Raw genomic sequence first — 55,049 nt, forward strand, 5'->3', positions numbered from 1 at the left:
GATCGCCTCCAGCTGCGCCGGGGTGGCGGTGTCGCCGGCGATGATGGCGGCGGGATCGCCGGGGGGCAGGCGCAGCAGCAGGAAGACGAACAGGGCGACCACACCCATGACGGGAATGGCGGCCAGTACGCGCCGGGAGAAGTAGGCGAGCATGGACGGCCCTCGCTCTGGTTCGGGAACGGGTGCGTCCGGCCCGAAGGCCGGACGCATGTTGACGTCAGTTGGCCTTCTTGACGTTCCAGAACAGCGGCGCCGGCCCCTGGAGCAGGCCCGACAGCGAGGTCCGGTAGAGCGCGGGGATGATGTAGGTGCCAAGCGGGACATAGGCCACATCATCATAGGCGCGCTGCTGGATCTTGGCGGCGATCGCCTTCTGCTCTTCCAGAGTCTTGGCGGCGGCGAACGACACCCGCATGGCTTCAATCTCGGGATCATCCATCCAACCGAAGAAGCCACCCTTCTTGCCGCGGGCATTCATCATGGGATTGACGAGAGGGGTCCACACCTCGGCGCCGATCCAGTTGGTGAAGAACATGTGCCAGCCGCCTTCGGCGATGGGGGCCTGGCTGGCGCGGCGGGTCACCAGGGTCTGCCAGTCCATCGGCTGGAGCACCACCTTGAAGCCCGCGGCCCGCAGTGCCTGGGCCGCGACCACCGGCTGGGCCGCCGTGGTGATCACGTCGGTGGGCTGGAGGATGACCACCGGGGTGCCATCATAGCCGGCCTCCTTCAGCAGCGCCTGGGCGGCCTTGGGATCACCCTTCAGGGTGAGGCTCGGCGGCGCTCCCGCGTTGGTTTCCAGCGGCACGCCGCAGCCGTACATGGACGCGCAGATCTTATAATAATCCGGATTGCCGATCAGGGCCGACAATACGTCTTCCTGGTTCATCGCCAGCATCGCGGCGCGACGGATCTTCACATTGTCGAACGGCGGATAGAGGAAATTCATCCGCCCCATGGTCTGGCTGCCGAGCGGGTTCCAGATGAACTTGCGGAGGTCGCGGTTGCCCTCCGCCATGGGCAGCAGGTCCACGGGCGGGGCTTCCATATAGTCGATCTCGCCGGAGCCCAGCGCATTCAGCGCGGTCTGGGCGTCGGGCATATTGATCCACTCGACCCGATCCACCTTCACCACCTTGCCGCCGGCGGTCCAGCTCGGGGGCTCCTTGCGGGGAATGTATTTGTCGAACTTCTCGTAGACCACCTTCACGCCGGGCTGGAACTCGCCCTTGACGAATTTGAAGGGGCCGGAGCCGGTCTGGTCGGTGATGGATTCCGTGGATGGCGTTTCCGCCACCTTCTTCGGCATCATGAACGGCACCACCGAAGACGGCTTGGCCAGCATGTCCAGCACCGGGGCGAAGGGCTGCTTCAGCTTCAGCACGATGGTGCGGGCATCCGCGGCGGTGAGGCTCTCGGTCACGTCCATCATCATCTGGCCGCCCGTGTCGCGCTGCGCCCAGCGCTTCAGGGAGGCGACGCAATCCTCGGCGGTCACCGGCGTGCCGTCATGCCACAGCAGGCCTTCGCGCAGGGTGAGCGTGTAGGTGAGCCCATCGTCCGAGACCTTGTACTCGGCCATCTGCGGCTGCGGCTTATAATTGGAATCCATCGACAGCAGCGTGTCGTAGATCATGTAGCCGTGGTTGCGGGTGATGTGGGCCGTGGTGATGATCGGGTCGAGAACCCGCAGGCCGGAATGCATCACCGCGCGGATCGTGGTGCCGGCCGCGTGCGCCGCCGGCGCGAGGATGGCGAGCCCGAGGGCGACCACCGAGGCCATGGTCAAGGCCGCCGTGGTCGATCGCTTCCGCGCGGAAGCCCCGCTCTTGAACCAGATCATGCAGCAATCCCTTAGATTGAGGGTTGGGAGACGAAGCGCTGTCGAAAGGCGGAGCCTGTGCCGGGAGACGGGAGCGTGACGACGGGGGAGCGGGCAGGGCGGCGCCGCGCGCCATCCTGCTGCTCTGTTCGCCCCGTCCGTGCTGGGCCTGAGAGATTCACCGCGCGGGCGGCTTGCTCCTTCGGCGGACCGGGCGAACCCGGTCACTCTCCGGACAACTTCGTGGCGGCGCCGGTCCCTGCTACCTGAGAGTTTCCGGGGCGGTTGCTCCTTCGGTGCCGGACACAAGGTCCGGTCTCTCCCGGCGCTGCCATCTACCCTCGAAGGGTACGAAAGCCGCATGCTTTGCACAATAAGTGCGCGTGATTAAAATATAGCGCCCAGGTCCCGCGAGCGGCGAGCAGGCGCCCACGCGAGCGGCAAACCGGGGACCCGGCCCGCCTGGGATGTAATCCCGAGCGGCACAATTCGACGACGTTTCATCGGCGTTTTCACTGAGGGCGGCGAACGCTCCGGCCGACTTGCCCGCAGCGTCTTCCGGCCCTCCACCGGGAAACGCAACGGCGGTGTCCCTGCCTGTTCAATAAGCGGGAGGACTGCGCGGGATCTCCAGGCGAGGCACCGTCCCGGCCTATGAGGGCGGGACGTCCAGCTCCCCGGCGGCCTCGTATTGGGCCGCGGCGGCGAGCACCAGCGCGTCGGCGCGCGGGGCGCCCACCAGTTGCACGCCGATGGGCAGCCCCCGCGCCGAGGGCCGCGCCGGCAGGCTGACGGCGGGCAGGCCCAGCACATTGGCGAAGGGCGTGAACACCGCATGCCCGCGCGGTCCCACCGCCTGTCCCGCGATCCGCGCGGGATAGGGCTCCGTCGCCGGCCAGGGCAGGGCGGCGGCGGACGGCGTGAGGATCAGGTCGAAGGTCTCGAACAGTCCGGCGCTGTCCTGGCCCATGGCGGCGATGGCGTTCAGCGCGCCGAGATAATCGGTGGCGGGCCGCGCCGCGCCCTGCGCCGCCATCTCCAGCAGCGACGGCGAGATGGCGTGCTCGAAGCCCGGATGGCCCTGCATCAGCCAGGCGAGCGCGGTCTGGCTCACCACCGGCCAGATCTCCAGCATGGGCTCGGCCATGAGGAACGGGTCGGCGACCTCCACCCGGTGGCCGAGGGCGGCGAAGCGCCCGGCAGCCTCGGCGACGCTGGCGGCGATCTCCGGGTCCACCGGGGCGGCGGCGAAGGTGGGCGCGAACAGGATGGCGAGCGGGCGGTGGAGGACGGTGGGGGCGAAGTCGTCCGCGATCACCCGCAGCATGCGCACCACGTCGCTCACGTCGCGGGCGAGCGGGCCGGCCACCTCGAAGTCGTGCAGGATGGTGGGAAAGCCGTGCGCGCGCGGCACCAGCCCGCGCGAGGGCTTGAACCCCACCAGGCCGGTGTGGGAGGCGGGCCGGCGGATGGAGCCGCCGCCATCGGTGCCGAGCGCCAGCGGGCCGATGCCCGCCGCCACCGCCGCCACCGCGCCGCCGCTGGACCCGCCGGGGGTCAGCGCCACATCGTACGGGTTGCGCGTCGGCCCGAAGACGAGGTTGTCCGTATAGCCCTGGAGGGTGAATTCCGGCACGTTGGTCTTGCCGAACAGCACCGCCCCGCCCGCGCGCAGCCGGGCCACGGGTGTCTCGTCCCGCTCCGGCACGAACTCCCGGTAGAGCCGGCTGCCCCAGGTGGCCGGCAGGCCGGCCTGGAGGATGTTGTCCTTCACGCTCACCGGGATGCCGTCGAGCGGGGAGAGCGGCGTGCCGGCCCGCCAGCGGCGCGTGCTGGCCGCGGCGGCGGCAAGGGCGCCCTCCAGGTCGAGGGCGATGACCGCATTGAGGCGGGGGTTCACCGCGTCCAGGCGCTCCAGCACGGCGGCCAGGGCCTGCTCCGGCGTCGCCTCGCCGCGCGCGTAGAGCTGGGCGAGCTGGCCGGCGGTGCGGTTCCAGAGCGTTGCGGCGGGCGCGTCGGCGTGGGCGATGGCGCTCATGCGCGCACGATGGCGGCGATGGGCGCGGCGCCGGGGCCGCATTGATGCTCCGTGCCGCCGGAGACGAAGATCGCCGGGTCGAAGGTCACGGAGGCGATCACCGCCCCCACGGCGGCGCGGGCATGGCGCTCGTAATGGATGTCGGCGTCCGACAGCATGGTGGTGCGGCGCCCCCGGATGCGCCCGTCCGGCGGCGCCTCCGCCTTGGCGAAGACGGCGGCGATGCGGCTTGCCTGCTCTTCGGAGGGCGAGCCGTGGAAGGCCAGGCCCGCCGAGCGCAGCGCCTCCTTCACGCCGGCGGCGTCGATGGCGTCCTTCAGCACGCCGTGGCCGATGCGGTAGTCGCCCGTCGCAGTGGGCGAATTGCCGAACAGCAGCACTTCGCACTTGGTCAGTTCGCCGCCGGCCGAGGTGGAGGCGACGGCGGAGAAGACGCCCATGTCGCGGGCGATCATCTCCTGCGTGATGGCGCTGTCCTCCACCTCGCCGAGCCCCAGCGCCACGCCGAGCGCCATGGCCCCGCGCGCATAGGGCTTCGAGCCGTTGGGATCGCGCGTCACCAGGGGCGCGCCGCGCCGGTCCGCGTCGGCGATGGTGGCGGGCGTCAGCAGTGGGCCTTTCACCTGCACGTAATGCACGTCCGCCCCATCGGTGATCCCGGCCTCGGCGCGCGCGGCCTTCACCGCGGCGGCCACCTCCCGCACCATGGCGAGCGTGCCTACCTCCTCCGGCGCGATGTCGCGGGTGATGCCGATGCCGAGCGCCAGACGCGGCCCGTCCGCCGCCGGCCCGGCGTCCTCGGTCCGGGTGAAGATGGTGGCGTGGGGCGAGAGCACGCCCTCCGTGCCGCCCGACCAGACGAAGGCGACGCGAGCGCCCACCTCGTCCGGTGTCAGGCCCAGATGCCGCGCCAGGAGCAACTGGTAGGAGAGGGTGGCGAAGCCGCGGGTGAAGTCGTTGGCCCCGCCATTGCCCTCGGTCTTGCCGATGAGCGCGACGATGCGCGCGGGATCGACCTGCCCGCTGTCGATGAGGGCCGCGAGGCCGCTCACGTCGCCGGGGGAGGACATGGCCACTTTATGGACGCCGACTTTCATCCCGATACTCTCGTTACCTGAGGGGCTTTCGCCCTCCCGCCGGGAGGGCGCCTTGATCAATGGCGCACGAAGGGCACGCCGATGGCGCCCGGCATGCGGGCGGAGCGGCCGATGCCGGCCAGCAGCGCCAGGGCCACCAGATAGGGCACCATCTGCACGACGTAGGAACTCACCGGCAGGCCCCAGCCCTGGATGCGCGATTCCAGCGCGGCCACGGCGCCGAACAGCAGGCAGCCGGCCATGGCGCCGAACGGGTTCCAGCGGCCGACGATGATGGCCGCGAGCGCGATGAAGCCGCGCCCGTTGGTCATGCCGTCGGTGAAGGTGCCCACCTCCTGGAGGGAGAGTACGGCGCCGCCGAGCCCGGCGAAGGCCCCGCCGACGAGGATGGCGGCGACGCGCACCCGCTGCGGGTCGGTGCCCACCGCGAAGGCGGCCTCCGGATTCTCGCCCACGGCGCGCAGCATCAGGCCGGTGCGGGTCTTGGCCAGGAACAGCGCCACCGGAATGGTGAGCAGGAAGGCGGCATAGACCAGCAGCGGCTGGCGGAACAGCACCGGGCCCAGCAGCGGGATGTCGCTCAGCAGCGGCACCGGCCAGGCGGGCAGCGTGGGCAGGCGGATCACCGGCGTGCGCCCGCCGAACAGGCCGCGCAGCAGGAAGCTGGTGAGGCCGAGGCTGAGGATGTTGACTGCGAGGCCCGTCACCATCTGATCGGCGCGGAAGCGCGTGGTGGCGAGCGCGACCACCAGCGCCAGCGCCATGCCGGCGAGGAGGCTGACCGCCAGCCCCGCCGCCGTGCTGCCGGTGGCGAAGACGGCCAGCGCGCCGCCGAAGGCGCCCGCCAGCATCATGCCCTCGATGCCCACGGCGAACGTGCCCGCGCGCTCCGACAGCAGGCCGCCGAGGGCGGCGAACATCAGCGGCGCGGCGATGCGCAGGGTGGCGGAGAGAAGCTCGGTGAGGGTGGCGAGATCCATGCCTCAGACCCTCCGGTTGCGGGCATTGAGGCCGACCGCGCAGAGCACGAACACCATCATCAGCCCCTCGATCACATAGACCAGGGAGGAGGGCACGCCCACCTCGCGCTGCATGGCGAGCGCGCCGGCCTCCAGGAAGCCGAGGAACAGGCCGGCGGGCAGCACGGCCAGCGGGTTGAGGCCGGCGATGAGCGCCACCGCCACCGCATTGAAGCCGAAGCCGTGCGAGAAGCCCTCGATGAGGCGGTTGTGCACGCCGCTCACCTCGATGCCGCCGGCCAGTCCCGCCAGCGCTCCGGCGAGCGCCATCACGGCGAAGGTCGCCCGCGCGGTGGAGACGCCCACATAGGCGGCGGCGGGCCGGCTGGCGCCCATGACGCGCAGGCGGAAGCCGAAGGTGGTGCGCCAGAGCAGCACATGGCCGAGCACCGCCGCCGCCACGGCGAACAGGATGCCGATGTGCAAATCGGTGCCGGGGATCAGCTTGGGCAGCCAACCGGCGCGCGGGAACAGGGGCGATTGCGGGAAGCCCGCCCCGTCCTCGCCCAGGGGCGCGCGCAGCACCTCGCTCACCAGCAGCACGCCGACGAAATTGAGCAGCAGCGTGCAGAGCACCTCGTGCACGTTGCGCTTGATGAACACCCAGGCGGCGAGGATGGCCCAGACCGCGCCGCCCGCCGCCCCGGCGAGCATGGCGAGCGCCAGCATCAGGACGGGCGGCGAGCCGGCAGGCGCCAGCAGGATCACCGCGCTCGCCGCGATGCCGCCCACCGCGATCTGGCCCTCGCCGCCGATATTGATGACCTTGGCGCGGAAGCACAGCGCCACGCCGACGCCGGCGAGGATGTAGGGCGTGCTCTTGTTGAGCGCGAAGGCGACCCGGTCCAGCGAGCCGAAGGCGCCGCGCAGCAGCGCGCCATAGGCGGTCACCGGGCTCTTGCCCGCCAGCAGGATCAGCCCGGCGGTGACCAGCAGCGCCAGCGCGATGGCGCCGGCGGTCATCGCCAGCGTCCGCATGCCTCCGCTCGCCGCCAGCGCGCGCAGCCGGGCCAGTGGCGGCGGGAGAGGCGAGGGGCTGGTCATCAGCGGGCCGCGATCCAGCATGTCAGGCGGCCCGCGCGCCGGGATCGATGCCGGCCATCAGCAGGCCGATCTCGGTCACGTCCACCGCCGCGCGGGGCTTGGGCTCGGACAGGCGGCCGCCGTGCATCACCGCGATCCGGTCGCCCAGCATCAGCACCTCGTCGAGCGCGGCGGAGAGATAGAGCACCGCGCCGCCCGCCGCGCGCAGGGCGAGGATCTGCTCGATGACGAAGCGCGTGGCGCCGGGGTCGAGCCCCCAGGTCGGCTGGAAGGCGACGAGAACCTTCGGCCCGCGGCCGATCTCGCGGGCCAGCACGATTTTCTGCTGGTTGCCGCCGGAGAGGGTGCGGGCCGGGCTCTGCGGCCCGGCCGCGCGGATGTCGAAGCGGCCCATGCGTTCCAGCGCCCGCGCCCGGAAGCCGGCCTTGCGCAGGACGCCGCCTTGGCTGAAGGGCGGCTGGTCGAACTCGCGCAACGCCAGATTGTCGGCCACCGTCATGGCGGGCACCAACGAGGTGGTGGCCCGGTCGACGGGAATGTAGGCGAGCCCCGCCGCGAGGCGCTCCTTCACCGCCGCGTGGGTGATGTCGATGCCGCCGAGGTCGATGCCGCCGCCGGTGGCCGGCAGCAGGCCGGCGAGCACTTCGGCCAGATCCGTCTGGCCGTTGCCGTCCACGCCCGCCACCGCCAGGATCTCGCCGGCGCGCAGGGAGAAGGAGACGTCGTCCAGCCGCGCGAGGCCGGCCGCGTCGTGGCGGGACAGAGCGGAGACGCGCAGGACCGTGGCGCCGGGTGTGATGTCGGCGCGCGCCACGGTGGCGGTCACGTCGCGGCCCACCATCATGTGCGCCAGCGAGGCCTTGGTGGCGCCCCTGGTGGGGCCGCGGCCGGTGACGGCGCCGTCGCGCAGCACCACCACCTCGTCGCAGATCTCCAGCACCTCATCGAGCTTGTGGGAGATGAAGATGATGGAATGCCCCTTGGCCTTGAGGCGTCGCATCACGTCCAGCAGGCCTGCCACTTCCGGCGGCGAGAGGTTGGACGTGGGCTCGTCGAGGATGAGCAGTTCGGCGCCCGCCAGGATCGCCTTCATGATCTCCACCCGCTGGCGCTGGCCGTGCGGCAGGTCGGCGACCCGCGCGTCAGGGTCGATGTCGAGGCCGAAGGCGGCGCTGGTGCTGCGGATCTCCCGCGCGATGTCCTTCGGCCGCAGCCACCAGCCGGCGCGATCCCAGGCGAGCATGATGTTCTCGGTGACGCTCATGGCGTCCACCAGGGTGAAATGCTGGTGGATCATGCCGAGCCCGGCGGCGATGGCGGCGCGCGGGCCATGGTGGCGCAGCGCGCGGCCCTTGAAGGTGATGGTGCCGGCATCGGCCGCGACGATGCCGAACAGCACCTTCATCAGCGTGCTCTTGCCCGAGCCGTTCTCGCCCAGCAGGCCGACGATGGCACCGTCGGCCACGGCGAGGTCGATGCCGCGATTGGCCTTGACCGCGCCGTAGCTCTTCTCGATGCCGCGCATGTCCAGCATGTGTGCGCCTCGGGTGCCGCCCTCAAGGGATGCCCCATCCCGGACCGGCCGGGAGGGGGCGATGGGTCAGATGCCGCCGCGGGCATCCTCCTTGGTCACGCTGATCTTCAGCTCACCGGAGGCGAACTTCTTCTTCAATCCGTCCAGCTCGTCCACCACGGCCTTCGGCACCACCTTGTTGTAGGCCTGCCCCTCGCCATAGCTCAGCTCGGCGCCGGTGGAGCCGGGCGTGTTGAAGCCGTAGAGGATGTACTTGCCGCCCATGTCCGTGGTCTTGCTGGCCTCGGCGGCGGCGGTGTACATGTCCGCCCACTTCTCCACGATGTTGGTCAGCACGTTGTCGGGCGCGATCTCGGTGTGGCCGTAGGAACGCCCGTTGGCGTAGACGTTCTTTTCCTTGGCGGCCTGGATGATGCCGGACTGGGCGGCGTTCAACTTGCCGCTGATGAAGTCCGCGCCGCCGGCGATGAGCGAGAGCGTCGCCTCCTTGGCTTCGGCCGCGTCCTCCATGCTCTTGATGTAGATGACCTTCACCTCGATGTCCGGCCGCACCGACTTGGCGCCGAGGCGGAAGGCGCCCACCTGCGCGGTGACGTTGGGAATGCCTTCCAGGCTGTTCACCGAGCCGATCTTGCCGGTCTTGCTCATGCGCGCGGCGAGCACGCCCATGAGATAGCCGAACTGGGTGTTGTCATAGTCGATGGAGGTGACGTTGGGCGCGGCGCCCTTGGAGCCGGAGCCCACCAGGAACAGGGTCTTGGGGAAGTCCGGCCCCACCCGCTCGGCGGCGGAGACGAAGCGGCCGGTGTGGCCGATGACCACATTGTTGCCCTGGCGGGCATAGTCGCGCAGCGCGTCCACCATGTCGGCGGCGCCCACATTCTCGGAATAGGAGATCTGCCAGCCGAGCGACTTCAGCTTCTCGGCGCCGAGATAGCCCTGGGCGTTCCAGCTCTGGTCGTTGATGGAGCCGGGGAACAGGAAGGCCGCCTTCTGGGCGAGCGCGGCGCCGGTCAGCGTCAGGGTGGCCACCGCGGCGGCGCAGAGGGTCGCGGCGATCCGGGCGCGCGGGGTGCGCGCGCGTTCCGGCCGGAGGGCGTCGAACATGAGGGTGCTCCCAAATGGCGTGCGCCGCCGCTGCGCCGGGCTGCCCGGCTGTGGTCGCGCACGATGATGACGCGGTCCGCCTTGCAAGATGCGATGCCAGCCGCCGGTCGCTTCGCCGGTCATTCCATCTGGTGGGATGGGGCGGGGGAAATGCCTGGAAATCGCATGCCGGCGATCATCCGCGCGGGGCGCGCTCAGAGCCGGGCGCCGGACCAGGCGCGGGTCAGCTCCTGCGCGGCGGCGGCGACCATGCGTCCGCGCTCGGCGATCTGCCCAATTTCCAGGCGCTCAATGGGGGCGGCGAGGGATAAAGCGGCAACGGGCCGGTGATAGGCATCGAACACCGGCGCGGCCACGCAGCGCAGGCCGGGCGTGTTCTCCTCGTCATCCACCGCGAAGCCGGTGCGGCGGGCTTCTTCCAGCGCGCCCATCACCTCGGTTTCCGAGCGGATGGTCTTGGCGGTCACGGCCACCAGCCGGCCGGCCGCCAGGCTGTCGCGCACCTCCGGCAGCGGCAGGACGGAGAGCAGGGCTTTGCCGATGCTGGAGCAATGCGCCGGAAGCGGGGTGCCGGTGGGCACGAAGGCGCGCCGGGCGCGGGCGTCGAAGCGCTGGAGGAAGACGACGTTGCCGTCCTCCAGCATGCCGAGGTTGGCGGTCTCGCCCAGGCTGTCGCCGAGGCGCTGGAGGATGGGGCGGGCGCAGGCCACCATGTCGCGCGAGCCGGCATAGCCGGCGCCGACGGTGAGCGCCGTGCGGCCCACGAACCAGCGGCCGCTGGCGCGCTCGAAACGCACGAAGCCGCGGTCCTGCAAGGTGGTCAGCAGGCGATGGGCGGTGGAGGCGGCAAGCTCCGCCTGCTCGGCCAGTTGGGGCAGCGCGATGCCCTGCGGCGCATCGCTGACCAGCTCCAGCAGCCCCAGCGCCCGGTCCACGGCGCGGACCAGGCCTTCGGCCTGGCCTCGGCACGGCCGGCGGGAGGAGGGGAACGGTCGCTCTGGCTGCGGCCCATGGGTGCGTCGCTGTCCTCTTCTTCGGCCGGCCTTGCGGCTGGCTCACGATGCGCCTTTGCGGCAGGGGGATGAAGGCCAAAAAACAGGCATGCCCATCCGTGCGCCGTCTCCGTTCGGGTCTACTTCCCGCCCCAGTGGACGAACCGCCGCTCCGCCAGGATGAACAGGAGGTTGAGCGCATAGCCCAGCGCGCCGGCGGCAAAGATGGCGGCGTACATCTGCGGCATGTCGAAGATCATCTGCGCATTCATGATCCGTTGGCCGAGGCCGTCGGTGGAGCCGATGAACATCTCCGCCACGATGACGATGACGAGGGCGATGGAGACGCCCGTGCGCATGCCGACGAAGGTCTGCGGCAGGGATTCCCAGATGGTCACGTCCGCCAGCACGCGCAGCGGCGAGGCGCCCATCACCTTGGCTGCGAGCTGGCGCTGCTTGCGGGCGTTCATCACCCCATAGGCGACGTTGAACAGGATGGCGAGCGCCGCGCCAAAGGCGGCCACCGCGATCTTGGTGCGCTCGCCGACGCCGAACATGACCAGGAACAGCGGGAACATGGCCGAGGCCGGCGTCGAGCGGAAGAAATCGATGGTGAACTCGATGGAGCGGTAGATCTTCTCCGACGAGCCCAGCACGATGCCGATCGGCACCGCCAGCACCATGGCGATGGCGAAGGAGGCGGCGGTGCGGATGATGGTGACGCGAAAATCCACCCACAGATTGCCCGTCGTCAGGCCGCTCCAGAAGGCCGACCAGGCCTCCAGCGGCGAGGGCAGGAGCACCGGGTCCACCAGGCGGGTGGCGTGGGCGAAGGACCACAGCCCGATCAGCAGGGCGACGCCGATGAGCGGCTGGAGCGCGCGGCCGAGGCGGCGGCGACCGGAGACAGGGCTCATTTGCGGACCTCGCGCAGGAAGATCTCCAGGCTTTCGCTCTTCACCCGGATGAAGTCCTCGGTCAGGGTGGTGTCGGCGGTGCGCGGCCGGGGCGCGTCATAGGCGATGCGCGCGGCGACGCGCGTGGGCTTCTTGGTGAGCAGCAGCACCTCGTCCGCCAGTTCCACCGCCTCGTCCAGATCGTGGGAGACCAGCAGCGTGGTGACCTTGCGCTCAACTAGCACCTTCTGCAGCCGGTCGCGCAGGAACAGCGTCATCTCATAGTCGAGCGCCGAGAACGGCTCGTCGAGAAACAGCACCTCCGGCTCCACCACCAGCGCGCGCATGATGGAGACGAGCTGCTGCTGGCCGCCGGAGAGCTGGTAGGGGTAGCGGGCAAGGTCGATCTTCACGTCGAAGCTCGCCAGCAGCGCATCGACGCGGGCATCCGCCTCGGCCCTGGAGAGCTTCAGGAATTTCAGCGGGTAGCGGATGTTGTCGATGGCCTTCAGCCAGGGGAACACCGCCTCGCGATAATTCTGGAACACGTAGCCGATGCGGGTCTCGCGCACGTCCTTGCCGTCGAACAGGATCTCGCCCGCGTCATAAGGCAGGATGCCGGAGATCATGTTGATGAGCGTGCTCTTGCCGCAGCCGTTGGGGCCGAAGACGGAGACGATCTTGCCCTTCGGGATGTCGAGATCGAAGCCGTCGTAGAGCGTCGAGCCCTCGAACCTCTTGGTGAGGCCGCGCACGGTGATGTGCGTGCCCTTGGGAAACGCTCGGAAGCGGTCCTTCTCCGCTTCCGCCGTCACGGTGCCGGGCGCGTCCGGGGCGGTCGCGCCGCCCGGCAGAAGCTTCAGTCGTGCCATGTGTCCTCCCGCTTCCGCGCCGGCCCCCGCGGGGTCAGAGCGGGTCCACCATGGCCTTGGCGTCCACCTTGGCGCTGACGACGCCGAGCTCGACGCCGATGTCGAGGAACTTCTGGAAGTCGGCCATCTGCTCGGGCGTCAGGTCCTTGACCATCACATAGCGGGCGAGCGGCACGGTGGGGGCAAGGTCCGGCGGCACGTTCATGTCCTTGGCCAGCAGGTCGCGCGCGCTCCTGTCCTCGTTGGCCGCCTTCACCGCCTTGGCCCAGGCGGCGGCATAGCGCTTCGCCACGTCGGGGCGGTCCTTCAGCAGCGTGCCGGAGAGGGCGCCGCCGGCGGCGAAGGCCAGCGCCTTCGGGTTGCCGAGCAGGTAGGTGGCGATGACGCCCGCCTCCAGCCGCTTGCCGACGCCCTGGGCGATCATGGTGCTCGCCACCGGCTCCAGCGTATAGCCGCCGTCGAACGTGCCGGCCTTGAGGGCGCCGAGCTGCACGCCCATCTGCTGCTCCTGGATGGTGAAGTCCTTGCCTTCCTCCAGCCCCGCCGCCTTCAGCACGGCGCGGGCGGCGCCGATATTGGCCGGGCCGGGGGCGGAGAACAGCTTGGCGCCTTTCAGGTCCTTCAGCGTCTTGGCCGGGCTGCCCTCCTTCACCACGAACTGCTCGGTGATGTATTCGGCATTCTGCCCGCCGAGCGAGATGTAGCGCAGCGTGCCGGGGCGGCGGGCATTGATGTTCGCGCCTTCCAGCGTCACCAGATTGGTGGCGGCGTCGATGGCGCCCGTCACCATGGACTGCACGATGAGCGGATGGGTGGCGAGCGGCACCGTCTCCACCTCGATGCCGGCCTCCTTGAAGAAGCCGCGCTGGATGCCGACGAAATAGGGCAGCGCGGAGGAGGAGGGGAACACGCCGACCTTCACCACGTCGGCCGCCTGGGCGGGAGCCGCCAGCGCGAGCCCGAGCAGGGCGGCGCAGCCGACAGACAGAATGGTCCGGCGCATCATGAGGCGGCTCCTTCCAGGGCGGGCGCGGCCAGGGCGGGATAGGTGGCGGGGTCGAAGAAGCTCTGGCCCGCCTTGTAGATGCGGGCATCCGAGACGTCGGGAAGCTCGGCCCCCTCGATGCTGGATTCGAAGGTCAGCTCCAGTTGCACGCCGGAGGGGTCGTAGACGAACAGCTGCCACATGCTGGTGCCGGGGATGATGAACTCGCGCCAGTCCAGGCCCGCCGCCCTGAAGCGGGCGATATAGTCGCGATAGCCCGAGCACGACAGCGAGATATGGTCGATGGCGCCGGTGCCGTAGGGCGCGATGCCGGAGGGGCCGAGCGCCGGCCCGCCGGCATAGATGTGGATGATGCCGAGGCCGCCGGGCTGCGGGCAGCCGAGCCATGCGCCGGGATAGCCGAAGTTGGGGCGAAAGATCTCCTTCAGCCCGATGATGTCGCGCCAGAAGACGCGGGTGGCGTCCAGGTCGGCGGTCTTGATGGCCACGTGGAACAGGCCGTGGACGCCCGCGCCGGGCAGGGGGCGGCTCATCGCGCGGCCTCCGCGCGGATCGCGCCCATGGCGGGCGGCACGGGCACGGCCGCGTAAAGGGTCCTCAGACGGTCGAGAAAAGCCGGCTCCAGCTTCTTTATCGTGCCGGCCACCGGGTCTGCGCCTGCCATCATCGTGTCGCTCGCTTCCAGGGAAAAATCCATGGCGAACCGGACCCGCGGGGTCCGGATCGCCGAGATGGTGTCGAGGCAGGCGCGCACGTCGCGCGCGCCCGCCGCCCAGGCGCCGGCGATGACGTCGGCCGCGAAGGTCGCGTCCTCCACCGCCATGGTGGCGCCTTGGCCGAGGGTGGGGACCATGCCGTGGGCGCTGTCGCCGAGATAGAGCACGGGCGCGGCGGGATCGGCGTACAGCACGCCGTGCTCCTGCATCCGCGCCCAATGCACCTGGTCGAAATGGGTGGTGATCTGCCGGACCAGCCATGCCGCCGCGGGGCTCGGTTCGCCGGAGGCCGGCAGGTAGGCCGCGCGCAAGGCCTCCACCGTCTTCGCCGCGTCGGGGATCGGCCGGTCGGGATCGATGGGGAAGGTGCCGGCCATGTAGACATAGCCCGGCGGCACCCGGAAGGTGAGCAGGCGATTAGGGCCGTTGAACAACTGGGCATAGTCGTCGATCAGGCCGGCGCTGGTGTCCGGCACCAGCAGGCGGAAGATGGCAATGCCCACCTGCTTCAGCTCCGGCGCGCCGGACATCTCCGCGCGCACCTGCGAATAGCGCCCGTCGGCGGCGATCAGCAGGTCGAGATCCTCCAGCCGATGCGTCGCGCCGCCCTGGAGGTAGGTCACGCCGACCTTGCCGGGCGCGGTGCGCCGCGCGCCGGTGATGGCGCAGCCGTAGCGCACGACATCGCCCGCCGCCTCGCGCATCACCCGGTAGAGTTCCGCCCAGCGGATGCGCCATCCCTCATGGGCGGCGACGTCGGCGAGCGGCAGGTGGAACAGTTCCCGCCCGCCGGTGAGGGAGATGCGCCAGGTCTTCCAGGCGAAAGCGGCCTCGGTGATGGCGGCGGCCAGCTCCGGGTCGTGCGCGGTCAGCGCCTTGACGGCATTGGGGCCGATGTTGAGCCCGGTGCCCGCCTCCGACTGGTCGTCCGGCGCGACCCGCTCCAGGCAGGTGACGTCGAGGCCCGGCACGCGGGCGAGCGAACGGGCCATGATGCAGCCGGCGACGCCGGCTCCGACGATGCCGACCTTCACGCCGCTTCTCCCTGCGCCCGGACGGGTCCGGCGGCGGCGATGGCGGCGATGAGCCCGCCGCCGTCCGGCCCCTGGTGCTCCGCGCCGCCCGACACGAAGATGCGGCCGTCGCCGGCGATGGCGGCCACCAGGCCGCCCACGGCGCCGCGAATGTGCCGCTGGGCGTTGATGTCCGTATCGTCGAGCATGGTATGGCGATGGGCGCGGATGCGCCCGCGCCGGTCCGGCTCGCATTTGACGAACACCGCCCGCACGCGCGCACCGTCCTCCGGCCCGAGCTGCGGGGCGGCGCTCAGGCCGAGATCACTGAACACCTGGGTCACCGCGCCCACGTCCAGCGCGTCCGCCATGGGGCGATGGGCGATGCGCAGGCTACCCGTCCAGGTGGGGCTGTTGCCGAACAGGACCACCTCCACCGCATCCACCTCCACGCCGGAGGACACGCTGGCGCGGGTGGAAAAGAGCTGGAAGGCGGCAAGCAAGCCCTCCTGCGAGGCGTCGCCCGGCGTTGCCTCGCCGAGGGCCAAAGCGACGCCGAAGGCGCCGGCGGCGCGCGCATAGGCCATGGAGCGGTTTGGGTCGGCGGTCACCACCGTGTGCCCGGCCGCGCGCGCGGCCTCGGCCCGTGCGGAAGTGATGCAGGGGCATTTGATCTGCACGAAGTGGACGTCCATGGGGTCGGCGATGGCGGCGTCCGCCATGGCGGCGCGGACCGTCTCTGCCACGGTCCCGATCTGACTGCGGGTGCCGATGTCCTGCGGCGGCACGCGGGCGCTCACGGCCCGGCCGATCGCGAGGGCCGGCCAGGCCGGATCGGGCGGCGTGTCGTCCGCCGCGCGGGTGAACACCACATAGTGCGGGCTCAGCACCCCTTCCGTGCCGCCGGACAGGATGCAGGGGATACGCCGCGCCAGTTCCTCCGGCGGCGTGTCCAGATGGCGGCCCAGCAGGGCCATGAGGGTCTGGGTGAAGTAGCCGCGGGTGAAGTCGTTGACCCCGCCGTTGCCTTCGGTCTTGCCGATGACCGCCACCACGTCCGGGGCCTTGACCTCGCCGGCCGTCAGCAGCGCCTCAAGCGCGGAAAGGTCTCCCGGATGGGCCATGGAGAGCCGGTGAACGCCCGCCCGCATCGTCGCGCTACCCCTGGTGCATCGCCTCGCTATGCTCACTATGAAAGTTTGCAGTGAGCGCGCCTAGCATCAGTTTGCACTCGGAGTGAGATCAAAAAGGTCTCAGGCCTGCCTCAAAGCGTGGCGAGGGAGAGTTTCAGGCTCTCCAGGAAGCTGAGCGCGGCGATGGGCAGGCCACGGCCGGCGCGCACGCCGAGCACCAGCCGGGACTTGGGCAGCAAGGGATCGACGAGGGGCACGGCGATCATCTCGCCGCGCTCCATCTCGCGCCGGGCGCCGGTCTCGAACTGGAAGCAGATCGCCCCGGTGGCCTGGCAATAGATCTTCTGCGCCTGCACGGTGGAGGCCTCCAGCATCACCTGGAAGGACAGGCGGGTCTTGGCCAGCGCGGCGTCCAGCATGCGCCGGCTGCCGAAGGTCTCGGTGCCGACCGCCACCGGATAGGGCTGGCAATCGGACAGGCGCAGGGACTTGCGCCGGGCGAGCGGATGGTCCGGCCGCATCAGGGCGCACAGGGCCTGGGGGACCGCGGCGAGTTCGGACAGGGCGGTGCCGGCCGGCGGATCGTGGGCCAGCACGAGGTCCACGTCATCCGCCAGCAGCGCGGCCAGCAGCGGCTGGGTGGCGCCCACCACCATCTGGAACTGCACGCCGGGATGGCGCTCCTGATAGCGTGCGATGGTGGCCGGCACGAGATCGTTGGCGACGGATTCCGCGCAGGCGATCTTCACCGTGCCGCGCACCAGCCCGCGCAACTGCTCGATCTGCGAGGCGGCGGCCGCGAGGTCCGACAGGCTGCGGCGGATGGCGACGATGAGCACCTCGCCCGCCGCCGTCAGCCGCACGCCGCGCGGCAGGCGCTCGAACAATGGCGTGCCCGCCGCCTCCTCCGCCTCCAGGATCCGCCGGTTGAGCGCGGTGGAGGCGATGCCGAGGGTCTCCGCCGCCTTGCGGATGGAGCCCGCGCGGGCGACGGCGTCGAGATAGAGGAAAAGGCGGGGCGGCGGCAGCATGCGACAGCTTTACCCAAGCCGCGCCCGCCGGCAAAGGCCGCTCCGCCGTCTCCAGGCCAGGGCGGCCGGGGCGGCTGCACGTACAAGGGCCGCTTTTCCTTCCGCTGCGGCATCTTTTGTTGATCTGACGCTTTTCACGCCACCTGCCCCGCGCTCTGCCCACCAGGAAGGCGAATGGGCCCTGGAGAGACGGGCAATACCAGTTCAATATACTGCTAATCATATCATAATCCGTAATTGGCATGCCATTTGCTGTTGTCGAAGCACGCACAGGGGATGCCGGACGGCGCACATGCAGAAGCGTGACACGGGGGAAGGCGGACGTTCGCTGGTGGTGGATGCGGTCACGCATCGCTACGGCGCGAGCGTCGCGGTGGAGAATATCAACCTCGACATCCGTTCCGGTGAACTGGTGGCACTGCTGGGGCCGTCGGGCTGCGGGAAGACGACGCTGCTGCGCATCATCGCCGGCTTCGTCCGCCAGACCGAGGGCCGCATCATCCTGTCCGACGAGGTGGTCGATGACCTCGGCCCGAAGCGGCGGCGCATCGGCATCGTGTTCCAGAATTACGCCCTGTTCCCGCACATGAGCGTGGCGGAGAACGTGGCCTACGGCCCGGCGGCGCTGGGCATGGGCAAGGCCGAGCGCGAGGCCGAGGTGCGGCGGCTGCTGGAGCTGGTCAAGCTCGGCCATCTGGCCGACCGCCTGCCGCGCCAGCTCTCCGGCGGCCAGCAGCAGCGCGTTGCGCTCGCCCGCGCGCTCGCCATCAAGCCGCGCATCCTGCTGCTGGACGAGCCGTTCGCCGCGCTCGACAAGAATTTGCGGCTCGACATGCAGATCGAGATCAAGCGCCTCCAGCGCCTGTCCGGCATCACCACGGTGATGGTGACCCACGACCAGGAGGAGGCCCTCTCCATGGCCGACCGCGTCGCCGTGCTGAGCCAGGGCCGCCTGGAGCAGTTCGCCTCGCCCACCGAGATCTACGACCGGCCGCAGAGCCTGTTCGTCAACACCTTCGTCGGCTCGGCCAACCAGCTCAACGGCATCGTCGTTTCGGCGGATGCCGGGCGGGCCACGGTGCGCCTCGACGCCGGCGCCGAAGTGGTGGCGCGCACGCCGGCCGGCACGCTCGCCGCCGGCCAGCGCTGCCTCGTGTGCCTGCGCCCCGAGCATCTGGAGCTCGGCGACGGCGCGGACGGCTTTGCCGCCGTGGTCGAGATGGGCCTGCCGCTCGGGCCGACCGTGGTGCACGAGGTGCGCGGCGCCGACGGCGCCGGCATCAAGGTGTCCGAGCCCCGCCGCGCCGGCGTGGCGCTGCGCGAAACCGGGGCGCCGGTCCGCGTGCGCCCCGCCGCGCCCGATCTTGCCACCGCCTATTCCGCTTCCTGAGCCCTCCGAGGAGACACGCATGGACTTCAGTCGTCGCCAGTTGATGCAGACCGCGCTCACGCTCGGCGCCATGCAGGCCTTCCCCGGCCTGTCCTATGCCCAGGCGCGCCCGCTGGTGTTCGCCACCTTCACCGGCAGTTGGGAGGAGGCGCACAAGGCGGTCCTCGTTCCGGCCTTCCGGAAGATGACGGACAATGCGCAGATCGTGCTCGATCCCATGCTCTCGGTGGACCAGATCGCCAAGGTCACCGCCGCGCGAGCCAATCCGCCCATCGACGTGATGCTGCACGATCCCGGCCCGGCGCTGATCGCCATCGCCGATGGGCTGGTGGAGCCCTATCCGGTGGCCAAGAGCGCCTATTACAAGGACCTGATCTCCGAGGCGCAGGTGGACACCGGCCCGGCGCCCTTCTTCCAGGTGGTGGGCCTCACCTACAATCCCGAAGTCATCAAGACCCCGCCCACGTCCTGGGCCGACCTGTGGAAGCCGGAATACAAGGGCCGGGTCGGCATCACCAACCTCAACTCGACGCTCGGCACCGGCTTCATGGTGGAGATCGCCAAGATGCATGGCGGCTCGGAGGCCAATATCGATCCGGCCTTCGCCGCCATCGACAAGCTGAAGCCCAATCTGGCGGCGGTGGCGGCCAATCCGGGCGCGCTGGCGACGCTGTTCCAGCAGGGCCAGATCGACATCTCGCCCGGCAATTTCAACGCCATCCAGATCCTGAAAGCCAAGGGCGTGCCGGTGGAGTTCGTGGCGCCGAAGGAAGGCGCCATCGCCTTCAAGACCACCATGCACATCGTCAAGAACTCGCCCAACCAGGAACTGGCCTTCAAGCTCATCGAGGCGGCGCTGTCACCTGAGGTGCAGGCCACGCTGATGGCCAGCCCCTATCTGATCGTGCCCACCAACGGCAAGGTGCCGATGACCGGCGAGATCGCCAAGGTGCTGGCCAAGGACACGGACGAGCTGAAGAAGAAGTTCGTGTTCCAGGACTGGAAGGCGATCAACGCCCAGCGCTCCGCCTGGATCGAGCGGTTCAACCGCGAGATCAGGATCTGACGTCCCATGCGCCTGCCGGTGCCGCATGGCTCCGGCAGGCGCGAGCCTGTTCCATGCCCGGCGGACACCGCCGGGCCTCCTCCGCCTTCCTCGTTCCGGGGCCGATCGCCATGGCGACCACCGCCACGCCCAAAGCGCCGACCGCCTACGACCTCAAGCTGGCGCTGCCGCTCGGGGCGTTCCTGGCGGTGTTCTTCGTGGCGCCGCTCGCCGTGCTGTTCCTGCTGAGCCTCCAGTCGGACCCCAAGGGCACGTCCTACGGCCTCAGCCAATACGGCAACTTCCTGGGCGATGCCTTCAGCCTCGGCGTGCTGGGCTCGACGCTGCTGCTGGGGGTGAAGGTCACGGCCCTGTCCTTCCTGCTCGGCTATCCCGTCGCCTTTGCCTACACCCGCGTCGGCGCGCGGCTGAAAAGCCTGATCATCCTCATCGTGCTGCTGCCGCTGCTGACCTCGGTGGTGGTGCGCACCTTCGCCTGGATCGTCATCCTGGGGCGCCAGGGCATCATCAATTCCGCGCTGCTCTCCATGGGCCTCATCTCGACGCCGCTGAAGCTGCTCTATACGGAGAGTGGCCTCGTGGTGGCGCTGGCGCAGGTGCAGATGCCGCTCATGGTATTGCCGCTCATCACCGCCATCGGCCGCATCGACCCGAACCTGACGGACGCCTCCGCCGCCCTCGGCTCCGGCGCGTGGCGGACCTTCTTCAAGGTGACGCTGCCTTTGTCGCTGCCCGGCATCATCGCCGGCTCCCTGCTCACCTATGCGGCGGCGATCACCGCCTTCATCACCCAGAGCCTCGTCGGCGGCGGGCAGATGCTGTTCATGCCCATGTATCTCTACCAGCAGGCCTCGACCCTGCAGAACTGGCCGTTCGCGGCGGCCATCTCCATCATCTTCCTGGTGGCGGTGCTGGCCGTCGTCACCCTCTTCAACCTGCTGGGCCGCCTGTCGCGCGGCGTCGCGAGCGCGTGAGGCGGAACGATGCGCCGGGACTGGGACAGCTTCTCCTTCCACCTCGCCATCGGCATCGTCGCGGTGCTGGCGCTGGTCCTGCTGGTGGCGCCCACCGCCATCGTCATCATCGTCTCCTTCACCAGCGGCTTCTCGCTGCGCTTCCCGCCGCCGGGCTATTCGCTGCGCTGGTATGGGGAGCTGTGGGACGCCTGGCAGCTGCATTTCGCCGCCATGAACAGCCTGAAGGTCGCCGCCGCCGCCACCGGCCTGTCCATCCTGCTGGGCACGGCGGCGGGGCTCGGCATCGCCCGCTCGCAGCGCGCCTCGGCGAAGATGCTGGACAGCCTGTTCATGTCGCCGCTGGTGCTGCCCGCGCTGGCCTTCGGGCTCTCCGCGCTGATGTTCTTCTCGGCGCTGGGCATGCCGGTCTCGCCGCTCACCCTCATCATCGGCCATACGGTGGTGTGCGTGCCCTATGTGGTGCGCAACACGGTGGCGGCGCTGTCGCAGCTCGACCCGACGCTGCTCGAATGCTCCGCAAGCCTCGGGGCGGACAAGGTCTACACCTTCCGCCGCATCACCCTGCCGCTGATCCGGCCGGGCATCCTGGCGGGCGGGTTCATCGCCTTCATGTCGTCCTTCGACAATGTGCCGGTGTCGCTGTTCCTGCGCGATGCCGCCACCGACATGCTGCCCATCCGCTCATCGGCCATACGGTGGTGTGCGTGCCCTATGTGGTGCGCAACACGGTGGCGGCGCTGTCGCAGCTCGACCCGACGCTGCTCGAATGCTCCGCAAGCCTCGGGGCGGACAAGGTCTACACCTTCCGCCGCATCACCCTGCCGCTGATCCGGCCGGGCATCCTGGCGGGCGGGTTCATCGCCTTCATGTCGTCCTTCGACAATGTGCCGGTGTCGCTGTTCCTGCGCGATGCCGCCACCGACATGCTGCCCATCCGCATGTGGCAGGACCTGGAGGGCAAGCTCGACGTGACCATCGCCGCGCTCTCCGGCGTGCTCATCGTCTTCACCATCGCGCTCATCATGGTGATGGAGCGCCTCACCGGCCTGTCGCGGAGGCTGGCGTGAGAGGGCGGGGGTCAGATGCCCCGGAACAGCTGGATGCCCCAGGGCGTGAACTTGAACGGCAGGTGGTAATGCTCCTCCACCGCGCTCACCACGAAACGGAACGGCACCTCGTCCAGGAAGGATGTCTCGCGCGCGCCATAGCCATTGGACCGCAGCCAGGAGCCAAGCGCGAACACCACCTCATAGGTGCCCGCCGCAATCCCCGTGCCGGCGGCGATGGGATGATCGAACAGGCCGTTCGGCCCAAGCGCGCCCGCCGCGATCCTGCGCCGCTCCGGTGCCAGCGCGAAGACCTCCAGCTTGAGGCCGGCGGCGGCGATGCCCTTGGCGATGTCCACGCCGTGGATGGAGATGCCGCCCGCCTGTGCCGAGCCGTGCCTTTGTGTCATGCCGTGCCCCTGTTCCGGTTGGTGTCCCAATCCGGTTGTGGCCGATGGTAGCGCCGAATGCCAGCCCGGCCGTGGCCCGGGGGAAGGGCGCGCCGCCCTGCTGCCCGCGCTGGCGGTTTCGCGGTGCCGGGGGTACTCACTGCCCCAGAGCGGTTCTGTCGCCGACGGGAGACAAGGCATGAGCGCGGGCACGAACGCGGACATGGACACGGCCGAGGCCACCGCCGCCGCCGTCCGCGCGGGACGGGTGAGCGCGCTGGCGGTGGCTGAGGCGGCCATCGCCCGCATCGCGGCCAGGCCGGATCTGGTGGCGGTGGTGGATTTCGACCCCGAGGAAGGGCGCGCCGCCGCGCGCGAGGTGGACCGGCGCCTCGCTATGGGCGCGGACCTGCCGCTCGCCGGCATCCCCGCCGTCATCAAGGACACCCTCTGGGTGGCCGGGCGCCGTGTCACCCAAGGCTCCCGTTTGTTCGCGGATTTCGTCCCGCCGGCCGATGCCATTGCGGTGGAGCGCCTGAAGCGGGCCGGCGCGGTCATCGTCGGCATGGCCAACACGTCCGAATTCGCCTGCAAGGGCGTGACCACCAATCGCGTCTATGGCACCACGCGCCATCCCATGGATGCCGCGCTGACACCGGGCGGGTCCTCGGGCGGGCCGTCCGTGGCGGTGGCGGCGGGGCTCGTGCCGCTGGCGCTCGGCACCGACGCGGGCGGGTCGAGCCGCCGCCCGCCCGCCCATGTGGGCGTCGTGGGGTTCAAGCCGTCCTATGGCGCCATCCCGCGCGGGCCGGGGTTCCCGAGCCCGTTCGCCGGCCTTTCCTGCCCGGCGCCCATCGCCGCCACCGTGGCCGATGCGGCGCTGATGTTCTCCGTGCTGCGCGGGCCCGATGGGCGCGATCCCGACGCGCTGACCCCGGCACTGGCGGACCTGCGCGCGCCGGACACGCTGCGCGTCGCCTATTCCCCCACCTTCGGTCTCGACGCGCCCGTCGATGCCGAGGTGGCGGAGGGCGTCGCCCATGCGGTCACCGCGCTCGCCCGCTATGGCGCGCGCGTGACGCGCCGCGACCCCGTCTGGCCGGAGGGCGCCGACGAGGCGGCCCTGATGCCGCTCCAGCACGCGGGCCTCGCGGCCATCCATGGCGCGGCGTTCCGGCGCGATCCGACCGTCTTCGATCCCGACATCGCGGCGCAGATCGAGCGCGGGCTGGCGCTCGACGGCGCGGCGGTGGCGCGCGCGATCCTGCTGAGCCAGGAGATCATGCGCGCGCTGGGGCGCTTCTTCACCGACATCGACCTGCTGATCGGGCCGACCGTGCCCTGCGTGGCGTGGCCCTGGAGCCGGCTCGGACCGGAAACGATCGGCGGGGTGGAGGTTTCGCCCCGTGCCCATGCGGTGTTCACGCCGCTGTTCAACCACGCCAAGGTCCCCGCCATCTCCATTCCCGCCGGACGGGGACGGGCGGGGCTGCCCTTCGGCCTCCAGATCGTCGGCCCGCGCGGCCATGACGACCGGGTGCTCGGCTTCGCGGCGATGACGGAAGCGGTCCTGGCGGAGGAGGGGCTGTGGGCCTGAGCGGCGCCGCCCGGGAGACGCCATCCGGGGACATGCCAACCGGGGACGCCGCGCCCCGGCGCGCGGCCCGGCGCGCCGGGGCGCCCTCGCTGGCGGACCAGGTGGTGGCGCGGCTGCGCGAGATGATCGTGTTCCTGGAACTGGCGCCCGGCGCGGTGCTGAGCGAGCCGTGGCTGGTGGAACGGCTCGGCGCCTCGCGGACGCCGGTGCGCGAGGCGCTCAAGCTGCTCGCCTCCGAGGGGCTGGTGCTGCTCCGGCGCAACCGCGCCGCCATCGTCTCCCCGCTCGACGGCGAGGCCCTGGTCCATCTGTTCGAGGTGGAAGCCGAGCTTGAAGGTTTCGCCGCCGGGCTCGCGGCGGTGCGCATGACGGGAGCCGAGATCGAGCGGCTGGCGAAGCTCCAGGCGGAGATGGAGGAGCGCCACGCCCAGGGTGATCGCGTGGGCTATATCCGCCTCAACCAGAAGATCCATTTCCAGATCGTGGCGGGGGCGGCCAATCCCGCGCTGGCCGAGACCCATGCCCGCCTCATCAGCCGTCTGCAACGGGCGCGCAATGTGGGCCTGTCCGCGCTCGGCCGGGTGGAGGAATCCATCGCCGAGCATCGCCGCATCCTGGAGGCGCTGCGGGCGCGGGATGCGCAGACCGTCCGCGCGCTGTTCGCCCGCCACGTGGAGCGCACCGGCCGGCTCGTCGCCGCCCATTGCGCCGCGCCCAAGCCGAAGGGCGGGCGGCGCGCCCCATCGCGCAAGAGCGCGCCGGACCCCCAGCCCTGAACCGTCTGGGCGTCAGTGTTCGAGCGCGTCCCGCAGACGGTAGTAATGGATGGCGGCGGTGGCGTAGAGCGGGTGCAGATCGTGCACCGGCATGGGCGCGATCCGGGTGACGGCGAGCGGCAGCGGCGCGGCGGGATGGAGCAGATGGGCGCCGATGGCGGTGCCGAGGGCGCTCGCCATGGCGACGCCGCGCCCGTTGTAGCCGAGCGCGATGGTGAGGTTGGGGAAGGGCCGGTGCAGGTGGGGCAGGTGGTCCCGCGTCATCGCCACCCGGCCGGACCAGTGGAAGTCGATGGGCAGATCGCGCACCTGCGGGAAGAAACCGTGCAGCGCCTTGAGGATGCGGTGATAGTCCGGCAGGCCGGTGGGCTCGCCGAAGGAGCCGCGCCCGCCCATCATCAGCCGGTTGCCGGGGCCGATGCGGAAGTAATTGCCGATGCGCCGGGTGTCGGAGACCGCCGGGCGGCCGGGCAGGATGCGGGCGAGCAGGTCGGCGGGCAGGGGGGCGGTCGCCACCTGGAAGCTGCTGGCGGGAATGACGGTGGCCTTCAGCCCCGGCCACAGGCCGTCCGTATAGCCGTTGGTGGCGAGGATGGCCTGCTCGGCGCTCACTACGGCCCCGGTCTGCGTGGTGGCGGTCCAGCGGCTGCCGTCGCGCGCCAGCTTCACCACCCGGCTGCCGCCATGGATGCGGGCGCCGGCGGCGAGCGCGACGCGGGCGAGGCCGCGGGCGTAATCGAGCGGGTGCAGGATGCCCGCGCGGCGGTCGATCCAGCCGCCGGCGAAGCCCTGGCCGCCGGTCTCCCGCGCCATGGCGGCGGCGTCGAACAGTTCCACCGCCGCGCCGCGCTTCGCCCAGGCCGCCATGCGGCGCTCGATCACCGGCAGATGCGAGGTCTTCACGCTGGCCTGGATCCAGCCGCTGCGGCGCGGTTCGCAGGCGATGGCGTGCTTTTCGATCAGGGCGAAGGCGGTGTCCGCCGCCTTGCCGACGAAGTCCGTCGTCGCCTCGCCGAACATGGCGTCGAGCGTGTCGGGGTCGTACTTCAGGCCGGGGATCACCTGCCCGCCGTTGCGGCCACTGGCGCCGAAGCCGGGAGCGCCGGCATCGAGCACGATTACCGAGGCGCCGCCCTCCGCTAGCCGCAGGGCGGCGGTGAGGCCGGTGAAGCCGGCGCCGACCACCAGCACGTCGGCGCGATGCGTGCCGGCGATGGCCGGCGTCTGCGGCGCGGGGGCGGCCGTGGCGGCCCAGATGGAGGCAGGTTCCTGTGGCATGGGTCTAGACCGGATGGGTGACGCGGCGCAGGAAATCCTGCGTCCGCTCGTGCTTGGGATGGCGCAGCACCTCCTTGGCGGGGCCGCGCTCGACGATGGTCCCGCCGTCGAGGAACAGCACGCTGTCGGCCACCTCGCGGGCGAAATGAATCTCGTGGGTGACCACCAGCATGGTCATGTGCTCCTCGGCGAGCGAGCGCATCACCTGGAGCACCTCGCCCACCATCTCCGGATCGAGCGCCGAGGTGGGCTCGTCGAACAGGATGGCCTCGGGGCGCATGGCGAGCGCGCGGGCGATGGCCACCCGCTGCTGCTGGCCGCCGGAGAGCGAGTTGGGATAGGCGTCGATCTTGGCGGCGAGCCCGACGCGGGTGAGCAGCGCCTCGGCCCGCGCCCGCACCTCGGCGCGCCTTTCGCCCAGCACGAACAGCGGGCCCTCCATCACATTCTCCAGCGCCGTGCGGTTGGGGAACAGGTTGAAGCGCTGGAACACCATGGAGACGCGGGTGCGGATGTCGTGGATGCTGCGCCCGGCGGCGTCCACCACCGTGTCGCCCACCGTGATCCGCCCCTTCTGGTAGGTCTCCAGCCCGTTCACGCAGCGCAGCAGCGTGGACTTGCCCGAGCCCGACGGGCCGATCAGGCAGACCACCTCGCCCTTGCCGATCTCCGCGTCGATGCCCTTGAGCACCTCGTGCTGCCCGAAGGATTTGTGGACGTTCTCGAAGCGGATCATCGCGCCTTCCCCAGCTTGAGTTCGAGCTGGCGCATCAGTAGGTTGAGCGGAATGGTGAGGCACAGGTAGAGCAGCGCCACGAGCGTGAAGATGGTGGTGTTGTTGAAGGTGGAGGAGGCCAGCATCTTGCCCTGCATGGTCAGTTCGGCCACCGAGATGACCGAAACCTGCGAGGAATCCTTCAGCAGCATGACCAGGTTGTTGGCATAGGGCGGCAGGACGATCCTGAACGCCTGCGGCAGGATCACTCGCCGCATCATGAGCGGGCGCTTCATGCCGATGGATTTCGCCGCCTCGATCTGGCCGCGGTCCACCGCCTCGATGCCGGCGCGGAAGGTCTCGCCGATATAGCAGGAATAGGTGAGGGCGAGGCCGATGACGCCGGCCTGGAAGGCGGTGAGGTCGAGCCCGATCTCGGGCATGACGAAGTAGATGTAGAACAGGATCACCAGGATCGGGATGCCGCGTACCAGTTCCACGAAGATGCGCGTGGGGGTGGCGAGCGCCGGAACCCCGGAGGTGCGCAGCAGCGCCCAGGTGAGGCCGGGCACGGTGGAGAGGCACAGGGCCAGCACCGTCACGGCGATGGTCAGCCACAGCCCCTTCAGCAGGATGGGCAGGTATTCGGAGGATTGGGCGATAAAGCTGGCCATGGTGGGTCTTTCGCCGCGCCCGGTCGGGCGGGCCGCGCCTCATTCGAAACCGGCGGGAAGAACCGTGGTGCCGGCGCTCTGGCCGGCGTCGCGGTCCGCCCCGCAGCGAGGGCCGGTGTGGTGCGGCCGGCCGCGTGAGGCCGGCCGCCGCGTCCTACAGGCCGTAGGCCGCGAAGATCTTCGCCAATTCGCCGTTCGCCTTCAGCTTGGCGATGGAGGCGTTGACCTTGGCCAGAAGCGCGGGATTGTCCTTGGCCACCGCCAGCGAGACGCTGCCTTCCTTGACCGGCTTGTAGCCCTTGACGATGCGGATGCCGAGGCCGGGGGTCTTGGCGATCTGGTAGGCGATGATCGGCTGGTCACCAAAGCCCGCCCTGAGGCGGCCGAGCTTCACGTCGCGCATGATGTCGGCGATGGAATCGTACAGCTTCACCTCGCCGAAGATGTTGAGGGCTTTGAGGCCGTCGGCGAAGGTGGTGCCGACCTGCGCGCCCACGGTGGCGCCCTTGAGGTCGTCCAGCGTCACGTCCTTGCCGTCGGCGGCGACGAACATGGCGTCGCCATAGGTGTAGACCGCGTCGCTGAAGTCCACCACCTTGCGGCGCTCGTCGGTGGCGAGCATGCCGGCGGAGATCACGTCGATCTTGTGGGTCGAGAGCGAGGGCACCAGCGCCGAGAAGGAGGTCAGCTCGAACGTCGCCTTCAGGCCGTTGTCGGCGGCGATCGCCTTGGCCAGATCCACCATGGCCCCGCTCGGCTGCTGCGTGGCGGTGTCGAGGAAGGTGAAGGGAACGCCGGTGGTGGTGACGCCCACCTTGATCGCCTCTTCCGCATGCAGCGGCGCGGACAGGCTCACGGCGACGCCGAGCGCCAGGACGGCGAGGGATTTCAGCAACATTCAGCTCTCCTGTGCCGCGCTCTGGCGGCGCGGGGCCATGACAGGCCCGCGCGGTCCGGCGCGAGTTGGTTCCGCCTCTGAGGACCGGAGGCGCGGGAAGGGGCGCGCCGTCCGGGCATGACGCCTGCCCGGGAGCATGGCTGCTTCACTATATTGAAACGGCTTTGCGCGGCAACAGCGGTGGCGGCATTTTTTCAATTTTATGAAAATGGATATTGTTGCTTGTCTTAAATGACGAACATCGGCAGCATATGATGCTTTCAGCACCAGCCCGCGCAGTGGGAAATTTCATAATGATGAAACAGAGGCGCGTCCGATCGCCGTCCGCATCCGGCGCGGCGGCGGCCGTCCCGGCGCCCGCCGGCGAGACGACGGAAGACGACCGGGCCCTGGGCCTCGCCATCCGCGCGGCGCGCCTGTCGCGGGGGCGGTCGTTGCAGCGGGTGGCGGAGGCGGCGGGCATTTCCGTCGGCCTGCTCAGCCAGATCGAGCGCGGCATCTCCTCGCCCTCGGTGCGCGCGCTGCGCGCCATCTGCGGCGCGCTGGACGTGGAGGTGCAGGCGCTGTTCGGCGGCGAGGACGCGGCCTCGGCCGAGGCACCCCGCCACATCCTGCGCGTGCACCAGCGCCGCCGGCTGAACCTCGGCGGGAAGGGCCTCGTGAAGGACTTCCTGACCGCCGGAAACAGCGGTGCCCTGCAGATCATGGAGATCGTGCTGGCGCCCGGCGGCAGCTCGGGCCTTGAGCCCTACCACCATGTGGGCGAGGAGGGCGGCGTGGTGCTGGCGGGCGCGCTGGAACTGGTGATCGACGGCGCAGTCCACCGCCTCGGGCCGGGCGATGCCTTCTGCTTCGAGAGCACGCTGCCGCACCGCTTCAGCAACGTGGCGGACGGCGAAACCCGCGTCCTGTGGATCACCACGCCGCCGGTGTGGTGAGGCCAGCGCCCGCTACAGGGCGAGGCGCGCGATCAGCCGCCCGTCCTGCCGCTGCTCCATGGCGAGGCGGTCCGGCGTATCCTGGACGATCTGCCACGGCGCCCGCGGCGCGGGCGTGCCGTGCATCTCCACCGGCCGGGCGCGCGTCTTCAGGCGGATCACCGGGGCGGAATGGACATAGTCCGCGTGCGGAAGTCCCAGCACCGCATGGGCGATGACCTCGGCCTGGCGGGCGATGGGCTCGATGAAGCGGCAGGGCGCCCCGGCGATGCTGATGCAGTCGCCCAGCGCATGGACATGCGGCGCGCTGGTCGCCAGCGTGGCGCCGTCCACCACGATGCCCCGATCGAACGCGAGGCCGGCACCGCGCGCCAGCCGGCTCTCGGTGGCAAGGCCGATGGCGGAAATGACATGGTCGGCATCCAGCGTGCCGGCGTCGGTGGCCAGCGCGAGCGTGCCGTCCGGCCGGCGCGCGAGGCCGGCGACCCGTACCCCGCCCATGAAGCGGATGCCCGCGCCGGCGAGCCCCGCCGCGAGGCGCGCGCCTGCCGGCGCGGGCAGCAGGCCCGGCAGCGGCAGGGGGGCAAGGTCCAGCAGGGTGACGGCGTGGCCGGCGCGGGCCAGATCCTCGGCGATCTCGCAGCCGACCATGCCGGCCCCGACCACGCAGATGCGGCTTTCCAGCTTGAGCGCGCGATGCAGGGCGCTCCAGGCGGTGAGCGAATTGATCCGCCAGCACAGCTCCGGCGCCAGCGCCGCCGGCACCACCGGCGCCGCGCCCTGGGCGAGCACCAGATGCGCATAGGCCAGCGTGCCGCGCGTGGTGCGCAGGCGGCGGCGGGCGGGGTCGAGCCCGATGGCGAAGGTATCGGCCATCAGCCGCACGCCGAGCCGCGCGGCCTTGTCCGCTCCGGCCTCGCGCCGCAGCCGCTCCGGGGTCAGGCCCCGGCCGAGGGCGATGGAGAGTTCCGGCTTGTGGTAGGCATCGCCCGCGCAGGCGGTGACGAGGGTGAGCGGCACGTCCGCATCGTGCGCGCGGATGGCCTCCGCCACGCTCCAGCCGGCGATGCCGGCGCCGACGATGACGATGCCGGCCTTGCGTGGCCGGGGGGCGGGCTCCGCCGCGCCGGGGACGTTGGGGCGGCGTCCGGCATAGGGCTCGAAATCGGACTTGGTGACACCGCAGACCGGGCATTGCCAGTCGTCGGGAATGTCGGCGAAGCGCGTGCCGGGCGGCAGGCCGCCATCGGGGTCGCCTTCCGCCTCGTCATAGATCAGCCCGCAAGCGCGGCAGAGGAATTGCAGCCACGGCCCGAGGCCATCGGTGGGCTCAGGCCGGCTCATGCGGGCACGCCTTCCGCCGGCAGCACGTCGCGGGAGAGCCGGGCCATCTCCCAGCGCAGATGCTTGAGCGCCGGGGTGACGATGGCGACGAAATGCGCCTCGCGCACCCGCCGCTGGGGCGCGGCGGAGGCCAGATAGCCCCGCGCGCCCTGATGCAGCAGGGAGGATTGGGCGGCGCGCAGCGCGAATTCCGCGCCCTGGGCGCGGGCATCCAGCACGTCGAGCAGATAGTCCTTCGAGCCCTCATAGGGGGTGAGTGCGAGGCGCTGGATCGCGGCGCGCAGCTCGGCCAGTTCGGCGGCGAGATCGGCGGGGCGGTCGTCGAGAAACTGGTTCACATGGCCGAGCTGATCTTCCACCGCCAGCATGGCATCGATGCTGCCCTGCGCGACGCCCAGCGCCATGCCGGTCTGCAACAGGATGAAGGCGCCACGGATGCGGCCGACAAAGGGGCGGGCCGGATCGGCGATGAGGTCGTCGGTGGCGACCAGATAGTCCTTCAGCCGGAGGCTCCAGGTGCTGGTGCCTTCCATGCCGGAGAATTGCGGGCAGGGGCGCAGCTCCGCCGGCTCGTCGCAGCGCAGCAGGAACATGATCTCGTGCGAGACCGTGCCGTCGGCGCGCTCCACGCCGGCGATGGCGCCGCAATACTGGCCCTGGCCGATATGGCTGACCCAGGGCAGGGTGCCCGTGACCCGGTAGCCGCCCGGCACGGGCCTTGCCCGCAGCAGCATGGGCTCGATGCCGGAGAAGGCCTTCATCGGGTTGGACAAGGCGGTGCCGCCGAAGCTGCGCCCGGCCACATGGTCATCCAGCAGGGCGCCGGAGAGCGCCGGGTTGCCGGACTGTTCCAGATAGAGCCCGCACACGTCGTGCGCCCACATGAGGAAGCCGGTGGCGCCGCAGGCGCGGCTCGCCGCCTCCATGGCGGAGATGGCGAGGCCGAAGCGCCCGCCATGACGGTCGAGATGGACGCCGAGCGCTCCGGCCTCGCCTAAGGCGGACAGGATGGGGAGGGGATATTCGCCGTGATCGATGCGCGTGGCCGCGGCGCTGAGCGGGCCGTCCGCAACGGCCGCCGTCGCGGCGAGCACGGCGGCATCGCTCCAGCCGCCCGCCGGGACGGCGTGCGCGGCGGGAAGGGCGGGGTCGGCGGTCCGCACTGCGGCATTCGGGGCCATGGCATTCTCCTCGGATCGCGGAAGCGGGGCCGCCGGACGGCGGCCCCTGCCGGGCATGGGTCAGTCCGCGAGGGCGATGCTGAACGGGATGGGGTTGCGCATGGTGTTGGCCACCGGCGAGAAGTAGTTCGCCTGGCTGACGATGGCGTCGAGCGTGGCGCGGTCGGCGTCGCCCTCGATGGTCACGGTGACGCGGATCTCCTGGAAGCCCATGTCCTCCGGCTTCTTCTCCGCCCCGCCGGCGCCCCAGGCGGCCGGATTGCCGATGTCGCCCTCCAGCCGCAGTTCGAGGCGCGAGAGCTTCACCTGCTTCCAAGTGGCCACCGCGGTGATGCCCACGGCAAGGCAGCCGCCCAGGGCCGAGAGCGCGATCTCGCCGGGCGCGGGCGCGGTGTTCTGGCCGAACAGGTGCAGCGGCTCGTCCACCACCACCGGCGCATGGTCGCCCACATAGCTGAGGGTGCGGTACTGGCCCTCGCATACCGTGCGCACGACGTTGGTGCCGCGGGAGGCGGGATTGGCGCGGCCCTTCTCGGCGAAGGCCGCCAGCCCGTCGCGGTCGATGGGGCGCAGATAGGTGGTGAGGGTGGTCTCGGCGGCAGTCGCGCTCATGGCCTGTCCTTGGATCGCTTGCGGCGGGGAGGGGCCGCAAGGCTTGTTCCGCAAGGCGCGTGCCAGATGAGGATCTGGTTTAAGTATCGTTGAAAAATAACGTGAAAACAGAATCTTATGGTTAAAGTCTCACGTTAGGTCGCAGATGAGGCTTTGGGTGAATTGTCGATAATGTCGAACATGTCGATATTGATCTTCGGCCCCTCGGCCTCCAGCCCGGCCGCCTGCGGGCGGCGGCGCGCACGGGCGGTCGGCCCGGCGCTTTCGCCGCCGGCGACGTGGCGGGGCATCGCGCGGAGCCGTTCCGGCGGGTGGTCGGCCATGCCGAGGCGATGCGGATGGTTGTCGGGACGCTCGCCGGTGGGTGGCGGTGGCGGCGGGGTCAGGCGGCGGGGTCGCCCAACCCGAGCTTGCGCCAGCGATAGGCGAACTGCCGCTCGGTGAGGCCGAGGATCTGCGCCGCGCGGGACTTGTTGCCGCCGGCGCGGGCGAGCGCCTGGCGCAATTCCTCCGGCCCGTGGGAGCCGACGCGCAGATAGGGGCGGTAGGCCGGCTCGGGCGCGGCCGTGGCGCGGGCGGGCGCCACCTCCGGCCCGCGCTCGCGCAGCGATGCCGCGACGTCGTCGAGGCCGAGTTCCGCCTTGCCCGCCAGCAGCACCAGCCGCTCGATCGCATTGGCCAGCTGCCGCACGTTGCCCGGCCAGGACTGGCGCGCCAGATGGCGGATCGCCTCGGCCGTGAGGGTCACGTTGCGCTGGTTCTCCTGGTTGGCGCGGGCCAGCACATGGGCGATGAGGTCGGGAATGTCCTCCCGCCGCTCGGCCAGCGCCGGCAGGTGGATGGGGATGACGTTGAGCCGGTAGAACAGGTCTTCCCGGAAGCTGCCGCGCCCCACGTCTGCGGCGAGGTCCCGGTTGGTGGCGGCGACGAGGCGCATGTCCACCTTGATCTCCCGCGTGCCGCCGAGCCGCACCACCGTGCCCTCCTGGAGCACGCGCAGCAGCTTGCTCTGGAGCACGGGCGGCATCTCGCCGATCTCGTCCAGGAAGATGGTGCCGTCCTTGGCCTGCTCGAACCAGCCGGCCCGGGCCGCCACCGCGCCGGTGAAGGCGCCGCGCTCATGGCCGAACAATTCGCTCTCGAATAGGCTTTCGGGAATGGCGGCGCAGTTCACCTTGATGAACGGCTTGTCGCGGCGCGGCCCGGCCAGATGCAGGGCGCGGGCGAACAATTCCTTGCCGGTGCCGGACTCCCCCAGCAGCAGGACGCTGGCCGTGGCGGCGGACACCTGCTCGATCTGCGCCAGGGCGCGCAGCAGCGGCGGCGCGGTGCCGATGATGCCGTAGCGCACGCGCTTGGAGCGCAGTTCGTGCGCCAGCATGGCATTGTGCTCCTCCAGCGCGCGGGTGCGCTGGTCCACCCGCGCGTTGAGGGTGAGCAACTGGCTGATCATGGTGACCATGATGCGCAGGATGGTCACGTCGTCCGCCAACGGCCGCTCGCGGTGGCGGATGCGGTGGCAGGCGAGCGCGCCGACGGTGCGCCCGTCCACGCGGATCGGCAAGGCGATGAAGGAGACGACGCCTTGCGGCAGGCGCTCCCGCATGACCGCCCGGCCGAGGAACAGGGGCTCCTTGTCGATGTCCTGGACGATGACGAGGTGGCCGTCCTGGATCACCCGGCCGGTGATGCCTTCGCCGCGCCCGTAACGCCCACGCTCGATTTCCTCCCGCGTCAGGCCGTAGGCGTAGGCGATGCGGTAGTCGGCGTCATCGGGCGCCTTCAGGACGATGCGGCCCCGGTTGAGCCCGAGCAGTTCGGACAGGAGGTGCAGCATCTCGCGCAGCACCTCGTCCATCTCCAGGCCCTTGCCGATGAGGCGCATCACCTCCTGGATCAGGAACATCTCCTGGGTGCGCCAGAAGGCGCTGACGCCCTGCACCCGCCCGGGCGCCTCGGAGGGGGCGTTCACGGCCGCCGGACCATGCCGGGTCGTGGGAGGTCGCCGGGTCGTGGGAGGTCCATGGGCCCGCGGCGCGGGTCGGGAGCATGCAACGGTCTGGCCATCCTCATGGGAACCTGCCGAAGCATGGTCCCAAACCGTCCCGAGCACAATCGGGGGGCAGCCGCACGCCCGGCGCCGGGTCCGGCCACAGCCGTCCGATGATACAATCGCCGGCGCACCGGCCATGCTAGACGCAAGATGCCCTGGGATGTGAAGCTGGGATTGCCGTATGCCTGCCTCGACGCCAATCCACGTGTGCTTGCCTGCGGAGGCGGCTCGCCCGCCCGCAGATGCGGCGGCGCATGAGGGAGCAGGCGCCGCGGGCGGTCCTTCCATGTCAGCGATGCCTGCCATGTCAGCGATGCCTGTCTCCCCACTTCGGGATGCCGCTCCGCAGCCCGCGCTGCCGCCCGGTGTCGCCGCGCCCGATTTCCACCTGCCCGCCACGCCCGACCAGCAGGTGGCGCTGGCGGACCTGCGCGGCGCGCCCGTCATCCTCGCCTTCTATCCGGCCGACTGGAGCCGGTGTGCAGCGATCAGATGGGCTTCTACAACCAGATCCTGCCGGAGTTCCGCCGCTTCGGCGCGCAACTGGTCGGCCTCTCGGTGGATGGCGTGTGGTGCCACGCGGCGTTCGCCGGGGGACGCAGGTTCCACTTTCCCCTGCTCGCGGATTTCGAGCCGAAGGGCGCGGTGGCGCGCAGCTACGGCGTCTACCGCGAGGAGGAGGGCACCTGCGCCCGCGCGTTGTTCGTGATCGACGCCGCCGGCGTGATCCGCTGGAGCTACGTTTCGCCGGTGGGCATCGACCCCGGCGCGGATGGCATCCTCGAAGCCCTGGAGGTCATCGCCGGGCAGGTTCAGGCCAAAGGAGACAAGGCATGAACCGTCTTACGCCCCCGGTCGGCCCCGGCGACCATGCCCAGGGCCCGGCCGATGCGCCGGTGACGCTGGTGGAATATGGCGACTATGAATGCCCCTATTGCGGCGAGGCCTATCCGGTGCTCAAGGCCGTGCAGCAGGCCATGGGCGACCAGTTGCGCTTCGTGTTCCGCAACTTCCCCATCACCGAGGCTCATCCGCACGCTGCCCAGGCCACGGAACTGGCGGAGGCGGCGGCCTCCATCGACCGCTTCTGGCTGGCCCACGACATGCTGTACGAGAACCAGGCCGCGCTCGACATGCGGGACCTGCTCGACTACGGCGCGCAGGTCGGGCTCAACAATGCGGCGGTGATGGCCGCGTTCGAGGGACGCTACGACGCCAGGATCCGTGACGACTTCACGGGCGGCATCCGCAGCGGCGTGAACGGCACCCCCTCCCTCTTCATCAACGGCGTGCGCTATGATGGCGCGCGGGACGTGGAGGGCCTGGTGGAGGCCCTGCGCGCCGCCGCCGGCACCGGCGCTCACGGTTCCGCCAGGTGAAGGAGAACAGCATGACCGCAACGCACGACGTGAGCGACCTGGACGATCAGATCGCCGCCATCCGGGCCAATATCCGCGATCTCATCGAGCAGGCGTCCGGCGCCTCGGGGGCGGCGGCGGAGGAGTTCCAGGCCGACCGCATCAACGAGCAGCAGGCCGAACTGGACCGGCTGATAAAGGAACGCGACGCGCGCCTCGCGGGCTGAGGCGCGGGGTCACGTGGTCCGCCATGGCGCGGCGGCCTTCGCTGCGCCATGGGATGTTCCGTGTCGGCCTTCCCCGCTTCGGGCCCGCCCTGCCGGACCTGCCCGGGGCGGGAGGGCGCTGGTCGTCTTCCGCCTAATCGTCTTGCGCCGCCACCAGCAGGCGGCAGCCGGCCTCGGCGATGCGCTGGGCGAGATGGTCCGGCGGCGGCGCATCGGTCACGAGCGCCGACACCGCCGCGAAATCCATCACCCGCACCAAGGCGGAGCGGGTGAACTTGGTGGCGTCCGCCACCAGGATCACCCGGCGCGACTGGGCGGCCATGGCCTTCTTGGTGGCCACCTTCAGCAGGTCGAAATCCATCACCGCGCCGTCCACGTCGTCGAAGCCGGAGCAGCCGATGACCGCGGTGTCCATGCGGAAGCTGTTCAGGCTGGCGAGGGCGGCCTCGCCCACCAGCGAGCCATCGGCGCCGCGCATCAGCCCGCCGGTGACCACCACGTCGCCCACCTGGCTGCCGGCCAGGATGCCGGCGGCGCCGACGCTGGTGGTGATGACGTGCATGCGCCGGTGCTCCAGCAGCGCCTGCGCCACCGCCTCCACCGTGGTGCCGACGTCGAGGCAGACCGAGGAGCCGTGCGGGATGAGCGCGGCGCAGGCGCGGGCGATGCGCTTCTTGCCGTCGGGGGAAGCGGCGCGCTTCTGGCTGTAGACCAGGCGGGTGGTGGTCTCCTTCAGGCCGGCGCCGCCGTGGAAGCGCTGGATCAGGCCGGCCTCGTCGAGCCGGATGATGTCGCGCCGCACCGTCTGCGGCGAGACGTCGAACATGCGCGCCAGGGTCTCGATGGTGACGAAGCCCTGCTCGCGCACCCTTTGCACGATCTCCTGCTGGCGCGGGGAGACGTCGGCGTCGCCCGCGCCGTCGGGCATGGCGCCGGCCGGCGCGGGGTCGGGCAGGGGGGAGGCGGACGCGGGCGGCGCGGAGGATCTTGGCAAGGGGCGTGTCTCGTGTAAGAAAACTTACATGCGTCCATCGTAAGTCATCTTCGCGCCGCCGGTCGAGCGGTTCCTGCCAGAAAGTCTCTCCCATGCCCTCATCCGCCGCCGCTCATCCCCCGCTCACCTGGACGGAGGGCGGCGCGCTGCTGGCCGGCGGCCGCAGCTTCGACCCCTGGGCGCTGTCCTGGCGCCCGGCCGCCGCGACGGCGGACGGGGCGGGGCGGGCGGTCACGCCGGTGGAGGCGCTCGGCCTGCTGGCCGGCGGGGGAACCCTGCGGCGGGTGCCGGTGGGCATCATCGGGCCGAAGGCGGCCTCGCCCGAGCAGGAGCAGGTGGCCGAGGCGCTGGGCCGCGCTTTCGCCAAGCTCGGCCTGACCGTGCTCACCGGCGGGCGCAAGGGGGTGATGGAGGCGGCGAGCCGGGGCGCCTTCACCGCCGGCGGCGTGACCATAGGTATCATTCCCGACGGCGAATGGGACACCGCCAATCCCTATGTGACGATCCCGCTCGCCACCGGCCTCGGCCCGGCGCGCAACGCCATCGTCGCCCGCGCCTGCGAGGCGCTGGTGGCGGTGGGCGGGGAATATGGCACGCTGAGCGAGATGGCCTTCGGCATGCATTTCGACCGCAAGGTGCTGGCCATGCTGAACGCGCCGGTGGTGCCGGGGGTCATCGTCTGCGCCAGCGTTGAGGAGGTGCTGGGCCATGTGGCGACCCGCTTCCTGCGGCTGGATGCCTGGTCGGCAGATTGATCGAAAACTTACATTCGTGTCATAAAAGTATCATCGGATCGGGCGCAGAAGACGCCTGACCATTCGGGGGGATCACCGGCGCCGTGCTGGCCACCATTCTCTATCTCCTGTTCCTCCTCGCGCCCATCGCGCTGCTCGCGCTCGGCTCGGTGGGGGAGACCTGGACCAACACCCTGCTGCCCAGCGGCTTCACCGGCCGCTGGTATGCGGAGGTCGCCGCCGACCCGAGCTTCCAGCGCGCCTTCCTCACCAGCCTGAAGGTGGTGGCCGCCACCTGCATCCTCGACATGCTGATCGCTGTGCCTTTGGCCTATGCCATCCACGCCAGCGCCCGCCGCGGCGTGCAGGCGGCGGCGCGGGTCGTCACCCTCCTGCCGGTGGCGACGCCGGAACTGGTGCTGGGCTTCGGCTTCATCCTGGTGTTCTCGTCCGACTGGCTGCCCTGGCTCGGCAGCATCTGGCTGCTGATCGCCGCCCATGTGGTGGTGACCTTGCCCTACCTGCTCAACATCCTCCTGTCCGACATGGGCCACCTGCGCCTCGACGAGCTGGAGCGCGTGGCGGCGACGCTCGGCGCCCCCTTCTCCAGCCGCTTCCTGGACATCGTGCTCCCGCTCATCCGCCACAGCCTGCTGGCCGGGCTCATCACCGTCTCCGCCATCTCCATCGGCGAGTTCCAGATTTCCAACCTGATCGCCGGCTTCCTGTCGCGCACCTATCCCATCACGCTGCTCCAGGCCTTCTACGGCGCCACGGGCTTTGCCTGCGCGGCCACCATCGTGCTCTTGGTGCTGGCCGTGCTGGCCTCCGCCGGCGGCGCGCTTACCGCCCGCGCGGCGCGGGGGTGAGGCCATGAGCGTGCGCTTCGAGAACGTCTCCTTCCGCTATCCCGGCAGCACCGCCGGGGTGTTCGACATCGACCTGGAGATCGCCACCGGCGAGCTGCTGGCGGTCATCGGCCCCTCCGGCTCCGGCAAGAGCACGCTGCTGAAGCTGCTGGCGGGCTTCGCCGTGCCGGACGCCGGCCGCATCCTGGTGGACGGGCGCGACGTCACCGACCTTGAGCCGCATGAGCGGGCGCTGGGCGTGGTGTTCCAGTCCTATGCCCTGTTCCCGCACATGAGCCTGTGGCGCAACGTGGCCTATCCGCTGAAGGTGCGCGGCACGCCCAAGGCCGAGCGCCGGCAGCGGGCGCTGGACGCGCTGGCCCGCGTCGGCCTCGCCGAATTCGCCGAGCGCGCGCCCACCAGCCTGTCCGGCGGCCAGCAGCAGCGGGTGGCGCTGGCGCGGGCGCTGGTGTTCTCGCCGCGCGCGCTGCTGCTGGACGAGCCGCTGTCCGCCCTCGACGCGGCGCTGCGCCACGGCATGCGCGACGAGATCCTGCGGGTGCAGCGCGGCGCCGGCATCGCCACGCTGCATGTCACCCACGACCAGGAAGAGGCGCTCTCCATGGGCGACCGGGTGGCGGTGATGCATGCCGGCCGGCTGATCCAGGTGGCCGCGCCGCGCGAGCTCTACGACCGCCCGGCCAGCCGCACCGTGGCGGCCTTCGTCGGCCACGCCAATCTGTGGGACGGCGAGGTCCGCGCGCCGGGCCGGGTGGTGACGCGCCTCGGCGAACTCGCCTGCGACACCGCCGGCTTCGAGCCGGGCGGGCGCACCTGCGTCCTGGTGCGCCCCGAGCAGGTGGTGCCGCTGGCCGAATTGCCGGGCGCCGCCCGCCCCAACGTCTTCTACGGGCGCATCAGCGAAGACCGTTTCCTCGGCGCCGTGCGCCGCTGCGACCTGGAGGTGGGCAGCGGCCTCGTGCGCATCGAGACCAATATCCGGACGGCCATCGCCGCCGTCTCGATTCCACCGGAGGCGATCCGCCTCCTGCCGCCAGACCCAACCGCTCTCCACACAGGAAGCTTGTCATGACCCATTGGCTGACCAAGGCTGCCACGGCCCTCGCTCTGGCGCTGCCCGCCGCCGCGCTGCCGACCTTCGCGATGGCCCTGGACGGGCCGGAGCTGTTCCCCGGCGAGGCCGCGCTCTACGAGCAGGCGAAGAAGGAAGGCATGGTCGTCTCCTTCGACACCGGCCCCACCTGGGCCAATTGGGGCGAGCAGTTCAAGGCGTTCCAGAAGCGCTATCCCGGCGTCGAGATCGTCTATAACGACATCGGCTCGGCCCAGACGGTGGTGGCGCTCGACAAGTCGCGCAACCGCCCGCAGGCGGACACCGCCTATTATTTCGCCGGCTCGGCGCTGGACGCCGCCGCCAAGGACGTGGTGGCGCCCTTCCAGCCGATGAACTTCGACAAGCTGGTGCCCGAGTTCAAGCAGGCGGACGGCAAGTGGTTCACCATCCACACGCTGAGCCCGGCGCTGCTGGTGAACACCAACCTGGTCAAGACCCCGCCCAAGAGCTGGGCCGACCTGCTGAAGAGCGAATACAAGAACACGGTGGTCTATCTCGACCCGCGCTCCACCGGCCAGGGCCAGGTGGTGGCCATCGCCGCCGCTTATGCCAACGGCGGCAGCATCGACAATGTGAAGCCGGGCATCGACTATCTGGAAAAGCTGCACAAGGCCGGCAACGTGCTGCGCACGGTGGGCACCACGCCCTATGCGCAGTTCCTCAAGGGCGAGATCCCGATCCTCATCGGCTATGAGAATGACGGCCTCAAGGCCAAGTACAAGGACGGCATGGGCGATGCCGTCGCCGTGGTCATCCCCGCCGAGGGCACGGTCGCGGCGCCCTATGCCATCAGCCTGGTGAAGGGCGGGCCGAACCCCAATGCGGGCAAGCTGTGGCTCAACTTCATCATGAGCGCCGACGGCCAGGCCCGTTTCGCCGAGGGCTATGTGCGCCCTTCGGTGCCCGGCGTGCCGCTGCCGGCGTCCGTCGCCGCCCAGATGCCCGCCATCAAGGCCATTCCGCTGGACGTCGCGAAGGCCAGCGCCAAGAAGGCCGAGATCGACCAGCTCTGGGCCAAGCAGGTGCTCGGCAATTGAGCGGGTGCGCAGCCTGAGCGCGGTAAAGCCCTCTCCCGCTTGCGGGGGAGGGNTGGGTGGGGGCCGCCGCAGGCGGAGCGACCTTGCCCTCGGGCCTGCGCGTGGTGGCGCGCTTCCGCGCTTCGCGCGCCCCCACCCCAGCCCTCCCCCGCAAGCGGGAGAGGGAGCGCGGTGCGCGCGGGGGAGGGGTTGCGTCACTGCTGAGAGGATGACGAATTGAGACGGACGGACCATTGGCGGCCATGACGCGGACACCGGGCACATCACGCAAGAGCGGGCGCGCCATTCCCCTGGCGGGGCGGGGCGTGCGGCTGGCGTTCGCCCTTCCGGCGGCCGTCATCTTCGCCGTGTTCTTCCTGCTGCCGCTGCTCTCCGTGGTGCGCGAGGCGGCGGACGATCACGGCGCCGCCTTCGGCCGGGTGCTGGCCGATCCGGTGTTCTGGCGCGGGGTGCGGGGCAGCCTGGTGCTCGGTACGCTGGCGCCCGCCTTCTCCGTGCTCGTCGGCTTCCTGGTGGCGCTCAATCTGGCGCGGCTGAGCGAGCGCGCGCGGGCGGTGGCGCTGTTCGCCATCTCGCTGCCGCTCACCTTCTCCGGCCTCGTCATCGCTTACGGCTTCATCCTGGTGTTCGGCCGCTCCGGTTTCGTCACCCTGCTGCTGGCCAAGCTCGGGGCGGACCCGGCGGTGGTCGGCGGCTTCATCTTCACCCCCATGGGGCTGGGGCTGGCCTATTCCTATTATCTGATCCCGCGCGTGGTGCTGGTGATGCTGCCGGTGCTGACCAATTTCGACCGGGCGCAGATCGCCGCCGCCCGCTCGCTCGGGGCCAACAGCTTCACGGCGCATCTGGACATCTTGGTGCCGCAGGTGATGCCGGCGCTCATCACCGCTTTCTGCCTGACGGCGGCGGTGGCCATCGGCGCCTATGGCACCGCGCTGGCGCTGGTGGGGACGCAGGTGAACATCCTGCCCCTGGTGCTCTACAGCAAGATTTCCGACGCCGGCTCGGACTTTCCGGCGGCGGCGGCCATCTCTTTGCTGCTCATGGGCTTGTGCTGCGCCGTGGTGGGCGCGGCGGAACTCATCCGCGCCCGCCGCGCGGCGTGAGCGTTCGCTGGGCCTGTAATGACGATGCGACCCTCACCTTTCGGCATGGCCGGGAGACGCCCTGAAATGACGGGGATGCGCCGAGTGACACGGCCGGGCGCGGCGCCGAAAATGGATGTGCAGATTGTCGGTTTAGGCTGGATTGCTGAACTTCATCGGGCACCGACCAGAGGTCTGGATCCTGCCCATGGCGGTCACCACCTGGTGACGCCAGCGTGCTAACAAGCGCACACTCAGCACAGAGCCCCATTGCCGGCGGATCGCTAAGCGGGCCAGAGCCGTTCGTCTAATGACTGACGGAGGAGCAGACTGCTGCGGCAAGTACCTTGTTTACGTCGTCCAAATAGTCTCCCCTGCGAAAATCTTTTTTTGCAAGGGAAATCTGAGTTCGGAGATTCGGCGAGAATTCGTCGGTTTTCCCGAGTTTTTCAGATTTTAGAAACGCATTGAGATCATTTGTTTTTCTATATTCCGGTTCCAGATAAATTGTATCGTCACCTCCCGAAATAAGATAGTCATCAATCACGCCGACCGCCACATTGCCGAAATGCCCAAGCAAATCTGCGCGTGCGAGAGCTTGTACAGCTTTGACTAGATCAACCTTTTCGCTATTTTTTCCCAGTTGGATCAGGCTGTCTTTCACTAGGCCAACCGCCACCATCATGAACAGGTAGCGGGTTTGCCCCCGTGAGGGCTTCGTCGCGCCCCGGCCGAAGCCATAGCGACCCGCGAGCAACTGGAGTTGGTACGCGGCGAAAAGCGAATCGGTCCCAAAGCCAGCCTCGTTGACAATTTTGTTGAAGAGCGATCCGCCCGGGGCAAACGGCGGATTTTTCCCGAAGGCGATGCCCGGCTCAACCAACCAACCTGCGGCATAAGCCTTGAGAAGATCGAAAGCGTTGGCAGACTCTGTGTACTGCGGCACCGCCAATGGGTTTTGCTTCTGGTAGGCTCGCCGTGCTTCCCATGCGCCACGCTGGATCTCCAAAAATACGCCAAACTCCTTATTGAAGGCTGGTGCCCAGGCTCGGAAATCCGCTTCGAGGGCGATGAAATCTTTCTCTCCAACTGCATTTTGCGAATTTGTGTAACGGGTTGTCTCCGTCAGAAGTTCGTCGCCGCCAGGGCCAACCAAAACAATCTTAGTGACAACGACCCCCTGTTTGAGCCGTTCTTCCCACTCCTTTTGCCTTTCGGTCGGGGCTGATCCTCCTGCGTTTAGTTTTCTTTGCAAGACAGACCATATTGATCGAGTTGTCTGGCAACCGTTGACAATGTACGGGTTAGTCAAGGTTAACGTGCCGACACTATCACGAGATAGGTGTTCGGCGACAATGGTGATCCCGTTATTGTATAGACCAAACCGCTCCGGTGTGGTCTCTATTGTGTTCTCGATGCCTTTGTTTACCTTGCGTTTACCGCCAAGAAATTTTCTAACATTTTTTTCATACAGCATGTCTAAGTCGCCAGACTTATTTTTATATTCATTCATAAATTTGAATACGTCGGGTAATGTGGTTGCGCCGATGTGTAGGTCTTTTGTCGACGCGGTGACGGACGTTGTTAGAGTGACGGATATTTGCGGCCCAACGACTTGTTGCTCTTCGCATACCTTATTGAATATCGTCTCAATCGAAACGGCGTCAGTATCGAAGCATTCGCCGAATTTATCTCGACCAAGTATTCTCACATTCCTGAGATACTCAAGCTCCTCTTCAGTCAGTTTGCGGCTGGTCGCTACAACGTATTCAAGTTTATCACCGATTCCCTTGTTTGATAGAAAAGTTTTTAGCCGCTCGACAAGTTCTGTCGAGACGGACGACAACGATGCACGCCGCCCCTCAAGCGTCGCAAATAGCTTCTGAGCTTCCAGCGTGATCGTGTTTGGCCCACTGAGCGCGGTGCCGTACTTGCTCTGGATGAGAATCCACGTCGCCCCTTCAATCCCTTCTGCTGGATCAGCCTTGACGAACACAGCGGCATCGATGCCGCCATCTCCGGCACCGTCACAGAGAATTACTTCCGCCGTCGCTTCGTCGATCTCATGCCAGTCGCGTAGGATTTTTTGAGCAAAGCGATTGCCAAGCTGGGTCGTGCTGGGTCGGCCGGCCCGAACCTCTTCGAGCCACTGCGTCTCAAATTCTTCAAACGTGATCATAGCCCTACCCCACAGACGCACAGGCCGATTCCTTTAATTGGTTTAAATATACCGCATAGTGATGCGCCCGCGATATGGGAACTCGCTCTTGCTCCTCGGCCTTGAGCCATCTCCGAGCCTTCGGGGCTAATTGGGGAGGCGGTGCCCGTCTCAGTAGGTAGGGTGATCCCATCGGGGACCCGGCTTGAATATTGACCGTGCCTATGCGTTTGCTCACCGCATCCCGAATGCCCAAAAGCCGTAGGTCCGCAACGGATCGACATTCGCCATCGGCGCCCTCATCGCACGCAGATGTTCGGATCGGCACGGCCAGGACGGGGCGGTCCTGGTGAACACCCGCCCGTGCCTGACGAAATGCCTTGCGGACAAAAGGCCAGCGAGGCGGATGGGCCGGCGGTGCGGGCCGCCGGCCCATGGCGCGGGCGGCTCAGGCCGCGTCGCGCACGCCGGGGGTGGCGATGCCGCCCGCCACCCGTGCCCGCACGCGCAGGGCGTTGCCGGGCAGATAGGCGATCGGCATGTCTTCCACCTCCACGGTCTTCAGGCTGTCGCGCTCGGCGCCCGCCGCCACCGCCCGGTCGCGGGCGATGGCGAGCGCCGCCGCGATGGCGTCGTCGCGGGAAAGGTCGCGGAACACCTGGTCGGTCTCGCCGCTCACCTGGGCGATGGCCGCGCCCACCGCATTGGCGCAGTCGCCGTGCGGCACGCGGATGATGTCCGAGCAGCCGGCGAGCTTTTCCGGCACCAGGAAGGCGCCGCCGCCCACCGCCAGCAGCGGCGCGTCGCCGGCCTCGGTCTTCATGCGGTCCACATTGTCTTCGAGCTGGCGCCGGGCATCGTCCAGCGCCGACCTGATGAAATCGGCGGTCAGGTGCTGCACGCGGGCGCGGTCGCCGATGTCCAGCAGGCCCGCGGCCACGGCGATGTCGGTGGACGTCAGCTGCCGCCCGCCGAACACCAGCGCGTCCTGGGTCAGGCGATAGCCCACGGAGAGCGGGCCGATGCGGCCGGTGGACGGGTCCACATGGCTGCCGCCGCCGAGGCCGATGGACAGCAGGTCCGGCATGCGGAACAGGGTGCGCACGCCGCCCACCTCCACCACCGAATTCGCCTCGCGCGGAAAGCCGTTGCGAAGCTGGCCGATGTCGGAGGTGGTGCCGCCCACGTCCACCACCATGGCGTCTTCCAGGCCCGACAGATGGGCCGCGCCGCGCATGGAATTGGTGGCGCCGGAGGCGAAGCTCATCACCGGGAACTGGGTGGCGACTTCCGCCTGCATCACCGTGCCGTCGTTCTGGGTGAGGTAGAGCGGGGCGTCGATGCCGCTGTCGGCGATGGCCTTGCGGAAGGCCGAGACGGTGGTGGCGGCGAGGTCGCGCAGCGCCGCGTTGAGCAGCGCCGCATTCTCCCGCTCCAGCAGGCCGATGCGGCCGAGGTCGTGGGAGAGGGTGACGGCCACCTCCGGGCATTCCTCCTGGAGGATGGCGCGGGCCTGCTCCTCGCCGCTGGGATCGAGCGGGGAGAAGATGGCGGAGATGGCGACCGAGCTTATGCCCGCGTCCCTGATGCGCCGGGCGGCGGCGCGCACGCCGGCGGTGTCCAGCGGCATGAAGGGCCGGCCGTCATAATCATGCCCGCCTTCGAGCATGAACACCTCGCCCTTGACCAGCGCGCCGAGATCGGCCGGCCAGTCGCAGAACGGCGGCAAAGCGGCGCTGGCCGGCATGCCGAGGCGGATGGCGGCGACCTTCTGCAAATGGCGGCGCTGCACCACCGCATTGATGAAATGGGTGGTGCCGATCACCACCGCATCCACGGTGCCGCGCGTGGCCGGGTGCTGGCGCAGCGCGGCGAGGGCATCGAGGATGCCCGTGGTCACGTCCTGCGTGGTGGCGCGCTTCACCGAATGGATGACGGTGGTGCCGTCGAGCAGCACGGCGTCCGTATTGGTGCCGCCGACGTCGATGCCGATGCGTCGCATGGTCAGGCTCCTTGTCCGACGGACGGCTGGAAGAGGGAGTGGAAGTCGAGGTCGTAGCCGAAGGCGCGCGGGCCCACATGCTCCAGGCCCCTGGGGCTGGTGAGCACGGCGGGGGCGGGCAGGGCGATGACGGTGACGCGCTGGCCGTAGCGCACCGTCTCGGTGCCGACCCCGTTGCCGGAGACGCTGTCGAGCACGCAGATCAGGTCCGGCGAGGTGGCGATCGCCTTGCCGTCGCGCCAGGCGACGATCCATTCGTTCTGGAACGAGAGTTCGAGGCGGCTGCCGCGATCATGCTCCAGCCCCTCCACCGTGGCGCTGCCGCGCAGGAAGCCCTCGGTGGCGCGCCGCGCCACGTCCACCACCTTGCCGGTGAACAGCCTGAGGCCGCCCTCGGAGGCGAGGATCGCCTCCACCGGGTCCTCGTGGCGGCGGTTGGCCTCCATCACCACGCGGCCGATGCGGATGGCGGCGGTGGTGGTGAAATGGATGCCCCAGTCCTTCACCTCGCGGCCGGTGCGCGGCGCCTTGGAGGTGGAGGCGATGGAGCCCATCTCGACGCAGACCTTGCGGCTCGCCCGCTCCATCCACTTCCAGCTCGGCACCTTGGTGACCACCGCCTCGATGCCGCGCGGGTCATAGAGCGTGCAGGGATAGGGCTTGAGGCCGCCGATGGCGACCGAGGTCATCTGCGCCTCCGGGAAGGCGCGGCCCATGCAGTCGGCGTCCACCACGGGAATGCCCAACTCGGCGGCGGCCATGAGGGCCTGCACGCCGTTGCCGCCGCCGATCTCCACCGACATCACGGCGCGAAATTTGATGCCGTTGATCTCCTCCTGCATGCGCACGGCGCGGGCGGTGTTGCGGCTGTCGGCGAGGCGCTCCTGGCCGACCAGCGGCGCTCCCATGTTGGACACCACGGCCACCCAGTCGTCGTCCTCAAGCTCCAGCGGCGAGAGCAACTGCACCCGGCGGCCGTCGGCATAGAGGCGGCGCATGTTGAGCAGGCCGAGATAGGGGCTGCCGCCGCCGCCGGTGCCGAGCACCCAGGCGCCGATGGCCAGCGCCTCGATCTCCTCGGCGGTGATCTCGCGCAAGGACGGCGCGCTCGTATCGGTGCTCATGACAGCATCTCCTCCACCATGCGGGCGGCGGTGGCGACGCCGAGCACGACCGGCCCCTTGAAGCTCCGGCGCACGCGGGCCTTGTTGGCGCTGGAATAGCTCATGCAGTCCATCACCACGAGGTCCGGCTTCAGCGCCGCCATCTCTGTCGCGGCCGCATCCACCGCGGCATCGTCGGAGCCGGGCTGGAGGGTGACGCCCACCACCTCGACGCCGGCGCGCTCCCACTTCTTGTGGATCAGCGCGCTCTGCTCGGCGAGCGGCGAGAACACGCCGAGCCGGCCCTGCGGCAGCACCGCCTCCACCAGCTTGTGCAGCACGGCGGAGGGGAAGATCACCTGGCCGGCCTGCGGCAGGTTGGGGAACTTGCCGGTGCAGGCCAGCAGCGTCACCGCCACGCCTTCCTCGGCGAAGCGCGCGATCTGCGCGGCGGCGCGGGCCTCCACCACTTTCTTGCTGATGCGTACGCCGTCGCCCGAGGGCAGCAAAGTGAACAGCGCGTCGGCGCCGTCCTGCGGGGGGATGGCGTCGATCTCGGCGCGGGTCATGCCGTCGAGGGCGCCGCGCAGGTCGATCCGGAAGTCGGGCGAGACCACGGCGGCGATCTCCGCCGCGATGGTCGGCCGCGGGCTCTGGCCGATGACGACCACGCCCATGCGTTTGGTGTCCATAAGCGTTCAGTCCTTGAGGATGACGAGGTCGGCCGGCGCCCAGCTCAGCGAGACGGGCGCGCCGGCGGGCAGCGGCGCGCCGCTGCCGTCGTTGCGGCTCTGCACCAGCAGGTGCCGGTTGCCGGGCAAAGCGACGCGATAGAGCACGTGGCCGCCCTGGAAATTGGCGCTCTCCACCGTTCCGGGGGTGATGGCGTTGGCGTCGGTTCCGGCGGCGAGCCGCACCTTCTCCGGCCGCAGCGCCACCGAGACGAGGCCCGAGGCGGCGGGCGCCGCCGGCAGCGGCAGCACCAGCTCCGGGGAGACCTTCAGCGCCACGCCGGCGCCGGCCGGCACGATCTCGCCGCGGAACAGGTTGGTGTCGCCGATGAAGTCGGCCACGAAACGGGTGGCCGGGCGGTCGTAGATCTCCACCGGCGTGCCCACCTGCTCCACCTTGCCGCCGTTCAGCACGGCGATGCGGTCGGACATGGCCAGCGCCTCCTCCTGGTCGTGGGTCACGAACACCAGGGTGACGCCGAGCGTCTTCTGCAGCTGCTTCAGCTCGAACTGCATGGACTGGCGCAGCTTCTTGTCGAGCGCACCGAGCGGCTCGTCGCACAGCAGCACGCGCGGCTGGATGACGATGGCGCGGGCCAGCGCCACGCGCTGCTGCTGCCCGCCGGACAATTGGCCCGGCCGGCGGTCCTCGAAGCCGGTGAGCGCCACCATGGCCAGCGCCTCGTCCACCTTCCGGGCGATGGCGGCGCGGGCCATGCCGCGCATGCGCAGGCCGAAGGCCACGTTCTCGCGCACCGTGCGGTGGGGGAACAGGGCGTAGTTCTGGAACACCATGCCCATGTCGCGCTTGTGCGCGGGCACGCGGGTGATGTCCGCCCCGCCGACGCGGATGACGCCGTCGGTCGGCGTCTCGAAGCCGGCGATCATCCGCAGCGTGGTGGTCTTGCCGCAGCCGGAGGGCCCGAGCAGGGAGAAGAACTCCCCCGGCTCGATAGTCATGTCGATGGCATCGACGGCGCGGGCGCCGCCGTCATAGCTCTTCGACACGGCGGAAAGTTCGATGCGCGCGCTCATCCGCGGAAGATCCGGTTCACGCGGCTGTCGATGGCGTCCTTGTGGGCGTTGTACCACTTCCAGTCCACCTGGATCAGGCTCGACACCTTCTCCGGCGTGGTCAGCAGGCGCGAGGCATAGGGCTCGTCCAGCACCACCGTCTTGTTGGTCGGCGAATACCACACGCTCTGCGCCAGCTTCTTCTGCACCGGCAGGGAGAGCATGTAGTTCACATAGGCGTTGGCCAGTTCCTTCACCTTGCTGCCGGGGGTGATGGAGAGCACCTGCTCAAGGGCCAGCACGCCTTCCTTCGGCGCCACGAAGGTGGTGGGCGGCTTGTCGTCATAATAGCGGTAGACGCCGCTGTCATGGATGACGCAGATGCCCACCTCGCTGGACAGCAGCATCTTCTCCATGGCGCCCGTGAAATCCACCAGCTTGATGGGCTTGATCTTCTCCAGCGCGCCATAGGCGGCGTCGAGATCGGTATAGCCCTTGCCGTAGAGCGCGCCGCACAGCGTCAGGAAGGCCTGGCCGAGGCTGTTGACCGGGATGACGTAGCCGCCGCGCGCGCCGGAATAGCGCGCGTCCCAGAAGTCCTTCCAGGAGGTGACGGCCGGATAGTCCTTGTCGGTGCGCATGCCGAGGCCGATGGCGCTGGTGAAGATCGACACGCCGACGATCTTGTCGCTGACCGCATAGGGATAGACGTCGGCGAGGTTCGGCACCTGCTTGGCGTCGATCTTGGGCTCCACCAGGCCCATCTCCACCGCCGCCCACTGCTCGTTGGAATTGGTGTGCAGCACGTCGTAGATCGGCGCCGAGCGCGGGCTGGCCTGGAGCTTGGGCAGGAAGGGCAAGGCGGTGTCCGTCACCACCTTGCACTTGTATTCCTTCTCGAAGGCGGGGATCAGGTCGCTCGACATGATCTGCCCCCACTTTCCGCCCCAGCCGGTGATGCGCAGCGTGGCGGCCTCCTGGGCGCGCGACACGTGCGGGGCGGCGAGCGCGCCCACGCCGAGCGCCGCGCCGGCGGCGAGGAGTTGGCGGCGGTTCAAGGACGTCTGGTGGTCACTCATGACGGCAGGTTCCCCGGTTTGGAAGGATGGGACGGCTTGTTGTTCAGAGCTTCACGTAAGACCTGAGGCCCACCGTGCGGTCGAGGCCGATGACCACCAGCGCGGCGAGCAGGATGGAGACCACGGAGGCGGCGCCGATGGTGCCGTCGAGGTCGTATTTCAGATAGTTGAACAGGGTGATCGGCAGCGTCTCCTGGCCCGGCGAAACCAGGAACAGCGAGACCGGGAACTGGTCGAACGAGACGATGAAGGCGAAGATGCCGCCGGCGATGACGCCCGGCTTGATCAGCGGCAGGGTGATCTCGAAGAAGGTGCGCTGCGGGCTGGCGCCGAGGTTCCGCGCCGCCTCCTCCAGCCGCAGGTCGAAATTGTGCAGCACCGCCAGCGTGGTGCGCACCACATAGGGCACCGTGACCAGGCAGTGGCCCACCACCAGGCCCCACAGCGGGCGGCCCACGTCCATCAGCACATAGGTCTGGAACAAAGCGAGGCCGGTGAGGATGGCCGGCAGCATGAGCGGGGAGAGCATGATGGCGGTGATGGCGCGCGAGCCGGGCACGTTGCCCCGGGCGATGCCGAGCGCGGCGCTGGCGCCCAGCACGGTGGCCGCCACCGTGGTGAGGGCCGCCACTTCCAGGCTGAGCAGCAGCGCCGACATGAACTGGCTGGAGGCGAAGAACTTGTCGAACCACTTCAGCGACACGCCCACGGGCGGGAATTCGATATAGGGCGTGGGGTTGAGCGCGAAGACGAAGATGATGGCGATGGGCAGCAGCAGGAAGATCAGCACCGCCCAGTTGGCGGCGAGATAGGCGAAGCGGCCGATCTTGATGGAGAGCATGGCCGGCCTCACTGGAGATCGCGCTGGCCGCTGAGGGCCGCGAGGATGTGGTTGTAGGCGACGACGAGCACCAGCGAGAGGGCGAGCAGGACCATGCCCAGCGCGGCGGCGAAGCCGATGTTGAAGTTGGCGGAAATCTGCTGGTAGATCAGGATCGGCAGGGTCATGATCTGGAACCCGCCCATCAGGATCGGCGTCACATAGGCGCTGATGGCCAGAGCGAAGACCAGCAGCGAGCCGGCGAGGATGCCGGGCACGCTGAGCGGCAGCGTCACCTCGACGAAGGCGCGGATCGGGCTGGCGCCGAGATTCTGCGCCGCCTGCTCCAGCCGCTCGTCGATGCGGCCGATGACGCCGGTCAGTGTCAGGATCATGAACGGCAAATAGATGTGCACGAGGCCGAGCACGATGCCGAACTCGTTGTACATGAGCTGCATGGGGGCGAAGCCGAGGCCCTGGAGCAATTGGTTGACCACGCCCTTGTCGGACAGGAGCGCCATCCAGGCGAAGGTGCGCACCACGATGCCGGTGAGCATGGGCATCAGCACCGCCATCAGCAGCAGCGCGTGCAGCGAGCGGCTCTTCACCCGCGCCATGAGGTGGGCGAGGGGATAGCCGAGGAGGAGCGTGATGGCGGTGGTCCACAGGCCGATGCGCACCGTGGTCCACATCACCTCGAAATAGAACGGGTCCTCCAGGATGCGCTCGTAATGGCGCGTGGTGGCGACCACGTTGGGCATCACCACCGGATTGCCGGTGAGGAAGCTCATCACCGCCATCAGGCCGATGGGCAGGAAGAAGAACAAAGCGAAGAACAGCGCGCTGGGCAGCAGCGCGAGGCCCATGAGATTGGGAACGGCGCGGCTCATCGCGCGGCCTCGCGGCTCTGGCCCCACACGGCATCGCCGATGACGCTGCCCACGGCGCGGGCCATGGCTTCGAGCTCGCGCGCCACATGGGCGCGCTCCTCGGGCGGCGTCGCCTGGCTGGAATAGGACACGGCCACGCCGATCATCTCCCCGGTCTCACGGTTGCACAGCGCGAAGCCCTGGGAGGCGACGCCTTCGATGGCCTCGTTGTCGGAGGCGGACTGGCCGGTGCGCCGGATCTCGGCGACGCGGCCCAGCAGCTCGGCCGGCGAGTGCGGGGAATTGCGCGGCAGGACGGGGAAGGGCACCGGCAGGCGGGCCAGGATCTCCGTGTCCGACAGGCGCGCCAGCATGGCCCGGCCGTTGGAGGTGGCGATGGCCGAGCCGCGTTGGCCGGCGGGGCTGACCACGCGCAGCGGGTTCGAGCCGGGCACCATGCGCAGCACCATCTGGTCGCAGCCATCCAGCACGGCGATGTAGCCGGTGTGGCCGGTGCGGGCGCAGACCTCCTTGAGGGCGGTCTCGGCGCGGCCGATCAGATCGTCATGGGCACGGTAGAGCCGCCCCAGCTCGAAGGTGAGCAGGCCGGGGCGGAACCTGCGGGTCACCTCGTCCTGCTCCAGCAGGCGCGCCTCGCGCAGGGCGCGGAGCATGCGCGAGGTGGAGCTCTTGGGCAGGCCCGTGGCCGCCATGATCTCGGCGAAGCTCAGCTCGGGCCGGGCCTCGGAGAAGCAGCGGAGGATATCGACGGCGGTGCCGAGGGCGCTCATGGGGGCCTATGGAGTCGCGGGGGGTCTCGATCCAGTCTGTTCCAAAATAAGGAACCATGTTCCAATTTTGGAACCGGATGTCCGCCTCGTCAACGTGAAATGCCGCGCTGCGGTGCATTTGCGCATCTGCTTAAGATTTGGGCTCGGCCCCTTCCGCAGGGGGATGTGGCGCCGCCGGTGCGACCGTGGCGGGCCACACGGGCGGGATGCCCCATGGCGGAACGCCCGCCTGGTCGTGGCTGAAGGGCGCGCGGTCGCCGGCGTCCGGCGGCCTGTAAGCAACAGCATTCCCATAGGTCATGCATGACTATCCATGGTGTGCGTTGCAGCGCAATTCCCATATCGTGAGATGTTATTCAGTCATGGATGAATGCAATGTCAGTCGCGTGGCGACCAATAGTGATGATTTTTGATACCACCATGTGGAACCGGACGTTTTATTTGCCGGTTTCTACACGTGGTGACTTGCGGCCGGAAAGAAGGGCGATACAGAATGCCGCTCGCCTTCCGGTGCCGGGCGCGCAAGCGGCGTCGGCCGGAGGGCGGATTTTCAAGACCAAGACGGCCCCGCAGCGCCCTTGACGGCGCATGGCTGCGCGAAGGCCGCCGGTTTCATCGGGAGGATATGAATGTCCGAGTTGAAGGCCTCGCCGCGCATCCGGCGCATCCAGCGCTCCGCGCTGATCCTGCTGGTCCTGGCCGGCACCATCAATTACGTGGACCGGGCGACGCTGGCCATCGGCGGCTCCACCATCCGTGGCGAGCTGGGCCTCTCCATCGCCGAGATGGGCCTGCTGCTCTCGGCCTTCCTGTGGGCCTATGCGTTCGCTCAATTGCCGGGCGGGGCGCTGATTGACCGCTTCGGCCCGCGCCGCCTGCTGGCGGGCGGGCTGCTGGTCTGGTCCGTGGCGCAGGCGGCGGGCGGCTTCGTCTCCAGCTTCTCGCAATTCGTCACCGCCCGGGTCTTCCTCGGCCTGGGCGAGGCGCCCATGTTCTCCTCCGGCGCCCGGGTGGTGAAGGACTGGTACGACGTGCGCAGCCGCGGCCTGCCCACCGGCATCTTCAACTGCACCTCGACGCTCGGCCCCTCCATCGCCCCGCCGCTGCTCACCGCTCTGATGCTGACCTTCGGCTGGCGCTGGATGTTCATCATCGTCGGCATCGCCGGCGTGATGGTGGCGGTCGCCTGGTTCGCGATCTATCGCGAACCGGAGGAGGTGGGCCTCACCGCCGAGGAGGAGCGCTACCTCACCGACGGCGGCGCGCGGCGGAAGGCCGAGCCCATCACGTTCGCGCAATGGCGCCACCTGTTCGCCTTCCGCGTCACCTGGGGGCTGGTGTTCGGCTTCTTCGGCATCGTCTATCTGCTGTGGCTGTTCCAGGCGTGGCTGCCCGGCTATCTGGAGATGCAGCGCGGCCTCAGCCTGCAGAAGACCGGCTGGCTCGCCGCCATCCCCTATCTGTTCGGCGTGGTGGGCAGCATCGGCACCGGCTATGTGGCCGACCGGCTGATGCGCGCCGGCCTCTCGCCCATCAACAGCCGGCGCTTTCCCGCCGTGGTGGCGCTGGTCCTGATGGGCACGTTCACCTATCTCGCCGCCATCGCGCCCTCCACCAATCTGGCGGTGGCCTGCATCGCCGTGGTGATGTTCGGCGCGGGGGCGTCGAGCGCCATGGGCTGGGCGCTGGTGAGCGTGTGCGCGCCGGAGAACAACACCGGCTCGCTGGGCTCGATCATGAATTTCGGCGGCTATATCGGCGGCGCGCTGGCGCCCACCGTCACCGGCTTCATCGTCCAGGCCACCGGCAGCTTCGTGCCGGCGCTGGTGGTGGGCGCGCTGATCGGGCTGGCCTCGGCGGCGGTCTATCTCCTCGTCCTGCCCAACCGGCCGATCACCGCCGACCAGGTGGCGGCGGGCGGCCGGGCGCTGCCGGTGGGCGCCGAATAGGATCGCGCCGGCCCGTTCGCGGGCCGGCCTCACCCCTGCCGGTCAGGGCAGCCGCCTTCGGTCCCCGTGGCCGGGGGCGGTTTTTCGTCTCTCAGGCCGGGCCGCCGAGGTCCTCCAGGGCGGCGAGGGATTCCGGCAGCACCTGCCCGCCGTCGATCACCAGCGACTGGCCGGTGATGTAGGCCGCCTCCTCCGAGGCGAAGAACAGGGCGGCATTGGCGATGTCCTCCGCCCCGCCGAGCCGGGCCATGGGGATGGAGGCCTCCATCTTGGCAAAATAGTCCGGCCCCAGGCCGTCCAGGCCCTCGGTCCTGATGTTGCCCGGCATCACCGCATTCATGGTGATGCCCCACGGCGCCAGCTCGATGGCGGCGGTGCGCACGAAGCCGAGCTGGCCGGCCTTGGAGGCGCCGTAATGCGCCCAGCCGGGATAGCCGGTGATCGGCCCGGTGATGGAGGAGGTCACCACGATCCGCCCCCAGCGCCGCGCCTTCATGGCCGGCAGCACGGCGGCGACGGAGAGGAAGGTGCCCTTCAGGTTGGTGTCCATGACGGTGTCGAAATCGTCGCCCGTCATCACGTCGAGCCGGGCGGCGGGGAAGATGCCGGCATTGGCGCACAGCACGTCGATCCGCCCGTAGCGCTCCAGCGCCGCGGCGGCGAACGCCTGGCAGGCGGCGGCGTCGCGCACGTCGGCGGCAAAGCCGGAGGCGGAAGGGCCGATCTCGGCGGCCACCCGCTCGGCCTCGGTGAGTGAGCGGGCGACCACCAGCACGTTCAGCCCGGCCTCGCCGAAGCGTTTCGCCAGCCCGCGGCCGATGCCCTTGCTGCCGCCGGTGATGATGGCCGTGCGCCCCGCGA

At 69.5% G+C, this 55,049-nt stretch carries 53 protein-coding genes, 1 pseudogene and 1 riboswitch (2 of these 55 cut by a window edge); of the genes and pseudogenes, 17 read left to right on the forward strand and 37 right to left on the reverse strand.

All coding sequences use genetic code 11. The annotated features are described in order from the left end of the window. The 16 genes from YU1_RS0104500 to YU1_RS0104575 form a co-directional block, all read right to left on the reverse strand. A protein-coding gene (locus tag YU1_RS0104500; protein WP_029003041.1) for an ABC transporter permease crosses the window boundary here: on the reverse strand, positions 1–153 show its 5' end (the start). 789 nt of this gene lie to the left of the window's left edge; the window shows 153 of its 942 coding nt (coding positions 1–153); the start codon lies at positions 151–153; its stop codon lies beyond the left edge, outside the window. Between the two features lie 64 nt (positions 154–217). Beyond that, positions 218–1,843 carry an ABC transporter substrate-binding protein gene (locus YU1_RS0104505; RefSeq protein ID WP_029003042.1) on the reverse strand — a complete coding sequence of 542 codons (1,626 nt, stop codon included), beginning with the start codon at positions 1,841–1,843 and terminating at the stop codon, positions 218–220. 222 nt (positions 1,844–2,065) lie between these two features. Continuing rightward, positions 2,066–2,157, reverse strand: a riboswitch (glycine riboswitch). A 317-nt stretch (positions 2,158–2,474) separates the two neighbouring features. Continuing rightward, complete coding sequence (locus YU1_RS0104510; RefSeq protein WP_029003043.1) at positions 2,475–3,860, reverse strand: amidase; 1,386 nt, start codon at positions 3,858–3,860, stop codon at positions 2,475–2,477. Further along, the gene (gene atzD, locus YU1_RS0104515; protein ID WP_029003044.1) at positions 3,857–4,957 is read right to left on the reverse strand and encodes a cyanuric acid amidohydrolase; all 1,101 of its coding nucleotides are present in this window, start codon (positions 4,955–4,957) and stop codon (positions 3,857–3,859) included. Before atzD (YU1_RS0104515) ends, YU1_RS0104510 begins: the two co-directional genes overlap by 4 nt. Positions 4,958–5,013: 56 nt before the next feature. Beyond that, positions 5,014–5,937 carry an ABC transporter permease gene (locus tag YU1_RS0104520; RefSeq protein ID WP_029003045.1) on the reverse strand — a complete coding sequence of 308 codons (924 nt, stop codon included), beginning with the start codon at positions 5,935–5,937 and terminating at the stop codon, positions 5,014–5,016. A gap of 3 nt (positions 5,938–5,940) precedes the next feature. Further along, positions 5,941–7,041, reverse strand: a complete 1,101-nt coding sequence (locus YU1_RS0104525; protein ID WP_084539659.1) for an ABC transporter permease — start codon at positions 7,039–7,041, stop codon at positions 5,941–5,943. A gap of 1 nt (position 7,042) precedes the next feature. Next, on the reverse strand, positions 7,043–8,554 hold the full coding sequence (locus YU1_RS27975) for an ABC transporter ATP-binding protein (protein WP_035713845.1): 1,512 nt from the start codon (positions 8,552–8,554) through the stop codon (positions 7,043–7,045). A 66-nt stretch (positions 8,555–8,620) separates the two neighbouring features. Further along, positions 8,621–9,661, reverse strand: coding sequence for a BMP family protein (locus tag YU1_RS31775; protein ID WP_051356492.1), 1,041 nt, complete (start codon positions 9,659–9,661; stop codon positions 8,621–8,623). Between the two features lie 194 nt (positions 9,662–9,855). Further along, on the reverse strand, positions 9,856–10,596 hold the full coding sequence (locus YU1_RS27985; protein ID WP_035713847.1) for an IclR family transcriptional regulator: 741 nt from the start codon (positions 10,594–10,596) through the stop codon (positions 9,856–9,858). A 197-nt stretch (positions 10,597–10,793) separates the two neighbouring features. Beyond that, entirely contained in the window at positions 10,794–11,570 is a 777-nt protein-coding gene (locus tag YU1_RS0104545) for an ABC transporter permease (RefSeq protein WP_029003047.1), read from the reverse strand. Then, a complete protein-coding gene (locus tag YU1_RS0104550) occupies positions 11,567–12,421 on the reverse strand; it encodes an ABC transporter ATP-binding protein (protein WP_084539661.1) in 855 nt (284 codons plus the stop codon). The genes YU1_RS0104545 and YU1_RS0104550 overlap by 4 nt, the downstream gene beginning before the upstream one ends. 34 nt (positions 12,422–12,455) lie before the next feature. Continuing rightward, the gene (locus YU1_RS0104555) at positions 12,456–13,427 is read right to left on the reverse strand and encodes an ABC transporter substrate-binding protein (protein WP_029003049.1); all 972 of its coding nucleotides are present in this window, start codon (positions 13,425–13,427) and stop codon (positions 12,456–12,458) included. Next, positions 13,424–13,960 (reverse strand): VOC family protein, encoded by a 537-nt coding sequence (locus YU1_RS27990; RefSeq protein WP_051356493.1) that lies wholly within the window; start codon positions 13,958–13,960, stop codon positions 13,424–13,426. The genes YU1_RS0104555 and YU1_RS27990 overlap by 4 nt, the downstream gene beginning before the upstream one ends. Further along, positions 13,957–15,177 carry an FAD-dependent oxidoreductase gene (locus tag YU1_RS27995; protein WP_051356494.1) on the reverse strand — a complete coding sequence of 407 codons (1,221 nt, stop codon included), beginning with the start codon at positions 15,175–15,177 and terminating at the stop codon, positions 13,957–13,959. The genes YU1_RS27990 and YU1_RS27995 overlap by 4 nt, the downstream gene beginning before the upstream one ends. Next, the gene (atzD, locus tag YU1_RS0104570) at positions 15,174–16,307 is read right to left on the reverse strand and encodes a cyanuric acid amidohydrolase (RefSeq protein WP_029003050.1); all 1,134 of its coding nucleotides are present in this window, start codon (positions 16,305–16,307) and stop codon (positions 15,174–15,176) included. Before atzD (YU1_RS0104570) ends, YU1_RS27995 begins: the two co-directional genes overlap by 4 nt. A gap of 113 nt (positions 16,308–16,420) precedes the next feature. Then, the gene (locus tag YU1_RS0104575) at positions 16,421–17,320 is read right to left on the reverse strand and encodes a LysR family transcriptional regulator (RefSeq protein ID WP_029003051.1); all 900 of its coding nucleotides are present in this window, start codon (positions 17,318–17,320) and stop codon (positions 16,421–16,423) included. Positions 17,321–17,612: 292 nt separating this feature from the next. Here YU1_RS0104575 and YU1_RS0104580 point away from each other — a divergent pair, with 292 nt between their 5' ends. The 5 genes from YU1_RS0104580 to YU1_RS33940 all read left to right on the forward strand — a co-directional run bounded on the left by YU1_RS0104580 (position 17,613) and on the right by YU1_RS33940 (position 21,820). After that, complete coding sequence (locus YU1_RS0104580) at positions 17,613–18,710, forward strand: ABC transporter ATP-binding protein (protein WP_029003052.1); 1,098 nt, start codon at positions 17,613–17,615, stop codon at positions 18,708–18,710. 19 nt (positions 18,711–18,729) lie between these two features. Further along, positions 18,730–19,776 (forward strand): ABC transporter substrate-binding protein, encoded by a 1,047-nt coding sequence (locus YU1_RS0104585; protein WP_029003053.1) that lies wholly within the window; start codon positions 18,730–18,732, stop codon positions 19,774–19,776. 110 nt (positions 19,777–19,886) lie between these two features. Further along, a complete protein-coding gene (locus YU1_RS0104590) occupies positions 19,887–20,750 on the forward strand; it encodes an ABC transporter permease (protein ID WP_029003054.1) in 864 nt (287 codons plus the stop codon). A gap of 9 nt (positions 20,751–20,759) precedes the next feature. Further along, positions 20,760–21,581 (forward strand): ABC transporter permease, encoded by an 822-nt coding sequence (locus YU1_RS28000; protein ID WP_245263225.1) that lies wholly within the window; start codon positions 20,760–20,762, stop codon positions 21,579–21,581. Beyond that, a complete protein-coding gene (locus YU1_RS33940) occupies positions 21,467–21,820 on the forward strand; it encodes an ABC transporter permease (RefSeq protein ID WP_245263228.1) in 354 nt (117 codons plus the stop codon). The genes YU1_RS28000 and YU1_RS33940 overlap by 115 nt, the downstream gene beginning before the upstream one ends. Positions 21,821–21,831: 11 nt before the next feature. Here the strand turns inward: YU1_RS33940 and YU1_RS0104600 are convergent, their stop codons facing one another. Then, positions 21,832–22,209, reverse strand: coding sequence for a hydroxyisourate hydrolase (locus YU1_RS0104600; RefSeq protein WP_029003055.1), 378 nt, complete (start codon positions 22,207–22,209; stop codon positions 21,832–21,834). A 178-nt stretch (positions 22,210–22,387) separates the two neighbouring features. On the opposite strand from YU1_RS0104600, the gene YU1_RS0104605 reads away from it, so the two are divergent. Then, positions 22,388–23,785: an amidase gene (locus YU1_RS0104605; RefSeq protein ID WP_029003056.1), complete on the forward strand. Its 1,398-nt coding sequence runs from the start codon at positions 22,388–22,390 to the stop codon at positions 23,783–23,785. A 32-nt stretch (positions 23,786–23,817) separates the two neighbouring features. Continuing rightward, positions 23,818–24,561 (forward strand): GntR family transcriptional regulator, encoded by a 744-nt coding sequence (locus YU1_RS28010; RefSeq protein WP_051356510.1) that lies wholly within the window; start codon positions 23,818–23,820, stop codon positions 24,559–24,561. Positions 24,562–24,573: 12 nt separating this feature from the next. On the opposite strand, the gene YU1_RS0104615 is transcribed toward YU1_RS28010, so the two are convergent. The 4 genes from YU1_RS0104615 to YU1_RS0104630 all read right to left on the reverse strand — a co-directional run bounded on the left by YU1_RS0104615 (position 24,574) and on the right by YU1_RS0104630 (position 28,126). Further along, positions 24,574–25,839, reverse strand: coding sequence for an NAD(P)/FAD-dependent oxidoreductase (locus YU1_RS0104615; protein ID WP_035713854.1), 1,266 nt, complete (start codon positions 25,837–25,839; stop codon positions 24,574–24,576). Between the two features lie 4 nt (positions 25,840–25,843). Beyond that, positions 25,844–26,575 carry an amino acid ABC transporter ATP-binding protein gene (locus tag YU1_RS0104620; RefSeq protein ID WP_029003058.1) on the reverse strand — a complete coding sequence of 244 codons (732 nt, stop codon included), beginning with the start codon at positions 26,573–26,575 and terminating at the stop codon, positions 25,844–25,846. Continuing rightward, positions 26,572–27,228 (reverse strand): amino acid ABC transporter permease, encoded by a 657-nt coding sequence (locus tag YU1_RS0104625; protein WP_029003059.1) that lies wholly within the window; start codon positions 27,226–27,228, stop codon positions 26,572–26,574. Before YU1_RS0104625 ends, YU1_RS0104620 begins: the two co-directional genes overlap by 4 nt. A 154-nt stretch (positions 27,229–27,382) precedes the next feature. Continuing rightward, a complete protein-coding gene (locus YU1_RS0104630; protein WP_029003060.1) occupies positions 27,383–28,126 on the reverse strand; it encodes a substrate-binding periplasmic protein in 744 nt (247 codons plus the stop codon). Between the two features lie 293 nt (positions 28,127–28,419). Between YU1_RS0104630 and YU1_RS0104635 the strand changes: the two genes are divergently transcribed. Beyond that, positions 28,420–29,064 carry a cupin domain-containing protein gene (locus YU1_RS0104635; protein WP_029003061.1) on the forward strand — a complete coding sequence of 215 codons (645 nt, stop codon included), beginning with the start codon at positions 28,420–28,422 and terminating at the stop codon, positions 29,062–29,064. Positions 29,065–29,076: 12 nt separating this feature from the next. Here the strand turns inward: YU1_RS0104635 and YU1_RS0104640 are convergent, their stop codons facing one another. From YU1_RS0104640 to YU1_RS0104660, 5 genes are all read right to left on the reverse strand, one after another. Next, the gene (locus YU1_RS0104640; protein WP_029003062.1) at positions 29,077–30,408 is read right to left on the reverse strand and encodes an FAD-dependent oxidoreductase; all 1,332 of its coding nucleotides are present in this window, start codon (positions 30,406–30,408) and stop codon (positions 29,077–29,079) included. After that, a complete protein-coding gene (locus tag YU1_RS0104645; protein ID WP_029003063.1) occupies positions 30,405–31,589 on the reverse strand; it encodes an acyl-CoA dehydrogenase family protein in 1,185 nt (394 codons plus the stop codon). Before YU1_RS0104645 ends, YU1_RS0104640 begins: the two co-directional genes overlap by 4 nt. Before the next feature lie 60 nt (positions 31,590–31,649). Next, entirely contained in the window at positions 31,650–32,201 is a 552-nt protein-coding gene (locus YU1_RS0104650) for an OsmC family protein (protein ID WP_029003064.1), read from the reverse strand. A 134-nt stretch (positions 32,202–32,335) separates the two neighbouring features. Next, positions 32,336–32,524, reverse strand: a complete 189-nt coding sequence (locus tag YU1_RS0104655; RefSeq protein ID WP_029003065.1) for a hypothetical protein — start codon at positions 32,522–32,524, stop codon at positions 32,336–32,338. 59 nt (positions 32,525–32,583) lie between these two features. Further along, positions 32,584–34,107 carry a sigma-54 interaction domain-containing protein gene (locus tag YU1_RS0104660; protein ID WP_051356512.1) on the reverse strand — a complete coding sequence of 508 codons (1,524 nt, stop codon included), beginning with the start codon at positions 34,105–34,107 and terminating at the stop codon, positions 32,584–32,586. A gap of 460 nt (positions 34,108–34,567) precedes the next feature. On the opposite strand from YU1_RS0104660, the pseudogene YU1_RS28015 reads away from it, so the two are divergent. The 3 genes and pseudogenes from YU1_RS28015 (at position 34,568) to YU1_RS0104675 (ending at position 35,839) form a co-directional block, all read left to right on the forward strand. Then, positions 34,568–35,091, forward strand: a pseudogene (locus tag YU1_RS28015) (redoxin domain-containing protein). Further along, positions 35,088–35,633, forward strand: a complete 546-nt coding sequence (locus tag YU1_RS0104670; RefSeq protein ID WP_029003067.1) for a DsbA family protein — start codon at positions 35,088–35,090, stop codon at positions 35,631–35,633. The pseudogene YU1_RS28015 and the gene YU1_RS0104670 overlap by 4 nt, the downstream one beginning before the upstream one ends. Positions 35,634–35,644: 11 nt before the next feature. After that, the gene (locus tag YU1_RS0104675; protein ID WP_029003068.1) at positions 35,645–35,839 is read left to right on the forward strand and encodes a hypothetical protein; all 195 of its coding nucleotides are present in this window, start codon (positions 35,645–35,647) and stop codon (positions 35,837–35,839) included. Positions 35,840–35,972: 133 nt separating this feature from the next. On the opposite strand, the gene YU1_RS0104680 is transcribed toward YU1_RS0104675, so the two are convergent. Continuing rightward, positions 35,973–36,833: a DeoR/GlpR family DNA-binding transcription regulator gene (locus tag YU1_RS0104680; protein WP_198018828.1), complete on the reverse strand. Its 861-nt coding sequence runs from the start codon at positions 36,831–36,833 to the stop codon at positions 35,973–35,975. Between the two features lie 92 nt (positions 36,834–36,925). Between YU1_RS0104680 and YU1_RS0104685 the strand changes: the two genes are divergently transcribed. From YU1_RS0104685 to YU1_RS0104705, 5 genes are all read left to right on the forward strand, one after another. After that, positions 36,926–37,588 (forward strand): TIGR00725 family protein, encoded by a 663-nt coding sequence (locus tag YU1_RS0104685; protein WP_029003070.1) that lies wholly within the window; start codon positions 36,926–36,928, stop codon positions 37,586–37,588. A gap of 83 nt (positions 37,589–37,671) precedes the next feature. After that, a complete protein-coding gene (locus YU1_RS0104690) occupies positions 37,672–38,436 on the forward strand; it encodes an ABC transporter permease (protein ID WP_035713863.1) in 765 nt (254 codons plus the stop codon). Positions 38,437–38,440: 4 nt separating this feature from the next. Then, positions 38,441–39,508, forward strand: coding sequence for an ABC transporter ATP-binding protein (locus tag YU1_RS0104695; protein ID WP_029003072.1), 1,068 nt, complete (start codon positions 38,441–38,443; stop codon positions 39,506–39,508). Next, complete coding sequence (locus YU1_RS0104700; protein WP_029003073.1) at positions 39,505–40,587, forward strand: extracellular solute-binding protein; 1,083 nt, start codon at positions 39,505–39,507, stop codon at positions 40,585–40,587. The genes YU1_RS0104695 and YU1_RS0104700 overlap by 4 nt, the downstream gene beginning before the upstream one ends. A gap of 242 nt (positions 40,588–40,829) precedes the next feature. Further along, positions 40,830–41,693 carry an ABC transporter permease gene (locus tag YU1_RS0104705; RefSeq protein ID WP_084539662.1) on the forward strand — a complete coding sequence of 288 codons (864 nt, stop codon included), beginning with the start codon at positions 40,830–40,832 and terminating at the stop codon, positions 41,691–41,693. Between the two features lie 286 nt (positions 41,694–41,979). On the opposite strand, the gene YU1_RS32540 is transcribed toward YU1_RS0104705, so the two are convergent. The 9 genes from YU1_RS32540 to YU1_RS0104745 all read right to left on the reverse strand — a co-directional run bounded on the left by YU1_RS32540 (position 41,980) and on the right by YU1_RS0104745 (position 52,239). After that, positions 41,980–43,851 carry an AIPR family protein gene (locus YU1_RS32540; RefSeq protein ID WP_084539663.1) on the reverse strand — a complete coding sequence of 624 codons (1,872 nt, stop codon included), beginning with the start codon at positions 43,849–43,851 and terminating at the stop codon, positions 41,980–41,982. Between the two features lie 427 nt (positions 43,852–44,278). Next, positions 44,279–45,832, reverse strand: coding sequence for a hydantoinase/oxoprolinase N-terminal domain-containing protein (locus YU1_RS0104710; RefSeq protein ID WP_029003075.1), 1,554 nt, complete (start codon positions 45,830–45,832; stop codon positions 44,279–44,281). A 2-nt stretch (positions 45,833–45,834) separates the two neighbouring features. Next, complete coding sequence (locus tag YU1_RS0104715) at positions 45,835–46,956, reverse strand: S-methyl thiohydantoin desulfurase family protein (RefSeq protein ID WP_035713866.1); 1,122 nt, start codon at positions 46,954–46,956, stop codon at positions 45,835–45,837. Continuing rightward, positions 46,953–47,627 carry an AroM family protein gene (locus YU1_RS0104720; RefSeq protein WP_029003077.1) on the reverse strand — a complete coding sequence of 225 codons (675 nt, stop codon included), beginning with the start codon at positions 47,625–47,627 and terminating at the stop codon, positions 46,953–46,955. Before YU1_RS0104720 ends, YU1_RS0104715 begins: the two co-directional genes overlap by 4 nt. Before the next feature lie 6 nt (positions 47,628–47,633). After that, positions 47,634–48,701 carry an ABC transporter ATP-binding protein gene (locus tag YU1_RS0104725; protein WP_029003078.1) on the reverse strand — a complete coding sequence of 356 codons (1,068 nt, stop codon included), beginning with the start codon at positions 48,699–48,701 and terminating at the stop codon, positions 47,634–47,636. Next, entirely contained in the window at positions 48,698–49,759 is a 1,062-nt protein-coding gene (locus YU1_RS0104730) for an extracellular solute-binding protein (protein WP_029003079.1), read from the reverse strand. Before YU1_RS0104730 ends, YU1_RS0104725 begins: the two co-directional genes overlap by 4 nt. A 43-nt stretch (positions 49,760–49,802) precedes the next feature. Continuing rightward, positions 49,803–50,600 carry an ABC transporter permease gene (locus YU1_RS28020; RefSeq protein WP_051356496.1) on the reverse strand — a complete coding sequence of 266 codons (798 nt, stop codon included), beginning with the start codon at positions 50,598–50,600 and terminating at the stop codon, positions 49,803–49,805. 8 nt (positions 50,601–50,608) lie between these two features. Continuing rightward, positions 50,609–51,469: an ABC transporter permease gene (locus YU1_RS0104740; protein ID WP_029003080.1), complete on the reverse strand. Its 861-nt coding sequence runs from the start codon at positions 51,467–51,469 to the stop codon at positions 50,609–50,611. After that, a complete protein-coding gene (locus YU1_RS0104745; RefSeq protein ID WP_029003081.1) occupies positions 51,466–52,239 on the reverse strand; it encodes an IclR family transcriptional regulator in 774 nt (257 codons plus the stop codon). The genes YU1_RS0104740 and YU1_RS0104745 overlap by 4 nt, the downstream gene beginning before the upstream one ends. Before the next feature lie 629 nt (positions 52,240–52,868). Between YU1_RS0104745 and YU1_RS28025 the strand changes: the two genes are divergently transcribed. Continuing rightward, a complete protein-coding gene (locus YU1_RS28025; RefSeq protein ID WP_051356497.1) occupies positions 52,869–54,188 on the forward strand; it encodes an MFS transporter in 1,320 nt (439 codons plus the stop codon). Between the two features lie 91 nt (positions 54,189–54,279). Here YU1_RS28025 and fabG read toward each other — a convergent pair whose 3' ends face one another. Next, a protein-coding gene (fabG, locus tag YU1_RS0104755) for a 3-oxoacyl-ACP reductase FabG (RefSeq protein ID WP_029003082.1) crosses the window boundary here: on the reverse strand, positions 54,280–55,049 show its 3' portion. The gene runs 13 nt beyond the window's last position; 770 of the gene's 783 nt are visible here — the last part of the coding sequence; its start codon lies off the right edge, out of view; it ends in the stop codon at positions 54,280–54,282.

It is taken from the genome of Azorhizobium doebereinerae UFLA1-100 (assembly GCF_000473085.1).
GTDB classification, from domain to species: Bacteria; Pseudomonadota; Alphaproteobacteria; order Rhizobiales; family Xanthobacteraceae; genus Azorhizobium; species Azorhizobium doebereinerae.

What these genes read in the sequence shown, in the direction of transcription:
- YU1_RS0104505 (WP_029003042.1), bottom strand. Translation starts at nt 1,843, where the DNA reads ATGATCTGGTTCAAGAGCGGGGCTTCCGCGCGGAAGCGATCGACCACG.
- YU1_RS0104510 (WP_029003043.1), bottom strand. Translation starts at nt 3,860, where the DNA reads ATGAGCGCCATCGCCCACGCCGACGCGCCCGCCGCAACGCTCTGGAAC.
- atzD (WP_029003044.1), bottom strand. Translation starts at nt 4,957, where the DNA reads ATGAAAGTCGGCGTCCATAAAGTGGCCATGTCCTCCCCCGGCGACGTG.
- YU1_RS0104520 (WP_029003045.1), bottom strand. Translation starts at nt 5,937, where the DNA reads ATGGATCTCGCCACCCTCACCGAGCTTCTCTCCGCCACCCTGCGCATC.
- YU1_RS0104525 (WP_084539659.1), bottom strand. Translation starts at nt 7,041, where the DNA reads ATGCTGGATCGCGGCCCGCTGATGACCAGCCCCTCGCCTCTCCCGCCG.
- YU1_RS27975 (WP_035713845.1), bottom strand. Translation starts at nt 8,554, where the DNA reads ATGCTGGACATGCGCGGCATCGAGAAGAGCTACGGCGCGGTCAAGGCC.
- YU1_RS31775 (WP_051356492.1), bottom strand. Translation starts at nt 9,661, where the DNA reads ATGTTCGACGCCCTCCGGCCGGAACGCGCGCGCACCCCGCGCGCCCGG.
- YU1_RS0104545 (WP_029003047.1), bottom strand. Translation starts at nt 11,570, where the DNA reads ATGAGCCCTGTCTCCGGTCGCCGCCGCCTCGGCCGCGCGCTCCAGCCG.
- YU1_RS0104550 (WP_084539661.1), bottom strand. Translation starts at nt 12,421, where the DNA reads ATGGCACGACTGAAGCTTCTGCCGGGCGGCGCGACCGCCCCGGACGCG.
- YU1_RS0104555 (WP_029003049.1), bottom strand. Translation starts at nt 13,427, where the DNA reads ATGATGCGCCGGACCATTCTGTCTGTCGGCTGCGCCGCCCTGCTCGGG.
- YU1_RS27990 (WP_051356493.1), bottom strand. Translation starts at nt 13,960, where the DNA reads ATGAGCCGCCCCCTGCCCGGCGCGGGCGTCCACGGCCTGTTCCACGTG.
- atzD (WP_029003050.1), bottom strand. Translation starts at nt 16,307, where the DNA reads ATGCGGGCGGGCGTTCACCGGCTCTCCATGGCCCATCCGGGAGACCTT.
- YU1_RS0104575 (WP_029003051.1), bottom strand. Translation starts at nt 17,320, where the DNA reads ATGCTGCCGCCGCCCCGCCTTTTCCTCTATCTCGACGCCGTCGCCCGC.
- YU1_RS0104580 (WP_029003052.1), top strand. Translation starts at nt 17,613, where the DNA reads ATGCAGAAGCGTGACACGGGGGAAGGCGGACGTTCGCTGGTGGTGGAT.
- YU1_RS0104585 (WP_029003053.1), top strand. Translation starts at nt 18,730, where the DNA reads ATGGACTTCAGTCGTCGCCAGTTGATGCAGACCGCGCTCACGCTCGGC.
- YU1_RS0104590 (WP_029003054.1), top strand. Translation starts at nt 19,887, where the DNA reads ATGGCGACCACCGCCACGCCCAAAGCGCCGACCGCCTACGACCTCAAG.
- YU1_RS28000 (WP_245263225.1), top strand. Translation starts at nt 20,760, where the DNA reads ATGCGCCGGGACTGGGACAGCTTCTCCTTCCACCTCGCCATCGGCATC.
- YU1_RS0104600 (WP_029003055.1), bottom strand. Translation starts at nt 22,209, where the DNA reads ATGACACAAAGGCACGGCTCGGCACAGGCGGGCGGCATCTCCATCCAC.
- YU1_RS0104605 (WP_029003056.1), top strand. Translation starts at nt 22,388, where the DNA reads ATGAGCGCGGGCACGAACGCGGACATGGACACGGCCGAGGCCACCGCC.
- YU1_RS28010 (WP_051356510.1), top strand. Translation starts at nt 23,818, where the DNA reads ATGCCAACCGGGGACGCCGCGCCCCGGCGCGCGGCCCGGCGCGCCGGG.
- YU1_RS0104615 (WP_035713854.1), bottom strand. Translation starts at nt 25,839, where the DNA reads ATGCCACAGGAACCTGCCTCCATCTGGGCCGCCACGGCCGCCCCCGCG.
- YU1_RS0104620 (WP_029003058.1), bottom strand. Translation starts at nt 26,575, where the DNA reads ATGATCCGCTTCGAGAACGTCCACAAATCCTTCGGGCAGCACGAGGTG.
- YU1_RS0104625 (WP_029003059.1), bottom strand. Translation starts at nt 27,228, where the DNA reads ATGGCCAGCTTTATCGCCCAATCCTCCGAATACCTGCCCATCCTGCTG.
- YU1_RS0104630 (WP_029003060.1), bottom strand. Translation starts at nt 28,126, where the DNA reads ATGTTGCTGAAATCCCTCGCCGTCCTGGCGCTCGGCGTCGCCGTGAGC.
- YU1_RS0104635 (WP_029003061.1), top strand. Translation starts at nt 28,420, where the DNA reads ATGATGAAACAGAGGCGCGTCCGATCGCCGTCCGCATCCGGCGCGGCG.
- YU1_RS0104640 (WP_029003062.1), bottom strand. Translation starts at nt 30,408, where the DNA reads ATGAGCCGGCCTGAGCCCACCGATGGCCTCGGGCCGTGGCTGCAATTC.
- YU1_RS0104645 (WP_029003063.1), bottom strand. Translation starts at nt 31,589, where the DNA reads ATGGCCCCGAATGCCGCAGTGCGGACCGCCGACCCCGCCCTTCCCGCC.
- YU1_RS0104650 (WP_029003064.1), bottom strand. Translation starts at nt 32,201, where the DNA reads ATGAGCGCGACTGCCGCCGAGACCACCCTCACCACCTATCTGCGCCCC.
- YU1_RS0104655 (WP_029003065.1), bottom strand. Translation starts at nt 32,524, where the DNA reads ATGGCCGACCACCCGCCGGAACGGCTCCGCGCGATGCCCCGCCACGTC.
- YU1_RS0104660 (WP_051356512.1), bottom strand. Translation starts at nt 34,107, where the DNA reads ATGTTCCTGATCCAGGAGGTGATGCGCCTCATCGGCAAGGGCCTGGAG.
- YU1_RS0104670 (WP_029003067.1), top strand. Translation starts at nt 35,088, where the DNA reads ATGAACCGTCTTACGCCCCCGGTCGGCCCCGGCGACCATGCCCAGGGC.
- YU1_RS0104675 (WP_029003068.1), top strand. Translation starts at nt 35,645, where the DNA reads ATGACCGCAACGCACGACGTGAGCGACCTGGACGATCAGATCGCCGCC.
- YU1_RS0104685 (WP_029003070.1), top strand. Translation starts at nt 36,926, where the DNA reads ATGCCCTCATCCGCCGCCGCTCATCCCCCGCTCACCTGGACGGAGGGC.
- YU1_RS0104695 (WP_029003072.1), top strand. Translation starts at nt 38,441, where the DNA reads ATGAGCGTGCGCTTCGAGAACGTCTCCTTCCGCTATCCCGGCAGCACC.
- YU1_RS0104700 (WP_029003073.1), top strand. Translation starts at nt 39,505, where the DNA reads ATGACCCATTGGCTGACCAAGGCTGCCACGGCCCTCGCTCTGGCGCTG.
- YU1_RS0104705 (WP_084539662.1), top strand. Translation starts at nt 40,830, where the DNA reads ATGACGCGGACACCGGGCACATCACGCAAGAGCGGGCGCGCCATTCCC.
- YU1_RS32540 (WP_084539663.1), bottom strand. Translation starts at nt 43,851, where the DNA reads ATGATCACGTTTGAAGAATTTGAGACGCAGTGGCTCGAAGAGGTTCGG.
- YU1_RS0104710 (WP_029003075.1), bottom strand. Translation starts at nt 45,832, where the DNA reads ATGCGACGCATCGGCATCGACGTCGGCGGCACCAATACGGACGCCGTG.
- YU1_RS0104715 (WP_035713866.1), bottom strand. Translation starts at nt 46,956, where the DNA reads ATGAGCACCGATACGAGCGCGCCGTCCTTGCGCGAGATCACCGCCGAG.
- YU1_RS0104720 (WP_029003077.1), bottom strand. Translation starts at nt 47,627, where the DNA reads ATGGACACCAAACGCATGGGCGTGGTCGTCATCGGCCAGAGCCCGCGG.
- YU1_RS0104725 (WP_029003078.1), bottom strand. Translation starts at nt 48,701, where the DNA reads ATGAGCGCGCGCATCGAACTTTCCGCCGTGTCGAAGAGCTATGACGGC.
- YU1_RS0104730 (WP_029003079.1), bottom strand. Translation starts at nt 49,759, where the DNA reads ATGAGTGACCACCAGACGTCCTTGAACCGCCGCCAACTCCTCGCCGCC.
- YU1_RS28020 (WP_051356496.1), bottom strand. Translation starts at nt 50,600, where the DNA reads ATGCTCTCCATCAAGATCGGCCGCTTCGCCTATCTCGCCGCCAACTGG.
- YU1_RS0104740 (WP_029003080.1), bottom strand. Translation starts at nt 51,469, where the DNA reads ATGAGCCGCGCCGTTCCCAATCTCATGGGCCTCGCGCTGCTGCCCAGC.
- YU1_RS0104745 (WP_029003081.1), bottom strand. Translation starts at nt 52,239, where the DNA reads ATGAGCGCCCTCGGCACCGCCGTCGATATCCTCCGCTGCTTCTCCGAG.
- YU1_RS28025 (WP_051356497.1), top strand. Translation starts at nt 52,869, where the DNA reads ATGTCCGAGTTGAAGGCCTCGCCGCGCATCCGGCGCATCCAGCGCTCC.